This window comes from Aquimarina sp. BL5, from assembly GCF_003443675.1.
Classification (GTDB): domain Bacteria; phylum Bacteroidota; class Bacteroidia; order Flavobacteriales; family Flavobacteriaceae; genus Aquimarina.
Genome location: NZ_CP031963.1, coordinates 3,326,686 through 3,384,356, shown reverse-complemented (window position 1 = coordinate 3,384,356; position 57,671 = coordinate 3,326,686). Strand labels below are relative to the sequence as shown.

The following is a 57,671-nucleotide window of genomic DNA, read 5'->3' as shown; positions in this document are numbered from 1 at the left end:
GGTAGAAGAAGGTCATTATACTGCTATTTCAGTATATCCTGAATATAGCACTAACAAATCAGATAAAACAGCTTTTTTCTTTACAGGGGGAGGTGCACAATATCCGAAGATGGGAAAACATCTGTACGATAAAGAACCAGTGTTTAAAAATGCTATAGATCAATGTGCAGATATAGCAATGAATTATCTCGAATCAGATATTAGAAAAGTATTATTTTCAGGAAAAACCACAAAAGAAGGTAGGCTACTTAATAGGATAGATTATATGCAGATGACATTATTTGCGTATGAATATGCTATGTTTTCTTTATGGAGTTCAAGAGGAGTGAAACCTGATGTTGTAATAGGGCATAGTATCGGAGAGATAATTGCATCCTGTGTTGCAGGAATTTTTTCAATTGAGGATGCTATTAAATTAACCTGTCTTAGTGGCGAGTTAGTAGAAACCTACACAGAAAAAGGACAGATGGTGGTTGTACAAGCCAATGAATGTATCGTTAGCGATTTTGTGAAGGACTATAAAACTTCAATAGGAATTGCTGTGGTAAACAGTCCATTACAAACTGTTATTTCTGGTAACTCCAAAGATCTTAAGGAAGTATTATATGAGTTAGAGAGTAGAGGGTATGAAACTAAAACCTTAAAAATATCTCACGCGTTCCATTCACCACTAATGTTACCCGCCTTAAAAAAGTATAAAAAACTAATCAAATCACTTAAAATAAATTTACCTAAAATCAAAATGATAAGTTGTATTACGGGTAAAGAAGTGGATGAGAAAGTATTGACTTTGGATTATTGGACAGGGCATTTAATGGATTCTGTAAAGTTTTCCGAAGGAATTCAAAAACTTAGCAAATATGAAATCTCTAAATTCATTGAAGTAGGTCCTAACCCTGTTTTATTAGGAATCATAGAACAACACCCAGATATAGCAACTGCTAATATCTTACAATTATCGTCAGCAGATAATGATGAACCCCTGAAATTTTATGAGAGTATTCAAAAATGGATGGTCGAAGGAGGGCAGGTAAAGAGTAACTCATTTTATAATAAAGAAGATGTTTGTAGGGATAAGTTTGATGATCTTTTCAAAGATATTATACAAATTATGAATACTTCAGAAAATAAAAAAGAAGTTATTCTCGAAAACCAAACTACATTGAGTAGAATGGAAATTCAATTAGTATTAAAAGAAAAAATAGCAAAAATTCTTTTAATAAATGAAGTTAGTGATCTTTCACTAAATATTCCATTAAAAGAACTTGGATTAACTTCCATCAAAGCTTTGAAACTTGTTAAAGAGTTATCGAAATCATTAGAAAAAAAGATAACCGTATCACATCTTTTTGATTATCCAACTATAGAATTTTTAACTGATTTTTTAATTTCTAATACAGATTTGTCTATTACTCAAGAATTTTCGGAAAAAAGCGATAAAAAGGATGATGATATTGAGCAATATATTGTTAAAATTAATGATATGAGTTTAGATGAACTAGAGTTTGAACTACAAAAAGAACTGGATTTATTGAATACCTAATCTTAATCTAAGGTTTTGGTTTATGTTTTTTTTTGATAAAGACGCCTTTTGCAAAAAAGTACCTTATCCTTTTAATTGATGTTGATTTTTTGATAAAAAAGGCTTTATACCTGTAATAAAAGATTAAACGCATAACAAATGAGTACCAATAAAGAACAACTAAAGCAAGCTTTACTAGCAATAAAAAAATTAAAAAGTCAATTACATAACTCACAAGAAAATGAAGCTATCGCTATAATTGGTATAGGGTGTCGTTTTCCTGGGGGAGTTGTTGATTTAGAGAGTTATTGGAAACTTTTAAGCCAAGGAATTGATGCTATTACAGAAATACCGCAAGAACGATGGAAATCTTCTGAATGGTTTTCAGAGGAAATGGATGAACCAGGAAAAACGTACTCCAAATGGGGTGGATTTTTAAAAGATATTGAAAAGTTTGACGCTGATTTTTTTGGTATTTCACCAAGAGAGGCAAAATACATAGATCCGCAGCAAAGGTTATTTCTTGAGGTATGTTGGGAAGCTATTGAACTTGCAGGGTATACCAAGTCTGATTTATTCAATAGTAATACTGGGGTGTATGCAGGAGTATATGGTAACGATTATCAACACCAGGTAATGAACAGGGCAGACCATATTGACGCCTATTCCTTTATGGGTTCTTTGCATAGTACAATTACAGGAAGAATTGCTTATTGGTTAGGGTTAAAGGGGCCTAATATGGCTATAGATACTGCTTGCTCATCATCGTTAGTTGCAATCCATACCGCGGTTAAAGCTTTAAGAAATAAAGAATGCGATATGGCTATTGCCGGAGGGGTTAATATTATTCTTAAACCCGAGAATACTGTTGGCTTAAGTAAAATAAATGGATTATCTCCTACAGGAAAATGTCATACTTTTTCTGATGATGCTGATGGATTTGTAAGAAGTGAGGGAGCTGGAGTAATACTATTAAAAAAATTATCTCAAGCAGAACAGGATGGAGATACAATTTTAGGAGTAATAAAAGGAAGTGCAGTGAATCAAGATGGTCAAAGTCAAGGTTTTACGGCTCCTAGTGGAAACGCACAACAACAAGTCATTCAAAAAGCATTATTAGACGCAGGAATACTTCCTTCCGATATTGATTATATTGAGGCGCACGGTACAGGAACAACGCTGGGAGATACCATAGAAATTGATGCGCTACATCAGGTATTTCATAAGTTTAGAAACGGATCTGGACCATTACTTGTGGGATCGGTAAAAACTAACATAGGGCATACAGAGTCAGCAGCGGGAATTGCTGGATTAATTAAAGTAATTTTGGCTCTTCAAAAGAAACAATTACCCAAAACAGTTCATACAGAAAGTCTTAATCGAAATGTTGATTGGAGTCAAACAATAGTAAAAGTAGTAGATGACAATATTCCGTGGTCAAAGAACGAAGAAAGAATACGAAGAGCTGGAATAAGCTCTTTTGGAATTAGTGGAACGAACGCACATTTGATAGTTGAAGAACCTCCTATTGTGGAAGTTAAGAAGATTACAAAAAATATGGATTCTCAGAACCATATCCTTCCTATATCAGGAGAAACAAAAGAAGCACTTCAAATTAGACTAAGAGAATTAAAAAAGTATTTAAATAATAATACTGAAGAATTACTAGAAAGTATAGCATTTACTTTAGCAGTAAAAAGAGAACATTTTAGATATAAAACAGCTGTATATGGAAAAAATAAAGAAGAATTAATCGCTAATATAGATGATATTCTTAAAGAGCATGCTCAAATAGCTAAACAAGTAACTACAGGAAAAACAGCTTTTTTATTTACAGGCAGCGGTTCTCAGTATAGCACAATGGGAAAACTCCTGTACGCTACAGAAGAAGTGTTTAAAAAAGCAATTGAATATTGTACAAAACTAGCTTCAGCTTATTTAGAAACTGATCTTCTAGAAGTATTATATGGCTCAAATGAAAATTTGATAAATGATGCTGAATATATGCAACCGGCGCTTTTTGCTTATGAGTACGCAATGTACCAGCTGTTGAAATCAAAAGGGATAGAACCTCAGGTACTTATTGGGCATAGTCTAGGAGAGATTATAGCAGCTTGTATCGCAGGTGTTTTTAGCATTGAAGATGGCATTAAACTGGTATGTCAAAGAGGTAAATTAATACAGAGTCTCCCATCTGGTGGCAGTATGGTTTCTATCAGAGCCTCTGAAGATGAGGTGAATAAATTGATTAGAAATAAAAAATCTAAAGTTGCTATTGCTGCTGTTAATGGGGATCTTCAAACTGTAATTTCTGGAGATAAAGATGAAGTAGAAACTATTAGATTAATATTTAATAAAAAAGGAATAAAAACTAAGGCTTTAAAAACTCCTTACGCTTTCCATTCTCCATTAATGGATCCAATCTTAGATCGTTATGCAGATGAGGTGTCTTTAATTGAATTCTTTAAACCTCAAAAAACAATTATAAGTAATCTTACAGGTAAGATAGCGGGTGATATTATGTTAACTCCAGAGTATTGGATAGATCATTTAAGAAAAACTGTGCGTTTTTCTGATGGGTTAAATCAATTAAAGGACATAGGGGTTCAAACATTTATAGAAGTGGGACCATCTCCTATTTTGTTGGGAATAGCAGGAACTTGTCTCCCAGATTTAAAAGCAATTTGGTTACCGACTTCTAGAGAAAATAACGAGGCGATTATTTATGAAAGTTTCTGTAAATGGTATGCTTATGGAGGTAATGTGAATTGGAAATCAATGCATAAAAATGAGAAAATAATGGTTGCTCCACTTCCAACATATCCCTTTCAAAAAGAAAAACATTGGTTTAGTAAAACAGAAAGCACAAAAAATATAGGAAAGCCAACAGGACATAAACTGTTGGGTAATCGATTAGAAATAGCAAATCTCAATGTCTATGAAGCAAGAATATCTTTAGATATACAACAATACTTTAATGATCATAGGATTTTAAATCAACCTATAGCGCCAATATCTTATCTTATAGAAGTATTACAAGTCTATATCGATCAACAATTAGATAATTCTTATGGTATTAAAGAATTGTTTTTATTATCTCCATTGTCACTCACGAAGGAGACCGAAATTGTAAGTCAATTAATAGTACAAAAAACAGATAATCTATGTCAATTTAGCCATTATAGTAGAGAAAATGATCAAGATCAATGGAAGCTCCAGGCAAAAGGAAATCTTGAATCCTTACATAAAAAGGAGGATTCGAAATTTTCTACAATAAAGAAAAGATATACTCCTTTTATGTCCAATGATAATTTTTATATGAATTTATGGAAAAAAGGAATTCAATATGGAGATTCATATAGAGGAGTACAACAGGTTTACAAAAGCGATAATGGGGTTTTGGGAGAAATTTTTACTCCTGAAAGTTCAAAATATAAAACGGAGAGTTCTAAAATACATTCTATTCTGTTAGAGGCCGCATTTCAGCTAATTAACGTTGTTTCAGAAGTCGAAGACGATAGGGTTTATTTATTATATGAATTAGAAAACTTTAAGGTTCACAAACATTTTAGTTCATCATCAATATGGGCAGAAGTATTGCTTAAAGATAATGAATCAGAAGAAACCGGAGTAATAAATGCCCAAATAACAATATGGGATCATAATGAAACCCTTATTGCTAGTATAGAATCTATAAAAGCTAGAAAAGTATCAGTATCTCGACTTCTACCTGCTAGCCAAAATAGCAATTGGCAATATACATTAGACTGGAAAAAAATTAATAGTCTTGTCCAAGAAGTAGATCAAAAAGAAAATAATGACAAATGGGTGATTTTTGATCAAGACGATGAAGGTAGTTCATTGCAAAATGAATTACTTAAACAAGGTAAAACAGCTTTCCGTTTTTCAGAATGGAGTCAGGTTGTGACTTGGGTAAAAGATCAAAAAATTGATCATATTATTGTTCAATGGGGCAGTAAGTACCCAGAAAGAAATTATATAGAACAAACAGAAAAAGATACTATCCAGGGTTTACAAATATTACAGCAAATACAATCGTGGGTTAATGATAATGAGCTTCCTAAGCTCAAAAGTCTTTGCTGGATTACCAAAACTAGCTTGTCTAACCCATTTTGTACTTTTAATCACGCTACGCTATGGGGAATGGGTAAAGTGTTTACAAGTGAATTTCCTGAAGTTTCATTTAAGTTAATTAACGTAACAGAAAATTCGGGATACGAAGAATCTTTATTAAACCTTCTTTTAACTGATATAAAAGAAACTCAATTATGTATTTCTGGCAAAGATATCTTCGCTTTAAGATTGTTAATACCGTCTTTTGATTTTGATAAAGAAAATATCACGTTTAATCCCACTAAACAAAGTACTGTATTGATTACAGGAGGATTAAAAGGGCTTGGATATATTTCTGCAGAGCTATTAATAAAAGAATATGGGATCAAACACGCTATACTATTAGGTCGAAGTGAACCAACTGAAAAGGTGATGGCTAAAATAGAAGCTTTAAGAAACGAAGGAGTGGTTATCACTATTGCCAACGGAAATGTAACTGATAAAGGGTTCTTAAAAGGTGTTTTAGATGATGTTCCTAAAGAATTTCCACTAAAAGGAGTTATACATTCGGCAGGAGTGACTAATGCAATTACGATAGAAAGACAGGATTCTGAAGGGTTTTTGAGAGAAATGGCGCCTAAGGTAGAGGGAGCCTGGAATTTACATGAATTGACCCTTGATCTGGATTTGGACTTTTTTGTTTTATATTCATCCGCAGCATCCGTTTTGGATGTTTTGGCTTTGGGGCAAAGTAGCTATGTAGCCGGGAATACGTATTTAGATCAATTAGCTTTATACAGAAGGGAACTCAATTTACCTGCACATAGTATCAATTGGTCTCCATGGGAGTCAATAGGAATGGCTTCAGCTTTATCAGATAAAGAATTACGTAGACTATCAGGATTAGGTTTTGAATTTATTAGTAAAGAATTAGGGGTCGAAATATTACAGGAAATATTGCATCAACCATCAGGACAATACCCAGTTCTGAATCTTAATAGAAAAATATTCAACTCATATTTTTCACAAAACAATGTACCTCAGTTATATAGTGAGTCAATTACTGTCAGAAATACTGATAATGATGAGCAGAAAACTATAGGAATTGAAAAAAAACTGAGTGGGTTAACCAGAAACGACAAGCTCACTAAAATTAATGAACTTGTTGCAGGAGAAGTATCAAAAGTATTATCTCTTTCTTCTGGAAAATCTGTAGATATACAAAAGAACCTCTTTTCTCAAGGATTAGATTCCTTAATGGCTGTTGAGCTTAAAAACAGGTTGTCATCAAGATTAGCAAAGTCTATACCCGTTTCGTTAATTCTAAAAACACCCCAGGTTAATAAACTATCTGAAGAGTTGTTAAATAAGTATTTTGATGCTGAAGATCAAATTGTTAAAGCTATAAAGCTAAAGGGAAAAAACATAGTAGAGCTAAAAAGAAAATCACTTCCGTTTTCATCAATGCAGCAAAGACTCTGGTTTGTGTATAAGCTTACACAAAAGAATGAGCTTCATAATATTTTCTTTGAATTGACATATAATGGAGATTTAGATGAGAAAATTTTAGAAAGAACAATATCTTATTTAGCACAAAGACACGAATCATTGCGATCCAGAGTGGTAGAAGAAAAGAAAGGAAACGCTTATGTAGAAGTTCTGGAAGACTGGTGTCCAGAGATCATTAAAAAAGATTTTAGTCAAAAATCTAAATCCGAACAGGAATTAGCCGTGAAAGAACTTCGTAGAGACTTGATGAATTACCAGTTTGACTTTTCTTTTGCTCCAATTCATTTTGAAGTAGTAAAACTTCAAAACCTCAAATATCAACTTATGATCACACAACATCATTTATTTTCTGATGGATGGTCAATAATAGTATTGATGAAAGAGATTATTGCAGTTTACAATGCATTTGATTTAGGTAAAGAGCCAGAACTAGTTTCTATAACAAAAAATTATGAGCAGTTAGTAAAAATAGAAGATGAAAAACTAAAAGCATTTTATTTTGAAGAAAATATTTCTTATTGGAAAGAGCACCTATCAGATGTACCAACTCTAAAACTTCCATTAGATAAAGAATATCCGAATATAAAGGTATACAAAGGAGGAAATTTAAACTTTGAATTTACAGAACAAGAGACTAAGGCAATCGAAAAATGTATTGAACAAGAAGGAATTACTTTGAATACAATTCTTTTCGGTGCTTATACTTTGCTGATTTATTATTTCTCTAATCAGGAAGAGTTTGTTATTGGTAGCGGAATGGCAAATAGAAATGAGCCAGGATATGAGAATATGATAGGTTATTTTGCCAATACGATAGCACTTAGTTGTAAAGTTTCTGATCAGAAAACTTTTAGAACTTATTTGAAAGAGGTGAGTCAAACCATATATGATAGTATGCCACATCATACAGTGCCTTTTAACGAAGTGGTAAAAAGTGTATTAAAAAATAGATCGGGAACAAACCCAGTTGATAACCCATTATATAATGTGTCATTTGTGGTTAATAATTTTGACTTATCTGAATTGTTGGATACACAATCAGATTGGGTTTTTGACGGAGTAAATTTGGGAATAGACGGTATTGCTGTGGATGACTTAAATATGATCCTCATAAGACACCAACAAACGTTAAGAGGAGCAATTAATTATAATGCAGAAATATTTTTAAAAAACACCATGTTGGAGTTGGTAGAACTCTATAAATATGTTGTTAATGCAATCGTAAAAGATATAGATCAAAATATCGGTCAGGCTAAACTGCTTCCGCAAAAAGATTACCATAAAGTACTTGATTTTAATAGAGAGCTTAAGGAATACCCAAGAGAACATTCAGTGATAGCGCTTTTTGATCAGCAAGTTGAGAGAACCCCTAATGCTATAGCATTGAGTTTTGCGACCACAAAGATGAGCTATAGCGAACTGCAATATAAATCGATTCAACTGCAAGAGTATTTACGAGATAAACTAGACATTAAACCTTTAGATCGAGTAGGTATTATGATGGAGCGATCAGAAATAATGATAGTTGCTATTCTTGGAATATTGAGAACAGGTGGATGTTATGTGCCTATTGATAATTCTTATCCCGATATTAGGAAAGAATTTATGCTAAAAGATACAGATACAAAAGTGTTGATTACTAATAATTCTTTATCCCATAATTTAGGAACTTCCGATATTATTTATGTGTCCTTACAAAACAATTCGGATATCTTTGAATCTGAAATTAATAAAGATCAAAGTCCAATAAGGATTCCATCAAATTCACCGGCCTATATAATCTATACGTCAGGGTCTACAGGAAACCCAAAAGGGGTAGTGATACCTCATAGAGCAATTGTAAGTTTGATTTTTAACGAAAGCCTAGATTTCTTGGGTGTCAATACGGTGATGTACCAGTATGCGCCCTTTACTTTTGATGCTTCCACGTTTGAAATATGGGGAACCTTACTTAAAGGAGGTAAATTGGTGATAAGTTTACCAGGCTCCAAGTCTAGCGAAGTATTGTCTGATGAGATTGTTCAAAATGGAATTAATACTTTATGGCTAACAGCTTCTTTATTTCATCTAGCCGTAAAGTCGACTCCGGAACTATTTAAGAATTTAAGATACATTTTGGCGGGAGGAGAATCTATCAATGCCGATTCGGTAGGAAAAATTTTAGAAGAAAATAATCACCTTACTTTTATAAACGGATATGGCCCTACAGAATCTACTACTTTTGCAGTAATTAACAGAATAAATAATCCAACTGAAATTCACACCCAAAAAGATATTATAGGTAAACCTATTGATCATACCCAGTTATATATTGCAGGAATACAAAATGATGATATTAGCCTAAAACCTATTGGTGTTACCGGAGAATTGCTGATAAGTGGAGATGGACTCGCGATTAAATACCTGAATGATGTTGAAAAAACTAATGAAAAATTTATCCATAATATATTTTCTGACGACAAAGAATCCAAATTATATAGAACAGGTGATTTGGTAAGATGGTTACCAGATGGTACTATAGAATTTATTGGAAGAAAAGATAATCAGGTAAAAATTAGAGGGTATAGGATTGAAATTGGAGAAGTAGAAAGCCTCATAACAAAGTGTGAAGATGTAGAACACTGTATGGTTACTGTAGAAGATGATCCAAGCGGATCTGCAAGATTAGTTGCTCATGTGGTATGCAACAGTAAATTTAACTATCAAAAAATTAGAAATCAAATCGCAGGGATAGTACCTAATTATATGATACCATCAATCATAAGGAAATTAGATACGTTACCTCTAAATCATAACGGGAAAGCAGATAAAAATTCAGTACAATTAGAAACAGTTTTATCTGACAAAAAACAAATAGAGGTTAGAAATAATACTTCTTTTGACTTTGTAAATTGTAACCGTATTTCGAATATCTGGGGTAAAGCACTGGATTTGAGTGAAGTTGATTGGGATTCGGATTTTTTTGAGTTAGGTGGTCATTCATTATTAGCTAACCAGATCATTACTGATATTCAGACGTCTTACGGAGTTGAGGTTTCATTAAGCGATTTGTTCAGGGAAAACACCGTACGTAAGCTGACTGCTTATATACATTCATTAAGTTCAGAGGTTATTACTACAAATGGAGATTATGGTAAGGTTGCTGATATTTGGGGTAAAGCACTGGATTTGAGTGAAGTTGATTGGGATTCGGATTTTTTTGAGTTAGGTGGTCATTCATTATTAGCTAACCAGATCATTACTGATATTCAGACGTCTTACGGAGTTGAGGTTTCATTAAGTGATTTGTTCAGAGAAAACACCGTACGTAAGCTGACTGCTTATATACATTCGTTAAGTTCAGAGGTTTCAGAGGTTGTTACGACAAATGGAGATTATGGTAAGGTTGCTGATATTTGGGGCAAAGCACTGGATTTGAGTGAAGTTGATTGGGATTCGGATTTTTTTGAGTTAGGTGGTCATTCATTATTAGCTAACCAGATCATTACTGATATTCAAACGTCTTACGGAGTTGAGATTTCACTAAGTGATTTGTTCAGGGAAAATACAGTAAAAAAGCTAACTGAGTTCATAACTTCAAAAGAAAAAACAGCTGAAAAACAAGATGTTGTCCTTAACGTGTAAGTTGTATAAATAAACCTTCTATCTGTTTGTTTTTAAATAAGAAATTCTAAGAAAACTAATTTAGACGAAATGCATATTCCATTATCTTATTCACAAGAAAGCTTGTGGATTATTGACAAAGCTATGGGAAGTTTGAATTATCATATCCCTATGGTATACAAATTTACTAAGGCAATTGATACAAAAGCTCTAGAGTTTACTTTGAAAACTATTTTAAAGAGACATCAAACTCTTAGAACTGTTTTTAAACAAAATGAAGAAGGAGATGTTTTTCAGGAAACTTTGCCTATTGAAGAATGGAAAATTTTTGAAGGAACAGAAGGTTTAGCGCAGAATGATGATGAGATTAAAGGATATGTAAATAAGTTAACAGAAATGCCCTTTGATCTAGAGAAAGATTATATGCTAAGAGTTCACCTTTGTTGTAATGAGAATAATGAGAATTTTTTGATTTTGATTTTTCACCATATAGCGTTTGATGGATGGTCTTCACATCTTTTTTTAGAAGAATTACAAAAGATATATAATTTGAGGATAAAAGGTAATTTAACCAATTTACCAGAAGTAACTTATCAGTATTCAGATTATTCTATTCATCAAAGAAGTAAGGAAATTCAACTTGTTTTTGACAAAAAAATTCAATTTTGGGAGGATTTTTTAGAAGGACATACTACGTTAAATTTTCCAACAGATTTTAAAAGGCCACCTGTACAAAGTTATAAAGGAAAAAGCTATATATTTAATTTGCCTGTAGAATATCAAAAGGGGCTTAAAAACATAGGTAAGCAATACAAGGCAACACCTTTTATGGTACTTTTTGGTATATATAATATTTTATTACATAAATATACAGGTCTTAAAGATATTATTATAGGAATTCCTACCGCTAATAGGATGCACTCTCAGAGCCAAAGATTGATAGGGCATTTTGTCAATTCACTTCCATTTAGAACCATTTTTTCTGATTCAATAAAGTTTACTGAATTATTAAACCAAATCAAGGAGAACTTTATCAAGGTTTATGAAAAACAAGATGTTCCATTTGAAAAAATAGTACGTGCAATTGGTATAGAACAAGATAGAAGCAGATCTCCGTTATTTCAAGCAATGTTTATTATGCAAAGTAATAAAATAGTGAAATCAGTAAGTTTGGGAGATATACCTTTAACAGAAATTCCTGTTAGCACGAATACTTCAAAATACGATATCACATGCAGTATTACGGAGAGGGAAAAAGTATTAGAAGTATTGATCGAATATTGTGATGAACTATTTTCTTCAAATTCGATTAAAAGAATAGCTAAGCATTATGAAAACCTAATAGCACGAATTATTAATAATCCGGAAATTCGTGTGAACGAACTGGTAATCTTGTCTGATGAAGAACAGCACGAATTACTTAATGAATTTAATGATACAAATCAGGAGTACCCCAAAGAATGGTCTGTGCTTAATGAGTTCGAAAATAAGTGTAAAGAGCACCCAAATCAGGTGAGTTTAGTTTGTGAAGATAAAGAGATGACTTATCAGGAGTTAGATCATAAATCCAATCAAGTGGCTAACTTTTTGTTGGAACGGGGGGTTATATCTAACGACATTGTAGGTCTTTGTGTAAATCGTTCATTTGACATCATCGTTGGGATTTTTGGAATATGGAAAGCTGGAGCCTGCTATTTACCTTTAGATGCGTCTTATCCAGAAGAACGGATAAACTATATTTTGAAAGACTCAGATGCCAAAATTATAATTCACAGCGATACAATTACGTTACACACAGAACTAGATACGCACAAAACAATCCGTGTAGAGGATATTTTTAATGCTAATTCAGACACCAAGGCAATCAAAAATAGGATTTCTTCAGAGCAATTAGCTTATATTATTTATACCTCTGGTTCCACAGGAAAGCCTAAAGGTGTTATGATTTCTCATAACAATCTTAATAATTTTATGAATTGGTGTATCAAGGAGTTTGAAAAAGATTCTTTTGATATTGTTTATGCAGGTACTTCTATTTGTTTTGATCTTTCTATTTATGAGATGATTTATCCCATTTGTGCAGCTAAGAAAATCAGAATATTAAATGATGGATTAGATACTTCAAAATATATAGACAAAGACAAAAATATCTTGTTAAATACTGTACCTAGTGTTATAGCTAATCTTCAGGAAAATAAAATTGATTTTAGTAATGTAAATTCAATTAATATGGCAGGAGAGCCTATTCCTGAGAAGGTTTTGAACCAGATAGATTATGATACTATCATTGTGCGTAATTTATATGGACCTTCAGAAGATACAACATATAGTACTTTCTTTAGGATACATAAAGGATCAAAATCATTAATAGGAAAACCAATTGCTAATACAAAAGCCTATATACTGGATAATGATTTGAATTTAGTACCAAAAGGAATCGTTGGAGAACTTTGTCTTGGAGGAAAAGGAGTTACCGCAGGTTATTTAAAAAAAGCAGAATTAACAAAACAAAAATTTGTTCAAAATCCTTTCGAACAGAATTCACAAAGTAAATTATACCGTACAGGAGACCTTGCTAAATGGTTACCTTGTGGTAATTTGGAGTTTATAGGAAGAAAAGATTCTCAAGTTAAACTAAGAGGTTTTAGGATTGAATTGGGAGAAATAGAATCCACTTTGCTAGAACACGAATTTGTTAAACAATGTGCAGTAATAATGGCTACAAATGATCTCAATGATAAACAATTGGTGGCGTATATAGTTTCGGATTATAAAAATTGGATACAGGAAGTCGAAGATTATTTGTTATCCAAGCTTCCTAAATATATGACTCCTACTTTATGGATAGAACTCAGCGAAATCCCACTAAATACAAATGGTAAAATAGATAAAAAAGCACTCCCAAAACCAGATTATAAAGTCAGAAAAACTTCATATATAGTACCTACCAATGAAGTAGAAGAAAAGTTGGTAAGAATATGGGAAAAGGCTTTGAATATAAATGAAATAGGAACTCATGATACTCTAACTAATTTAGGAGGTCATTCTTTAATAGCAGCAAAATTGGCGGTTTTGATAAACAATTCATTTTCATCCAATATCACTATAAGTACTATATTAGAATTGCAAACTATTGTAATGATTAGTAAATACATCCAAAGCACCATAATTTTAGAGAACTACGAAGAAAACAAGCACGAAATACTTGATATCTAATTTTCAATAATAGTCAGTTTCTTATAACCAGATTTCACACAAAACATCATGAATGTACTCAATAGAATTTTAGATATTTTAGAAGTGGCCAAACATCACGGAGCAACTGTTTTCTTGCAGGATGGAATGCTAAAAGTCAAAAAAGAAAAAGATCGTAAAATTCCAGATAATATTCTTAAAGAAATTAGAGAAAACAAGGAAGAGATAATAAAATTTCTTCAGAATTCCAAGATATCTTCTGCGCAGAATACTGCAAAAGAAACTATTCAGAAACAAAAAACCGAAACCTCAACCACTAAACTATCCTTTAATCAAGAACAGTTATGGTTTATTGATCAACTTCAGGGGAGTACACATTATCATATACCAATTTTATTCAGAATCAATGGAGCAGTAGATAAGGAAAAACTGGAAACAGCAATTAAAAAAGTTCTTTTTAGACATCAAATTTTGAGAACGGTTATAAATGGAGACACTGATAAAACCACTCTAAGTATCTTGTCAATAGATAACTGGAGTCTAAAATATACAGAAATTAGAGATGAAGAAGATAAGACACATACAATTGCTAATAGTATAAATCAGACTATACAAACTCCATTTGACTTATCTGCTGATTATTTACTTAGAGCAAATATAATTAAAGAAGAAGATCATAAATATTCATTGGTTATTGTTGTACATCATATAGCAATCGATGGTCAATCTATAGAAATACTTTTTAATGAGATAGTTACATTTTATAACGATCATTCTGAAGGGAAAGAAATATTATTTCCGGAATTGGAGATACAGTATTCAGATTATGCAATTTGGGAGAAAGATTATTTTTCAGCACAACAAAATAAAGAAAGTTTATTAGAATACTGGAAAGATGAGCTAACAGGGTATAAAAACTTGCAACTTCCTCTGAATAAAAAAAGACCAATCATCCAAAGTTCAAAAGGAGCAATAGTAACGATTGATTTAGATGAAAATGTTTCAAAGAAAATATTTGAATTTGCTGAACAGGAAAGAGTAACCCCTTATGTGTTTTTATTAACAGCGTTTAAAATATTAATAGCAAAATATTCTAGCCAAAATGATATATGTGTAGGAAGTCCTTTTGTCAACAGAGGAAATGTAAAACTACAAGACCTTATAGGTTTTTTTACTAATACATTACCAATACGATCTATACAAAACCCTGAAACTTCATTTAATCAGTTTTTACAGGAAGTTAAATCCAAGGTTCTAAAAACGTATGATTATCAGAACACTCCTTTTTCTTTGATCGTAAAAGAGATGATAGAAGAAAGAGATGTTAGTAGAACACCAATATTTCAAGTTTTATTTTCTTATGAACAGCAAAAGGAAAATCCGAATTATAAATTTGGAGAAGCGGATATTTTTCTTGATAACGTATTACATGATGTTTCTAAGTATGATCTTGCCGCTAGGTTGGAGGAAAAAAATAATAAGTTGACCTTAAGCTTGGAGTATTGTTCTGATATATTCGAAGAGCCTTTTGTCACTTCTATGGCTGGTCATTATAAAAGATTAATAGAAACAGTTCTGGAAGATGGAGAAAAAACTATAAAGGAAATAGAACTTCCTAGTTCTAAAGAAAAGAAATATTTGCTGAATGAATTTTGTAACAATGACATAAAACACCAATTATCAGAAATAACTTTTTTTGACATATTAAAGGAGCAGTTAAAACTTGTTGGATCGAATACAGCATTGATTTTTGAGGGTAATGAGGTTACGTATGAGGAATTAGACTTGCGTTCTAATCAGTTTGCCAATCAATTGTTTTCATATGGTATAGGGAAAGGAAATAAAGTTCCAATATGCGCAGATCGTTCCATAGAGATGATTATTGCTATTTATGGAATTTTAAAATCTGGAGCAGCTTACGTTCCTGTCGATCCAGATATACCAAATGAGAGGTTAAATTTTATTCTTTCGGATGTTAACGCCTCTGTTTTTATAACACAAAAAGGTGAAGAAAACTCTTTTGAGATAGATAAGAATATTCAAAGGATTTTTGTCGAAGATTTTAGAAAAACTCTTAAAGATTATTCTAATGAGAGCATAAAAGAGTTTATAACTCCAGAACAAACAGCATATATTATATATACATCTGGAACCACTGGAAATCCTAAAGGAGTGGAAGTCACACATTCCTCACTATATACTTTGTTAAAAAGTATGTCTGAAGAATATTCATTGCTAGAAACGGATGCGTTACTGTTTAAAACCAGATATACTTTTGATGTTTCGATATACGAAATATTTGGTTGGGTATTTACTGGTTCAAGTTTGGTAATTTATCCTTCACATCTTGATAAAGAGGCAGAAAAGATGGTCGAATATATTGAAAACCATAAGATTGTTTTGATCCAAATGGTTCCATCTTTGTTTTCTGCATTTATTGATATTTTACAAAAAAAGAAAATAGCATTACCTCACTTAAAATATACTTTACTGGCTGGAGAAGCATTACCTCCTTCTTTGGTAGAAAAATATAAATACTTAGAAATAAATACTAAATTAATCAACATTTACGGCCCTACAGAAGCTACTGTTTATAGTACTCAATATGAAATTGACTTTAATGAATTGAGTACAAATCAGATTCCTATAGGTAAACCATTAAGCGACGTTTCTGTATATATTGTTGATGAAAATTTGTCTTTGCTACCAGCAGGAGTAATAGGAGAATTATGCCTTTCTGGACCTCAACTTGCTAAAGGATACTGGAATCGAAAAGAATTAACTGAAGAAAAGTTTGTACCTAATATATTTTCAAGCATACCCGGACAAAAAATGTTTAGAACAGGTGACTTGGCGAAATGGCTTCCAGATGGAAATATTGAATTTATAGGAAGAAAAGATTATCAGGTTAAAGTAAGAGGATATCGAATTGAACTAGGAGAAGTAGAAACCTATTTGGAAAAACTTTCTTGGATAAATAGAGCAGTTGTTATAGCAAAACCTATAGAAAATGGAAACAATCGATTATTGGCATATGTAACAAGTGATGTAGAAATTGACATAGATAGAACCTTGAATGCACTTTATGAGAAGCTACCGGATTATATGGTTCCTGCGTTCATCAAGAAAGTATTAGAGTATCCATTGTCTCAAGCTGGAAAAATAGATAGAAAGGCACTTGCTAGAATGGACAGTGTTTTCTCAACAAAAGAAGCTTATATAGCTCCGAGAAATAATAAAGAAAAACAATTACTTAAGATTTGGCAAAAAATCTTAAAAATAGAAACTCTAAGTGTTAGAGATAGCTTTTTTGGGTTAGGAGGAGACTCTATTATGGCGATTCAGATGGTGAGTCGAGCTAAAGAGCATGGAATCTTTTTTATGGTCAAGGATGTATTTGCCCACAGAACTATTGAAAGGATTGTATTAAACACAAAAGCAAAAAATAATATTCTGACAGAGTCTGGAAAAATTGATGGAGAATTTGCTTTAATGCCAATGCAATACCTCTTTTTTGATAAACAAAAAGCAAGCAATCACTATAACAAATCTATGTTGTTAGAAGTGAATAATAAAGTTTCTTATAGTACCATAAAGAAGGTTGTTGAATTACTTATTAATAAAAATGACTCCTTACGACTTTCATTTGTTCAGAATCAAGAGGGAGAATGGTCTCAAGAGTATGCAAAAGAAAAGAATTTGTCTCTTACTAAAGAAGAATGTGAGTCAGATATAATACTAAAAGAAATTTGTGAAAAATATCAACAAAGTCTGGATATAACAAGTGGAGATATTTCAAAATTTGTTTGGATTTCTACTCCATATTGCCCGAGCCATAATTATTTATTTATAACGATTCATCATCTTGGAATTGATAGTGCTTCCTGGAGGATATTATTGCAGGATATAATTAATTCAGTAACTGCATTTGAAGAAGGAAAAGAAAATATAACAATAGAAAAAAACACCTCATATCGGCAAGGGGTATTAAAATTAACTGAACTTTCAAATTCTTCTAAACAGGAAACAAAATACGAATATTGGACAAAAATTATGTCCGATATCCCAAAGATTCCAAAGGATTTTGTTGATACAGAGGTAGGGACATACAAGAAAAAAATAGATCATAAATTTAGTTTTGATAAAAAAGAAACTAAAGTTCTTTTAGAAGAGGCTAATCAGGCTTATGGGACGCAGATTACGGATATTCTTTTAAGTGCGTTAACACTAACCCTTACAGAATGGGCTGATACTTCACAAGTGTTAATTGGTAATAAGGGAGACTCTAGAGAAAGCTTTCATGAAGATGTCGATATTACAAAAACAACAGGGTTGTTTACTTCTTTGTACCCGATGTTATTATCAAGGCCAGAAAACCCAGATGATCTGGAATCATTGATAGCCAATACCAAAGATATGATTCGTAATAATTTATATCATGGAATAAGTTATGGAATGCTTCGATATTTATCTAATAATCATGAAATAAGGTCTAATTTAGATAAAGATTTTACGTCGATTATTTTTAATTATTTAGGAGATTTTGATACTATATTAAACGGTCAAAACCTGATCAAAATATCTAAAAAAGAGAAGGGAAATGATGTACATGAAAATTACCAAAATCCAAATAAACTAGCAATGACTGGTTTAATTCTAGATGAAAAATTAAGTCTTATTTGGAGTTTTGATAGTACTTCATTTAATGAAAAGACGAGAGATTTATTGATAGAAAATTTTGACATTAATCTTAAAAAAATAATTAAACACTGTATTAATCAAAAACCAACAAAAACACCTTCCGATTTTGTACTTCCATCATCTGTGTCTTTTAATGATCTACAAGAATTTATATATGCAGATTTTCATCAAGAAGAAGTGGAAAACTTGTATGAGTTAAGCTTCCTTCAAAAAGGAATGCTATTCCATAATTTGCTGGATAATACAATGGGAGATTATATTATTCAGGCAAAATTAGAGTTTGGTAGTGGTATAAAAATTAAGGAATTTAAGAAAAGCTGGAAAAAAATAATAGAGCAACATAGTGCGCTTAGAACTGCAATAGTTCCAGATTATTTTGATGTACCAGTTCAATGTGTGTATAAAGATGCCGAAATACCGTTGACAAAAATTAGTTATAGTGATTTACCTGGAGGAGATAATAGTATTGAAGAATTGATGCAGCAAGATAGATTGTTAGGATTTGATCTCAAAAAAGCGCCTTTGTATAGAATTTCATTTGTTAATCATGAATGCGGAAAAACAACATTATTAATTACATATCATCATATTATTCTTGATGGATGGTCTTTCTCTGTTTTATTAAACTCATTTATGGATCAATATATGAGCCTTAAAGAGAAAAAAACTCTTATTGAAAAAACTAAAGATGAATATGTAGATCTTATTAATCTGAATAAGAACAAAGATGTTAATGAATTAAAAGCGTATTGGAAAGAATACTTATCACCAATTTCATCTCCAAGTTATCTGCCATTTGTAAAAGACAGTAAAAAAAGAAATAGAGTATTCGGAAATAAAGTACATTATGTCACCTTTGATGAAGAGTTAACGATACGAATCAAAGATTTTGTACAAAATAATGCATTTACCATAAACACGCTATTACAAGGAGTTTGGTCATTTTTATTAAGTCAATATACCAATCAGGAGGCCATAGTTTTTGGGGCAACAGTTTCAGGAAGAAATACATTATTGGATAGGATAGAAGAACGTGTAGGACTGTATATTAATACAATTCCAGTAGTAACCAGGATAACTCCAGAAAGAGATATTATCGAATGGCTAGAGGAATTACAGATGCTGCATGCAAAAGGAAGAGAAGAATTTGGGTATATGTCCTTAAGTGATATACAATCTTGTTCGCCTATCTCTGGTGCTTTATTCGATAATATAATAGTATTTGAAAACTATCCATTAGACATTCTTGCTTCTGAAAAATTTAAAAAACTGGAAATTAATAATCTGGAGGGAAGAGGTTATGGTAATTTTGCACTTAGCCTGTCCGTATTAATTTTAGATAATTCATTTAAAATTGGATTCACATATAACGAAGAATTACTTGACCCTTCTATTATTCATAGAATAAGTGATCACTTAGTTCAGGTGTTTAATAATATTATATCTGGTAGCCATACTTTAGGAGAACTATCATACCTAGACGAAAAAGAATATAAACAACTTCATTCATTTAATTATACCTATAGCGATTATGATCGATATAGCGGTTTGATGGACAGTTTTTATAAGATGGTGGATACGTATTCTTCAAAAAAAGCTTTGGTGTTTGGAGAAGAATCAATGACATATCAAGAGTTGCACGAACGTTCCAATCAACTATCTCATTGCCTTAAAGCAAAGGGGATTACCAAGGGAAATAAGATAGCTTTATTGTCTTATCGGGGCTTAGATATGATTGTAAGTCTTTTCGGAATTTTAAAGAGCGGAGGTGTTTATGTTCCTTTACATGTTGAATATCCACCACAACGATTATCATATATTTTAGAGGATTCCGAAATAAAGCAATTGATTTGTAATGATATCGGTTTATTGCAAGAAAAAGAACTCTCCACAGGATATGATATCATTACTTTTTCAGAGTTATCTGATTATCCTGTTGCTGATTTGAATATTCAGTGCGATCAGGATTCTTTAGCATATATAATGTACACTTCTGGTAGCACAGGTGCTCCTAAAGGAGTAAAAGTAACTCAAGGTAATATCCAAAAGCTTGTAAATGATGAAGGAGCTATAAAAGTAAAAGCAAAAGATATAGTATTACAATGGTCAAATTATGCTTTTGATGGTTCCACCTATGAGATTTTTAGTTGTTTATTGAAAGGAGGTACGCTCCACTTGATAAAAGAAGAAGAAGCTTCAAGTGCAATTCGGGTATCTGAGATTTTGACCGAGCGATCCATTAGTGTTTGTTTTTTGACAACAGCTTTGTTCAATGCTTTGGTAGATTATAATGTTTCCAGTTTGTCGAGAGTTCGTAGATTATTATTTGGAGGAGAATTGGTGTCACCTGGTCATGTGCATAAAGCTATTGAAGTTATGGATACTGGTAATTTGGTTCATGTATATGGTCCTACGGAGACAGTAGTATATGCTACGAGTCATCAGATTCATAAAATCACCAATGATTGCGTTCCTATCGGCTCTCCGTTAGATAACACTCAGGTTTATATAGTTAACGATAGTTTTAAATTATGTGGTCTGGGAGTAACAGGAGAAGTTTGTATTGGAGGAGATGGAGTATCAGATGGTTATTTGAATAAAGATGAATTAACACAAGAGCGTTTTGTACAGAACCCTTTTGGTTCAGGTTTATTATATCGTACAGGAGATTTTGGACGATGGTTAGAAGATGGAAGTATTGATTTTATAGGACGTATTGATAATCAAGTAAAAATCCGTGGCTATAGAATAGAATTGGGAGAAGTAGAAAGTGCATTACAAATATTGCCAATGGTTAATAGGGCTATGGTATTAGCGGATTTAGATCCTGGAGGAGGAAAACGTTTAGTGGGTTATGTAGTTTGTAGATCTGATTATGATTATGATAAAAATGAGATTCATAATGCCTTAGAAAAGAGTTTACCAGAGTATATGATTCCTTCCTTTATTATACCATTAGAATCCTTTACATTAACTCCAAACGGCAAAATAGATCATAAAGCTTTACCAAAACCAGGAAATCAGAAGAACTCACTAGAATTGACAAAAGTAGATTATACTGCTATCGAAAAGATGTTAATTCCGATTTGGAAAGAAGTATTAAAAATTAATAATATTGATATTAATGAAGAATTTTTTGATTTAGGAGGACATTCAATTCTTGCAACGCAGTTAGTTAATAAAATAAGAACCACTTTCAGTATAGAAATAGAAATCAAAGATGTATTTATTAATGATACAATAGCAAAACTAGCTAATTTTATTTCTACGAAATCTAATAAAACTATTCATACACTTACTGAAATTTGGAAGGATATTTTAAAATTAGAAAATATTGGAATCAATGAAGAATTTTTTGATTTAGGAGGACATTCTATTCTAGCTACGCAGATGGTGAATGCAATCAGGAATAGTTTTAATACTAAAATAGAGATAAAAGATATATTTATTCACGATACTATTACTAAGCTTGCCACATTTATAGACAAACCTCAGAATGATATTCAGGAGAAGGTTACTAAGATCTGGGAGGAAGTTTTAAATATTAAAAATATCAATATTGATCACGAGTTTTTTGATCTCGGAGGACACTCTATTTTGGCAACCCAAGTTGCAAATAAAATAAGAAGTTCTTTTCATATCAAATTAGAAATTAAAGATATTTTTATTCACGATACCATTGCGAAACTGTCAGAATTTATTGATAAATCGCAAAATGATATTCAATATCGAGTAATAAAGATATGGCAAGAAGTATTAAAGATTGATAAAATACAAGCTCATGAAGAGTTTTTTGATTTAGGAGGGCACTCTATTTTAGCAACTCAGGTAGTTACAAAAACCAGGAAAGAATTTGAAATTGATATAGAACTAAAAGATGTATTTATATATGATACTGTAGCAAAGTTCTCAGAGTTTATTGAAAACCAGAGATCTTATAGTATAACTTCTGATATTACCATTCAAAATCGACCAGATCATATTCCCCTTTCTTATGCACAAGAAAGACTTTGGTTTATAGATAAAATGAGTGGTAGTACACATTACCATATTCCGGCAGTATTAAAACTTGAGGGGCAATTAAAAACAGATATTTTAGAAGAATCTGTAAATATAATTATTAATCGTCATGAACCTCTTAGGACAGTTTTTTATGAACACGAAAAACATAGCTATCAAAAAGTACTTCCAGAAAATAAATGGAAACTCCAGGTAATCAAGCGTGTAAAAAATGAGGAAATTACTCAATACATAGATGAAAAATTAAATCAGCCTTTTGATTTGACTCAAGACCATTTGCTCAGAGGAGTTGTAATGGAGAAAGTAAACGGAGATTATGTTTTAATGTTTGTATTTCATCATATCGCTGGAGATGGAAAACTACCTATTTTCTTTGAAGAGCTTAGTAGAATATATAATGCAAAAATTAAAGGAAAATCTTCTTATCATCTTAAAGAATTACCTATTCAATACATAGATTATGCTATCTGGCAGAAGGATCATCTTCAGAGAGAAATTATGGATGAAAAATTATTGTATTGGAAGGATAAACTGAAGAATATTTCACCTTTGGAATTACCAACAGATTTTTCAAGACCGGCAAATCAAAGCAACCAAGGAGAAACAAAACAAATTACAATTGATAAAAGTATACAACAGGGTTTAACAGCAATGGCCAAAGAAGAAGAAGTTACACTGTTTACCTTAATGCTAACAGCTTTTAAAGTATTATTACACAAGTATAGTGGTCAAACCGATATATGTGTAGGAACCCCAGTAGCGAATAGGACGGTAGCAGAAGTAGAAGAGCTAATAGGCTTTTTTGTGAATGCATTGATTTTGAGAAGTAATGTAGAAGAGAATAACTTATTCGTTGATTTCTTAGGAAAAGTAAAAGAAACTACACTTGACGCATATAAATATCAGGATGTTCCTTTTGAAAAAGTAGTAGATAATGTTAATCTTGAAAGAGATAAAAGTAGAACTCCTGTTTTTCAGGTAATGTTTACCCTTCAAAACAATAAAACAAGAGAAGAATTTATTCTTGACAATACTACAATTCAACCACAGCAATATGATTATAAGATTTCCAAATATGACCTTACGTTTACAATTATAGAAAATATTGATAATCTTAAATTAAATATAGAATATTGTTCTGATCTGTTTCTTGAAGAGACAATAGAATATATGGGAGGACATTATGTAGAGCTTTTAAAATCTATTATTTCGGATAGGAATACTAGAATTAATGAATTGAACATAATAGGGAATATAGAAAGAAAAGACTTATTGTTAGCCTCCGCTTCCCCAAGAATAGAACTTCCTAAAGAAACATCTATTTCATACTTGTTTAGAAATACGATAAAGGAGTATCCAAATAAAAAAGCATTGACTTTTAAGGACGATTCAATTACCTATCGAGAGTTATTTGAACGATCAAATAAATTAGCTAATTATTTAATTAGCAAAGGAGTATGCCCTTCTGAACATATAGCAATATTGACCAAAAGAGGAATTGATATGATCGTTTCAATTTTTGGAGTATTACAATGTGGAGCTGTATATGTACCGTTACATACGGATTATCCAAAAGAAAGGATAAAGTACATACTAGATGATGCTAAAATTTCTAAAGTTATTACAAATGATAGGCAACTTGTAGATCAAAAAGGATTATCAAATAAGGAATGTCTTATACTTTCAGAAAGTAATGAGTTTATAGCGGAACCATTAGAAGTTGATGTTAAAGAAGATCAATTGGCATATATTATGTACACTTCTGGAACAACCGGAAATCCGAAAGGGGTTTGTGTAACACATAAGAATGTAATAAAACTAGTTGAGGATCAAGGTGAGATAGCTGTATTTCCGAGCGATGAGGTATTGCAATGGTCTAATTTTGCTTTTGATGGATCGGTATATGAAATATTTAGTTCACTAATAAAAGGAGCAACGTTACATTTGATAGAGGAAGATCAAGCATCTGATGCAGCACAGTTATCAAAGGTTATTTATAATAAAAAAATCACAATAGGATTTATAACTACTGCATTATTTAATGCTTTAGTTGATTATGATGTAACTACATTAAAAAACTTGAGAAAACTTTTGTTTGGAGGGGAGTTGGTTTCCGTACCTCATGTAAGCAAAGCTTTAGATAATTTAGGTGTAGGCATTTTAACTCACGTTTATGGGCCTACAGAAACTGTGGTCTATGCGACAAGTTATCCTATAAATGAGATTAAAAATGGTAAAGTGCCAATAGGAAAAGCACTAACAAATACAGCTACATATATCGTAGATGAGCAAGGGAAATTGTGTCCTTCTGGAGTAGTTGGAGAATTGTGGATCGGAGGAGATGGTGTTTCCAATGGGTATTTAGGTAAACCCAAATTAACCAAAGAAAATTTTGTAAATAACCAAATACAATTAAATCACTCAGGAAAATTATACAAGACAGGTGATCTAGTAAGAAGATTACACAGTGGAGACATCGATTTTATCGGCCGTATAGATACGCAGGTTAAAATACGTGGATATAGGATTGAATTAGGAGAAATTGAGGCAAGATTAGAAGAAATATCGGAAATTGAGAAAGCGGCAGTTTTGGTAAATCAAAAGGATCCACTTAATAAAAAACTAATTGCATATATAATTCCAAATGAAAATTTTGATAAAAAAGAAACGGTTCATAAATTAAGAGAAGTACTACCAGATTATATGATTCCAAAATCATATATGATGATGGACGTTTTCCCTCTTAATAATAATGGAAAACTGGATAAGCCAAATTTTCCTGAGCCAAAAGCGGATACATTTATTACTCAGGAATATGTGGCTCCAAAGAATGATATGGAGCAAAGCTTGTATAATATTTGGAGTGAAATGTTAGGCATCAAAAAAATAGGAATACATGATAATTTCTTTGAATTAGGAGGTAATTCTATTGTTGCAATAAGATTAATTGCAGGGATAAGAGATGAATTTAATATAGATGTTACCATAAATAATATCTTCATTCATTGTACTATCGAAGAACTTGCAAAACATATAGCGTCTCTAAATTCACAATCGATATATAAAGTTGAGAAAAAAGATAAAACAGAAAAAGTACCACTGTCTTTTTCTCAGGAAAGATTATGGTTTATTGATCAATTAGAAGGAAGTGTACAGTATCATATGCCTTTTGTTTTTGATATAGATCAAAACGTAGAGCTAGACATTCTAGAAGACTCTTTTAAACAATTAATAGAAAGACACGAAATACTTCGAACTGTACTAAAAGAAAAAGAAGGTATTCGCTGGCAAGAATCCCAAAATACAGATAAGTTTAAGTTAGAACAAATTTCTTTAAAAACAACCAGTGGTAATTTAAGCTCTTATTTACAAAAATATATAACTCAACCTTTTGATTTAAGTGAGGATTATATGATTAGAGTAAAGGCTATAAGTACTTTAGATGCAAGACGTAAACTGTTAGTTATGTTGCATCATATAGTATCCGATGGTTGGTCAATGCCTATACTTTTCGAAGAATTGAATGAGTTTTACACTGCAATAAAAGAAAAGAGAAAATCTGATTTACAACCTCTAGATATCCAATATTCGGATTATAGTATATGGCAACAGGAAAATCTCAGTGGTAAAAACCTAAACAAGAAATTAGATTTTTGGGCTCAAAAACTTACAGGAGTAGTACCCTTGGAAATGCCAACAGACTATACAAGACCTTCGGTTCAGAGTATAAAAGGAGCTCAATTCACTTTTTCTATTAATAAGGAAACAACAAAAAAGCTTAATCAGATTTCTAAATCCGCAAATGCGAGTCTTTTTATGACCCTATTGGCATCATACAAGGTATTTTTGTATCGATATACAGGTCAAGAGGATTTATGTGTTGGTACTCCAGTAGCTAATAGAGGTCAAAAAGAAATAGAACCTTTGATAGGATTCTTCGTAAATACTCTTCCACTTCGCTCCCAAATTGATAAACAATCAACTTTTGTGTTATTTCTAGAAACAATTAAAAACAGCACTTTAGCATATTTTGAGCATCAGGATGTACCTTTTGAAAAAATAGTGGAAAAAATAGTAAGTGAAAGAGATCTAGATCGTTCCCCTTTGTTTCAGACAATGTTCAGTCTTCAAAATACAAAAGAAATCTCTAGTACACTTTATTTAGGAGATGAAAGGTTAGAACTTGAACCATATCATTTTGAAATTGCAAAATATGATTTATCATTTACTGCGGTAGAATCCAATCATCAATTAGAAATCGCAATTGAATATTCTACAGATCTGTATAAATCATCTACTATCAAAAGAATGGCAGAACATTATACAAATCTTTTGATTTCAATAGCTAATAATCCTGAACAAAACTTAAATACCTACGAGTTATTATCTCCAAAAGAAAAAGAAAAAATTGTAAGCGATTTTAATCAGACAATTCAGGAATTTCCAAAAGATGAGACTATTATTAGCCTGTTTCGTAAACAAGTGAAGCAATATCCAAATAAGGATGCTATAATTTTTAAGGATATAAGAATTACTTTTTCAGAACTTAATGATCAAGTGAATCATTACGCAGCATACCTTAATCAGAAAGAAAAAATAAATGCTAATGACAAAATTTTGGTTTCGATCGCACATAACCAAGACCTTTTGCCTGTTTTATTGGCAATTAAGCAAATAGGAGCAGTATATGTGCCTCTTGATCCTAGTTCTCCTGAACAGATGATATCTTATGTAAAGGAGGATAGCCAATGTAGTTTGGTAATTCAGCAAGAATATGTTGAAAAGATGAAAAAAGAGATAAAAGAAAACGATTTTATCTGGGAAGAAAAGCAAACTAAGGATAGTGATTTCATTATATATACTTCTGGATCTACTGGCAAGCCTAAAGGAGTATTGATTAAAGCATCAAACGTTTGGAACCGGATAAACTGGATGTTGAATAACTATAGTTTTAAATCTCAAGAAATATGTTGCGCCAAAACATCAATAAGTTTTGTAGATCATATCTGGGAGTTATTTGGACCAATTGTTAATGGTGTTCCTCTAGTATTTTATAATAAGGAACAGGTATTAGATATCCCAAAATTTATTGAAAGCCTTAACAAAGAAAAAGTTTCGCGAATAGTATTGGTTCCTTCATTATTGAAAGCCTTGTTAGAATTCCCAGAACTTTGTAAGGAAAAATTGAAAACCTTGTGTTTTTGGATTTGTAGTGGAGAAACATTAAAAAAGAGTCTTGTAGAACAATTTTATGCAACTGTACAAAATAAAGAAGCGCACTTACTTAATATATATGGATCTTCGGAAGTAACAGCAGACGCTACCTATTTTGATACATATGATAGATTTAATACACATAAAGAAATTAGATTTAGCTTATTTGAAGATTCAGTCGAAGGAAAAATAGAGGAATTGATTAAACAATATGGTAATGAACAGAAAATTACATCAGGATCTTTTTCTGAAATCATCAAAAAAAGTACATTCTTAGATGTTTCTTTAAAACCAAAATTATCCTTACCTAGATATACAGAATTTATTGAAGCCATGATGTCAGGACAGCTACCTAATCTTTCCAGCCCAGCTTATATTGGACACATGACAGGGCCTATTCCTAAATTGTTTAGAGAACTTGGAACGTTATTGACAGTACTTAATCAAAATCTAGTAAAAATTGAAACGTCAATGGTAGCTTCTTTAATAGAAAGACAAGTTATTGGTAAGTTTCATAATCTTGTTTATAAAAGAGATACTAATTTTTATGAAACTTATGTTCAGGATCCTGATAACAGTTTAGGAATCTGTAGTAATGGAGGAACGATCTCTAATATTACTGCCTTGAGTTATGCTTTGAATTATGCCTTTAGACCTAAGAATGATTTTAAAGGAATTATAGAAGAAGGGTTGGTCAAAGCTTTAGATTATTATGAATATAATCGTGTGGTTATTTTGGGATCATCTTGGTGTCATTATTCTATACACAAATCATTAAAACTTTTAGGATTAGGAAAAGAATCTTTTATTGAATTTGATTATTCAAATAAATCAGCATTTGAGCTAAGAGAAATGTTGAATACAGAGATAGAAAACCTACAAAATCAGGGAGCATATATTTTGTCAATTATTGGCGTAGCAGGAACCACAGAGGCTGGCACAATAGAACCACTAGAAACATTAGGAGACGTTGCTTTAAAACACAATATTCATTTTCATGTAGATGCCGCATTTGGTGGTCCAGCATTAATGGATGATCAATTGAGTATAAAACTCAACGGAATACAGTTAGCCGATACAGTTACCATTTGCGCGCATAAACAATTATATCTTCCGATTGGAGCGAGTCTGGTGTTGTTTAAAGACCCTAAGTTTGCAACTTTTTCAGAAAACAATACACAGTATCAGGCTAGAAAAGGAAGTTATGATTTAGGAAAGTTTACCATAGAAGGATCCCGTGGATTTATGAGTTTTATACTTCACGCCGCACTAAACATTTATGGAAAAGATGGTTTTGCAGAAGTAATACGACGCAATTACGATAATGCTCAAAGGTTTGCAAAATTAATAAATGAAGACCCATCTTTTGAGTTATGGACAGTGCCGGATCTTAATATTGTGTTGTATCGATATATTCCTAAGCCATTAAGAGGGAAGTCTATAGTGACTTCTGATGAACTGATAATGGTAAATGAAATAAATCAAAACATTCAAAAGGAACAGTTTGCTCAGGGAAGTTCGTTTGTTTCATATACAAATCTAAAAACGACCCCTACTGGGGATTGGGTTACTGTTTTTAGAACTGTATTTATGAATCCTTATACGACAGAAAGAGAACTATTATTAACATTAGAAGATCAAAAGAAGATAGCATCTCAGTTACTTCAAGTAGATACAGATGAAGTTCTTTATGATGATGTAGTAACAAGAAAAGAGGAACAAAATACAATACCAATAGGAAAACCAATCAGTAATGTTAAGATTTATATTTTAGATAGAAATCTACATATTACACCAATTGGCGTGACTGGCGAAATTTATGTTTCTGGAGAAGGAGTGGCTTCTGAGTATATTAACCTTCCAACCCAAACTAATGAACGTTTTATTGAAAACCCATTTGCTAAAGGTCATAAACTTTTCAGAACAGGTGATTTGGCAAAATGGCTTGAAGATGGAAATATAGAATTTATAGGGCGAGCAGATCATCAGGTAAAAATAAGAGGATATAGAATAGAACTTCAAGAAATTGAAAATCAACTAGAACAACTACCTCAGGTAATCAAAGCAGTAGTTGAGGTGAAAGAAGAGCTGGAAAACAACAAAAAACTGATTGCTTATGTAACCTTAGAAGAACCTACAGAAAGAACACAATTGAAGGCATCCTTGAAAGAAACATTACCAGGGTATATGATACCTGCTGCTTTTGTAATTCTAGATAAATTCCCATTAACCTCAAATGGGAAAATTAATAGGTTAGGACTTCCAGAACCAAGAGAAATGGACTTTATACAAGAAGAATATGTTGCTCCATCTACTGAAAATGAGATTGCTTTAGAAAGTATTTGGAAAACACTATTAGGACGGGATAGTATAGGGATTCATGATAATTTCTTTGGTATAGGAGGACATTCTTTACTAGCCACAAGGTTGATTTCAAGTCTTAAAAATGAATATGGTATAGAAATCCCAATTAAAACTATTTTCAATTATCCAACGATACAGGAATTGGCCAAATTTCTGGATATTCTTGAATACAAAGAGGATAAAAAAGAAAATGAAGAACTAGAAACTACTTTTTTCTAAAAGTAATTATTGCGATAAAACGATATTAGAGATCCTATAAATCAAATGAATCAACTTTTAATTTCGTAAAAGCATAAGATTCAAAGACTACACAAAGCAATATATATAGTATGACAGGTACAAACAATGTTCTTGACATTATTCGATCGTCAAAAAAAGAAGGTATTCAATTATTTGTTGAAGATGGACGATTAGGAATGAAGAAAAATAAAGGTGTTAAATTATCAGATCACCTTTCGGAGATTATAAGAGAAAATAAAGAAGCAATTATTCACTTTTTTGAGAATGATTTTAAGGGAGTCAGGTCTGCACAAACCATTTCTGTTTATACTGGAGATGATTTATGTGGTATTCCTTTATCTTATGCTCAGGAGCGATTATGGTTTATAGACGAGTTATCAGGTAGTTTACACTATCACATACCTATTATTTTTCGTATTTCAGGTTCTTTAGACATTGATATTTTAGAGAAGTCTTTTCAGTCTTTGATTGATCGTCATCAGGCACTTCGTACTGTTATTAGTGAAGAAGATGGAGTTGCATATCAGGAGTTAAAACCTTCATCAGATTTTAGATGTATGGATTTAGGAAAGATCGATGAGAGTTTGCTTACTAATAATACTAGTTCATTTATAGCAAGACCGTTTGATTTGAGTGGAGATTATATGCTTCGTGTCGGTGTTTATGATTTAGGTTTGGATCAATATGCTCTTGTATTAGTATTACATCATATTGCTTCAGACGGTTGGTCGATTCCTATTTTGTTTAATGAGCTTCAGTATTTTTATAATAATTTATTAGCAGGAGCATCCTTTGATTTACCAGATTTACCGATTCAGTATTCGGATTATAGTATTTGGCAACGTTCAGATTCTCAGGTTGATTTGTTATCTTCTCAATTGTCTTTTTGGAAAGATCGTTTGTCAGGTGTTCCAGTATTAGAGCTTCCCACAGATTATGTTCGTCCTTCAATTCAGAGTACTCGTGGTTCGAGTTATTCTTTTAGTATAGATAGTAACTTAAGTAGATGTATTCGGGATCTGGTTCAATCAGAGGATTGTAGTTTATTTATGTTTTTACTGTCGAGTTATACGATACTATTGCATCGTTATACGGGTCAGGAAGATATTTGTGTAGGTACGCCTGTTGCGAATAGGGGTTATCAAGAGATAGAGGGTTTGATAGGTTTTTTTGTAAACACATTGGCTCTTCGTACCCAGTTGGATTGTGATCAGGATTTCACTTCGTTTTTACAGGCTGTAAAACTAGATACACTATTGGCTTATGATCATCAGGAGGTTCCTTTTGAGAAAATAGTAAGTGAAATAGGATTGGAGCGTGATCAGAGCAGGTCAGCTTTATTTCAGACCATGCTAGTGTTACAGAATAATGATCGTATATCGGATATTCGTTTTGGTTCATCTCAGGTTGATATTGAGGCTTATGATTATGCTGTGGCAAAGGAGGACTTGACATTGTATGCTGCTGATTCTGGAGATGAGCTTGGTTTTTCGTTTGAGTATTGTACTGATTTATTCGATGAGTCTACGATCATACGTATGGCGGCACATTTTCAGAACTTGTTAGAAGCAATAGTATCAGCTCCTAAGGATAAGATCAGTAGTTATGAGATTCTTTCTGATAAAGAAAAAAACCAAATCCTTAAAGAGTTTAACACAACCCGATTTCCATTTCTAAAAAATAGTACGGTATTAGATTTTTTTATAAACCAGGCAAATATCAATCCCCAAGGGATAGCTATTCAAGAGGGAAATATTAAAATGACATATCAAGAGTTAGATGAAAAATCAACCCGGATCGCAAAGTATTTAATTGGAACCGGAATCACAAAAGAAGAACTTATTCCAATTTGTATAAATCGTTCTTGGCAACTTGTAACAGGTATTTTAGGAATTTTAAAATCTGGAGGAGCTTATGTGCCGATAGATCCAGCTTATCCTAAGGATCGAATTAAATTTATAATTCAAAACACAAAAGCAAAATATATTCTTTCTAATCATGATTTAGTAAAAGAATCAGAGATATCGATTATTAGCTTAGAAAATATCCTTAGAAAATCAAATTCTTTTGATCAGCTAACGCTTCCGATTATAAAAAAAGACCAGTTAGCTTATGTGATCTATACATCAGGAACAACCGGTGAACCTAAAGGAGTAATGATCGAACATAGATCATTGATGAATTTATGTCAATGGCATATTAAAGAATATGAAGTAGATGAGTACAGTCATGCAACATTATTTTCGGGAGTTGGTTTTGATGCTTCTGTTTGGGAACTTTTCCCATACTTAGCTTCCGGAAGTTGTGTTTTTCCAATACCAGAACTTGTTCGCTTAAATATTAGAGATTTAGCGGATTTTATACAAACCCATAAAATTACACACACCTATTTACCCACCTCATTATATACAGATTTTGCTTCTGAGTATAAAACAGACCATATGTTAAAAGTATTGGTTGGTGGTGAGGCACTTACCAAAATTGTAGATAATGAAAGTATCGAATTATACAATAATTATGGACCAACAGAGAATACCGTAGTTGCCACTTTTTATCCAGTTAAAAATGGAAGCACAGATAGTATATCTATAGGAAAGCCTATATCTAATACGACTTTGTACATTATGGATGATCTAATGAGAATATGTCCTTTAAAAGCAATTGGTGAATTATACATAGGAGGAGATAGCCTAGCTCGTGGCTATTTTAATGATGAAAAATTGACCTCAGAGAAATTTATCATTAACCCTTTTAGTAAGGATCAAAAACTATATCGAACAGGAGATATGGTTAGATGGCTTGAAGATGGGAATATTGAATTTATAGGACGAGCAGATGATCAAATAAAAATAAGAGGCTACAGAATAGAACTTGGTGAAATAGAAAGTCACTTAAGTCGTATAAAAGGGGTTTCAGATACCAGTGTTGTAACTCAAAAAAACAATAACAACCCATATCTAGTAGGATATTATACAGGTAAAAAGTTTGATGATCATACAATAAAAACTCAATTGAAATCCTTGTTGCCTGAATACATGATCCCTTTAAGTTTTATTTATCTGGAAGAGTTTCCGATTACTCCTAATGGTAAAATTGATAAGAATAGGTTACCCAAACCGGATATAAAACTTTTGAAAGGGCAATCTTATGTTGCTCCAGCTACTCCAATTGAAATAGAATTAGTAAGTGTTCTTGAAAAACTGTTAGACAGAAAGAAAATAGGAATCGAAGATAATTTCTTTGAGCTGGGAGGGCACTCATTAATGGCTGTTAGACTAGCCTCTCAATTATCATCCTTGTATGATTTGGACATTAAAGTGCAGGCAATATTTGAATATAGCACTATAGGAAATCTTTCTAAATATATAGAATTACTGTTGCCGCAGGAAGAAAAAGAAACGATTACAAAAACATTTGAGGTTTTTAGCCTTTAAGTAAAACTATTGAAGAAAGGTATATAACAATAAGGTATGATTAACGAAACTAAACTAGATATATTGAATTTAATCCATCAGGCAAAAAAAGATGGAGTATTTGTTTTTCTAAAGGGAGAAGAGTTAAATATTAAAGTAGAAGAAGGAAAAGTTATCGACAAGGACTTGTTAAGAGAACTAAAGGAGAATAAATCCGGGATTATTTCTTTTCTTAAGAAAAACTCACAAAATAATAGAAAAACCATTTCTGTTTATACTGGAGATGATTTATGTGGTATTCCTTTATCTTATGCTCAGGAGCGATTATGGTTTATAGACGAGTTATCAGGTAGTTTACACTATCACATACCTATTATTTTTCGTATTTCAGGTTCTTTAGACATTGATATTTTAGAGAAGTCTTTTCAGTCTTTGATTGATCGTCATCAGGCACTTCGTACTGTTATTAGTGAAGAAGATGGAGTTGCATATCAGGAGTTAAAACCTTCATCAGATTTTAGATGTATGGATTTAGGAAAGATCGATGAGAGTTTGCTTACTAATAATACTAGTTCATTTATAGCAAGACCGTTTGATTTGAGTGGAGATTATATGCTTCGTGTCGGTGTTTATGATTTAGGTTTGGATCAATATGCTCTTGTATTAGTATTACATCATATTGCTTCAGACGGTTGGTCGATTCCTATTTTGTTTAATGAGCTTCAGTATTTTTATAATAATTTATTAGCAGGAGCATCCTTTGATTTACCAGATTTACCGATTCAGTATTCGGATTATAGTATTTGGCAACGTTCAGATTCTCAGGTTGATTTGTTATCTTCTCAATTGTCTTTTTGGAAAGATCGTTTGTCAGGTGTTCCAGTATTAGAGCTTCCCACAGATTATGTTCGTCCTTCAATTCAGAGTACTCGTGGTTCGAGTTATTCTTTTAGTATAGATAGTAACTTAAGTAGATGTATTCGGGATCTGGTTCAATCAGAGGATTGTAGTTTATTTATGTTTTTACTGTCGAGTTATACGATACTATTGCATCGTTATACGGGTCAGGAAGATATTTGTGTAGGTACGCCTGTTGCGAATAGGGGTTATCAAGAGATAGAGGGTTTGATAGGTTTTTTTGTAAACACATTGGCTCTTCGTACCCAGTTGGATTGTGATCAGGATTTCACTTCGTTTTTACAGGCTGTAAAACTAGATACACTATTGGCTTATGATCATCAGGAGGTTCCTTTTGAGAAAATAGTAAGTGAAATAGGATTGGAGCGTGATCAGAGCAGGTCAGCTTTATTTCAGACCATGCTAGTGTTACAGAATAATGATCGTATATCGGATATTCGTTTTGGTTCATCTCAGGTTGATATTGAGGCTTATGATTATGCTGTGGCAAAGGAGGACTTGACATTGTATGCTGCTGATTCTGGAGATGAGCTTGGTTTTTCGTTTGAGTATTGTACTGATTTATTCGATGAGTCTACGATCATACGTATGGCGGCACATTTTCAGAACTTGTTAGAAGCAATAGTATCAGCTCCTAAGGATAAGATCAGTAGTTATGAGATTCTTTCTGATAAAGAAAAAAACCAAATCCTTAAAGAATTTAATCAATATGAAGCTATATATCCTGATCAAACTATTTTGGATGTTTTTGAAAGACAGTTACGGTATTATGGAGAAAAAGAAGCTATAATTAATGAGTCTAAATCAACTTCTTATAGCGAAGTTGATCTTAAGTCTAATCAATTTGCAAAGATTTTAATCGGTAAAGGTGTAGAAAAAGGAGACATGATTCCAGTATGTATGGATAGATCTTCTGATTTGATTATTAGTATACTGGCAATTCTAAAAGTAGGAGCAGTTTATGTACCTGTAGACCCTAAAAACCCTCTGGATAGAGTGAAGTTTATTTTACAGGACATAGACGCGGCTATTATTATAAGTACTACTAAGTGGAAGGATTTATGTCAAAATCTTGATAATATCAATACGCTATATTTTGATGAATTACACGATAGCGTAAATAAACATATCAATTTCTCCAAACAAGAGATAATACCTGATCAGGTTGCTTATGTAATTTATACTTCTGGAACTACTGGAAACCCAAAAGGAGTGCAGATAACCCATAGATCACTACATACATTATTAAATACCATGTCGGTAAATTATCCATTGGATAATAATGATCGTCTACTTTTTAAAACTGTAATTTCTTTTGATGTTTCAATATATGAAATATTCGGATGGATATTAAGAGGAGCTACTTTGGTAATGTATCCAACAAAGTATGATAAGGATGTCCAGAAATTGATTGATTATACTAAAAATTATAATATCAGACAATTACAGATGGTGCCATCATTGTTTTCAGCATTTTTGGATACATTATCTAGCATAGATGATCCAGTAGAGTTTCCAAGTTTAAAATATATTTTTTTGGCTGGAGAAGCTTTACCTCCATTATTGATAGAAAAATATAAGAGTTTAGGTTTGTCAACTCAATTGGTAAATATATACGGACCTACAGAAAATACCGTATACACTAGTCATTATACGATAGATAATTCGAAAAATTATCTAACTAATAGCATTCCTATAGGTAAACCGTTGCATAATGTAAAATTATACATAGTTGATTCTTCTATAGTTCCTGTACCAATTGGTGTACAAGGAGAATTATGTATTGGAGGGAGCCAACTAGCAGAAGGGTATCATAATAGAAAAGAACTTTCAGAAGAGAAATTTGTTAAAAACCCTTTTGAAGAAAGGATAGACAGTCTTTTATATCGAACAGGAGATACTGTAAAATGGTTGCCTGATGGTAATATTGAATTTGTTGGAAGAAAAGATGCGCAGGTAAAAATCAGAGGATATCGAATAGAATTGGGAGAAATAGAAGTACAACTCGAACGATTACCCAAAGTAAAACAAGCCATTGTATCGGTAAAAGAAGATTCTTTAAATACTAAGAGGCTTATAGGATATATTAAATCAGATGAAGTTCTTGATACATCTTTATTAATAAATGAACTTAAAGAATATCTACCTGAGTATATGATTCCTCGTCTATATATTCAGATAGAAGAATTTCCTTTAACTTCTAGCGGTAAGGTTGATAGAAAACAACTTCCCGACCTTAACTTTGATTCGTTAGCAAGAGAAAAATATATAGCACCTCAATCTAATGAAGAAAAGGATTTTGCAGAGATATGGCAAAACCTATTAAATATTGATCAGGTAGGTGTCAATGATAATTTTTTTACTCTTGGAGGAGATTCCATTATCGCTATTCAATTCATAAATAGAGCAAGAAAAAAAGGGTACTCTCTAAAAGTAAGAGATGTATTTGCATACCAGGTTATACGTGATCTGGCAATTTGTGTGAAAAACAATAGTACGACTCAGAAAAATCAGGAACCACTTCAAGGAAACATTGACCTATTACCGATTCAATCCTCATTTTTTGAAAAAGATCTAAATAATAAAAATCACTATAACCAATCGGTATTAGTTACAGTTCCTAAGAAGTATACCGGTGCTCTTATAGAAAAAGCAATACAAATACTATTCAAACAACATGATTGCTTAAGGTTACAATATAAAAAACAAGAAGGAAAATATATAGGAACCTTTACAGAAACTATCCCTGTTTTATATACAGAATATGTAGATGTAAAACAAAATCAGCAAGAGCACATTCAAGTGATCTGCACTTCTTATCAATCATCATTATCTCTAGTTCAGGATTTAGCAAAGTTTGTTTGGATTCAAACTCCAGAAAATCAAGAGGGTAATAGGCTTTTTATTACTATTCATCATATGGTTGTTGATGGTGTTTCCTGGAGGTTGATCCTGGAAGATTTATCAAACTACATACTGGATTTGTATAATGATCAATCCGAACTAAACTATTTTAAAACTACTTCCTACAGAGATTGGCAAAAACAACTATCGGAGTATGCGCAAAGTAATTTTATACAATCAGAAAGACCTTTTTGGAAATCTGTTTTAACTCATAAAAACACACTTCCCGTTGACAAAGATTATAAAGGTATTACTACTTTTTCCGAAACCAAAACCTATGCCATTAAGTTAGATAAAAACCGTACTAGTACCCTATTAAAAGAATGTCATCAGGCAATAGGAACAGAAATAAATGACTTGCTGTTATCTGCCCTTATCATTTCTTTATGTGACTGGACAGAAAGATCCCATATAAGAATTGGATTAGAAGGACACGGAAGAGAAGAATTGTTTGATAATATGGATACAAGTCATACTGTAGGCTGGTTTACAACATTATTTCCGGTTTCGCTTGCTAAAAACCCAAAAGGGATCTTGGAAACCATTATAGATGTAAAAGAAACATTACGTTCGATCCCCAATAAAGGAATAGGATATGGAGTACTAAGATACCTTCATCAAGATAAGGAGATTAGAGATGAGTTGTCAGAAAATATAGAAGAAATAATATTTAATTATTTAGGGCAATTTCAGACAAATGTAGATAATGATATTTTCTCATTTGCCAAAGAATCCAAAGGAGAAGATATTAGTTTAGAAAATAAAAACTCTACTAAACTAGGTATTAATGGTAGTGTTATAAATGAAACCTTACAACTTGTCTGGAGTTATGATGCCAATCGATTTGAAGACAATACTATTATTAAATTGGCAGAAACCTTTAAACAAAACTTATGTGAGATAATTGAGTTGTGTTCAAGGATTGAGGCACCAATTAAAACACCACATGATTATGGTCTTAGTGGTAAGATAGATATGATAGGGCTTAATGATTTTATTCAAAATCAAGAAAGTAACTTATCTATTGAAGATATTTATGAGCTAAGTCCACTACAGGAAGGAATGCTGTTTCATAGTTTATATAAGGCTAATGCCAACGCTTATGTAGTGCAAATGAGTTTGGATTTGATAGGTTCATTAGATCTGAAGCGTTTTGAAGAATCCTGGAGGATACTAAGTGATAAACATAGTGCATTAAGAACAGCATTTTTCCATAATGTTTTTGAAGTACCGGTACAATGTGTATATGAGCAGGTAAAAGTTCCTGTTACGATATTGGATTATACGCATTTGGAAAAACCAGAACAGGAAAAAGCAGTTGTAAGCTTTATAGAAGAAGATGCAAAAAAACCGTTTGACCTGCAAAATCCTCCTTTAATACGACTCACGCTTGTGCATTTAGAAGATCAGAGAACCAAAATGATTTTTACCAATCATCATATATTATTAGATGGATGGTCATTGCCTGTAATTCTGGGCGAAATGCTATCTATTTACACAGGATTAAATAAAGGTGATATAAAAAACAGGAATTATAAAGATGGTTATAAAGACTATATTAAATATCTGAATAACAAGTCTAAGTATGATCTTGTCCATTATTGGAAAGAGTATCTAAAAGAAGTAGAAGCCCCTTCATTATTACCATTTGTAGATACCAGTATCACCAATAAAATATTCGGTAATACAACAGTTACTCTAGCTAAAGATTCAGTGTTTGTGGATAGTTTAGAATCTTTTGCCAAATCAAATCGTATAACCGTTAATACTATTTTGCAAGGAGTTTGGGCATATTTATTATCCCGATATACCGATAATAATATGGTGGTCTTTGGTACAGTAATTTCCGGAAGACCTTCATCAATAGAAAATATTGAATCTAGAGTAGGATTATACATTAATACGATCCCTTTATGTACCAGAATTGAAAATGATCAAAGTTGTATTGATTGGCTACAGTCGATTCAACAAACCTATGCTGTTTCAAGAGAAGAATATGGATATCATTCTCTTGCTGATATTCAAAGCGAAAAAGGGTTTACTGGAAGTTTATTTGATAGTATTTTAGTTTTTGAGAATTACCCAATAGATAATGTAACTTCGATTCAGTCAGATCTGGTCATAGAAAATATTCTGGCTGATGAACAGACAAACTACGCATTATCGATATCTTCTCATTTGTCACCAAATAACTTGGAGGTGGGATTTAAGTATAACTCAAAAATCTTGTCGGATGCTACAGTTTCACAAATAAAATCTCACTTTGATCAGGTCTTACAACAAATTCTGGAAGTCCAAACACTTCAGGATGTTAATTATCTATCAAACTCAGAGGCTAAATTGTTAAGTTCTTTTAATCAAACGAGAACTACTTATCCATCCACAAGAACAGTAATTGATATTTTGAATGAGCAAGTACATCAAAATCCAGATGGGATAGCATTAACGCATAACGAAGAGCAAATAAGTTATAAAGATTTATGGATTCGTTCAGGAGCATTAGCTAGTCGTTTACAATCTGATAATGATGTTATAGGAAACAATGTGGGGATTTTAGCTAAAAGGGGAATAGATATGATTGTGGGTATTTTAGGAGTATTAAGAAGTGGAGGAGTCTATGTTCCTTTACATAATGCTTACCCTACACAACGTCTAAATTATATTTTAGAAGACGCGGGTATAGAAAAGATATTGTACACAGATATTTCGTTGATTATAGAAAAGGATCTTAAAGACTTTGATTTTATACCAATTGATGAAATTAAGATAGATGAATTTGAATTATTCAATGTAAATCTTGTACAAGATTCTTTGGCGTATATTATGTATACTTCCGGAAGTACGGGAGTTCCCAAAGGGGTTAAGGTAACTCACAAAAACATCATGAAATTAGTGTATGATGGAGGCTGTATAAGCATAGAATCTGGAGACCGAGTTTTACAATGGTCTAATTTTGCTTTTGATGGATCTATTTATGAGATCTTTAGTTGTTTATTGCGGGGAGGAACATTGCACTTAATAGAGGATAAGGATGCTTCTAGCGCCATTAGAATATCTGAGGTTTTGGTAACACAAAATATAGATGTATGTTTTTTAACAACAGCTTTATTCAATGCTTTGGTAGATTATAATGTAAGCAGCTTGTCGGGAGTTCGTAGGCTATTATTTGGAGGAGAGTTAGTATCTGTAGATCATGTAAATAGAGCGTTAGATGTGATGGGGCCTAACAGATTAGTACATGTATATGGTCCAACAGAGACCGTTGTATACGCCACTAGTCAATTGATTGATTCATTGTCTGAGAATTGTGTTCCAATAGGTTCTCCTCTCAGCAACACTCAGATATATATAGTCAATAATAGTTTTCAATTATGTGGGATAGGAGTAACAGGAGAGATATGTATAGGAGGAGATGGTGTTTCTGCGGGATATTTGAATAAAGAAAAATTAGCTAAAGAACGTTTTATTGATAATCCTTTTGGCGAAGGTGTTTTGTATTGTACAGGAGATTTGGGAAGATGGTTAAGAGATGGTAGCATTGATTTTATTGGCCGTAAGGATAACCAGGTAAAAATCCGAGGTTATCGCATAGAGTTAGGCGATGTAGAATCTGGGTTGCAATCTTTAGAAATGGTGGATCAGTCATTGGTATTAGCAGATTCAGATCCTAGTGGAGGTAAACGTTTGATAAGCTATGTAGTTTGTTCCGACAAGTTTGACAAGCTATTACTAGAATCAGAATTGGAGGGTTTGTTACCTAAGTATATGATTCCATCGTTTATTATTCAGTTAGAGTCATTTCCGCTAACTCCTAATGGTAAGATAGACCGTAAAGCACTGCCAAAACCAGGCAATCAAGAAATTGAATCAGTACTATCTATTGAGTATACTGCCGCAGAGAGTCAACTTATAGTTATATGGGAAGATGTATTAAAAATAGATTCAATTGGGATAGAAGATAATTTCTTCGAACAAGGAGGACATTCAATACTTGCGATTAGACTTATAAGTCAGTTACGGGAAACATTGAAAATAGATTTAGGAGTAGAAACTGTATTTCAATACCCTGTATTAAAAGAAATGGCCAAGTACATCGAAAACAAACAAGCCATACAATTACCAAAAATTCACAAACAAGATAGAAAAGAGAATATTCCTCTCTCCTTTTCACAAGAAAGACTATGGTTTATAGATCAATTAGCAGGTACTGTAGCTTATCACAGTCCTATTGTTTTAAAAGTAGAAGGTATACTGGATGACGAAGTGTTGTTAACATCTATTAAAAAAGTTCTTAATCGCCACGAAGCCTTACGAACCATATTTGTCGAAAAAGAAGGAGTGGCCTATCAAGAACTTTTAGATGAGAACTACTATAATATTACTATTCATCATAAGATAGAGGATAATACTGAATTCTTAAATGATAAAATTAAAACAATAATCACTAAGCCTTTTGATTTAGCAGTAGATTTCAAATTAAGAACAGATATTATACCTGTAGAAAATAATGTTTTTATTTTGACCTTTGTATTTCATCACATTTCATCTGATGGATGGTCTGTACCAATTTTTATAAAAGAATTAGAGTATTATTATCAGGAAGGAATCGAAAATGAGAATAACAATTTGTCTAAACTTCCAATTCAATATTTGGATTACAGTATTTGGCAACGACAACACTTATCAGGATCTACATTAAATAATAAATTGCATTATTGGATAGAACAATTAAATGGAGCCACTCCATATATCTTGTCGACAGATTATCTTAGACCACCAATACAACAAACAGAAGGTGCATCATATCATTTTGAAATTCCTTTAGATATAACAATATCTTTAAAACAATATTTTACCAAGAACAATGCTACCCTGTTTATGGGGTTATTGGGAGTTTTCAAAGTATTACTATATCGTTATTCTGGTCAACAGGATATTAGTATAGGAACTCCGGTTGCAAATCGCTCACAGAGAGAAATAGCCAATTTAATAGGATATTTTGCAAATACTGTAGTGATAAGAAGTATCCTAGATGGTAAAATGAGTTTTTCAGAATATTTAGAAATTGTTAAAAAAACAACTACAGAGGCTTTAGAATATCAGGATGTCCCTTTCGAGAAAATAGTAAGCGAATTAGTAGTAGAAAGAGATAGAAGTAGAAACCCATTATTTCAGATAATGTTCATTATGCAAAACAATGAGCAAATAGAAGAAATTAATCTTGGGTCATCAAAAATCTCTCCCTTACCTATAGAAAACACTAATTCTACCTTTGACCTTACTTGTAGTATAACAGAAAATCAAGGGGGTTTATTTGTAATGTTCGAGTATTGTACAGCACTTTTTGCTCAAGAAACAATACATAAGATTGCGGAACATTATAAAATTTTGATTGATGAAATACTTACTAATCCTGATGAAAGTTTGGACAAATTTCAGATGGTAACTCCTTCAGAAAAACATAAAATACTACATGAATTTAATAATAGAAAGAAGGAATATCCAAAAGAAACTGTAATAGATTTATTTAAAAAACAAACTCTATACACACCTAATCTTGTTGCATTATATTTTGGCAATAAAGAGCTTACTTATAAAGAGTTAGATACGAGATCGGATCAGTTTGCAAACATGTTATGGGAATCTGGAGCTATAGAAAACGAATTGATACCTATTTGTACAGAACGATCATTGGATATGATAACTGCTATTTTGGGAATTCTTAAAATAGGCGCTGCGTATGTACCCATTGACCCTCAATATCCGATAGAAAGAATCCATTATATCTTAGAAGATATACAAGCGAAAAGAATTATAACGCATTCTGAATTAGCAGATACATTTACAAAATTACCGCTTTCTTATTATCATTATATAGATACAGATGATGTAGAAGAAAAGTTAACATATACAAACCCTATCTCAAAAGAGGTAAATATAACTAGTGACCAATTAGCTTACATTATTTATACTTCAGGTACAACGGGTAAACCTAAAGGAGTGATGATTGAGCACTTTGGAGTAACTAATTTGGTTTGTAATCAGATAGAATTAATGTCAATTACGAAAGAAGATACGATATTACAATTCGCATCTTTTGCATTTGATGCATTTGTGTCAGAACTCTTTACAGCTATAAACACAGGTGCCTCTCTAGTTATGGTTAGTAAAGAAGATATTTATTCTAAAACCAAATTAATCAATATTTTATTAGAAAAAAAGATAACTATAGCAACACTTCCTCCTAGTTATCAGACAGAGTTATCAGATGATTTAGGTAGTTTAAAAATTATTCTATCAGCAGGAGAAGCACTCAATAAAGAAGTTGCTAAAAAATTAAACAAAAAAGGAGTACAAGTAGTTAATGGCTATGGACCTACAGAAAATACCATAGGTATTGCTATGTCTACTAATCCAATCACATTAGAAGATAAGATAACCATTGGTAAACCTCTTTATAATGTAGAAGTTTATATACTGAATGAGTCTGATCAGTTATGCGCTATTGGAGTTTTAGGAGAATTATGTGTTTCAGGAACACAAGTGGCAAGAGGTTATCTAAATCAGGATAAATTAACAGAGGAAAAATTTATTACGAATCCTTTTGACCCTGATAATAAATCAAAATTATATAGAACAGGAGATTTAGCACGATGGATGCCAGATGGAAGAATAGAGTTTATAGGAAGAAAAGATACACAAGTAAAAATAAGAGGATATCGGGTAGAATTAAGTGAGATTGAATTAGAATTAGAAGAGCTTGATTTAATAAAACAAGCAGTAGTATTAATAAAAGAAAAAGGAAACATCAAAACACTTGTTGCCTACATCTCTATAAGCAATGATATTGAACTAAGTATAATTAAAAACTCATTAAAGAAAAAACTCCCTGATTATATGATACCTCAATTATTTGTAGAAATGGAATCTTTTCCACTAACAATTAATGGGAAAATAAATAGGAAAGCACTACCAGAGCCAAATATCGCAACTTTTAACACGAATAATTTTATCGCACCAAGAAACAATATAGAACAACAAGTAGCATCCATCTGGGCTGAAGTTTTACAGACAGAAAAAATTGGTATTCGTGACAATTTCTTCGAAAGAGGTGGAAACTCTATACTCGCAATAAAATTGGTTGCTAAACTTCAAGAATACTTTGAGGTAGATATCAATGATATATTCCAATATCAGACAATTCAGGAGCTGGTAGAAAATATAAGTTATGAAAAGAACTATTTAAAGAATAAACTGGAGTCATATATAACCAAATTAAAAGTTCAGGAATTAGCAGAACAGGTAGCTTCTAAGGAAATCAAAAAACAAAAGAAAGAAAATGAAACCAAAATTAAAAAACAAAAGAAAGCGTATTTGAGTCAAATTAAAGGTCTCAGAAAAATTAATTATAAAGAACGATTGGATTATGAGAATGTACTTTTGTTTGGAGCAACTGGGTATTTAGGTATTCATGTGTTGTATGAACTTTTATATACACGAAAAGAAATAGTAACAGTAATTGTTAGGGCAGAAAATCAGCAAAAAGCGTTTGAAAAACTCCATACCAAATTTCAATTTTATTTTGAAGAAGATATAACTAGTTTTAAAAATAGGATACAAGTGTATAAAGGGGATATCAGCCAGGATATGTTTGGATTAGATGAATCTACATATCAAGATTTGGCAGAAGTTTCGGACACAATAATCAATTGTGCAGCAAATGTAAAGCACTATGGAGAGCTGGAGGAATTCATGAATGTGAATACACATCCTATCAATAGAATTATTGATTTTTCAACTTTCAAAAAACAAAAAACAATTCATCATGTTTCAACATTGAGTATAGCAGGATATGTAGATGGAGATATTGAGGATGAGGGGCTTAATGTCATATTTACAGAACGGGAAACGGATACAAACCAACATCATCTTAATAATTATACAAAAAGTAAATTCGAAGCAGATAGGATATTTGACGTCGCAAGAAAAGATGGCATACAGGTAAATATTTATAGAGTAGGAAATTTGAGTTACCATAGTAAGACAGGTAAATTTCAGGAGAACATCGAAAACAATGCATTTTATAATCAAATAAGAGCAAATTTATTTCTTGAAGCTGTAATTGATAGTGACATCAATTTTGAAATCTCGTGCATAGACAAAGTCGCTGAAGGAATTATAAAATTGTTTGATAAAAAAGCACTTCAGAATAGAAATTTCCACTTAAAAAATGAATACCTATTACCCAATAAAAATTTTGTAAAAGCATTAAACAGAAACAATTTTAAGGTTGAGGCTTTAGATGCCAGAGAATTTTTAGAAAATGTATTCATAAAATATGACCAGTATACTGAACTCATCAATCGATTTCTACTTCATTTAAACATTTTTGATGCCGAACAAGAACAAAGAGCACTGCATGTGGTTTGTAGTGAGGAAACTGAATATATTTTAAATAAAGTCGGATTCAAGTGGAATCAGGTAAAAGACAAAGAAATAAAACTAATGTTAGATTATGGAAGATCAGTTAATTTTTGGGTATCCCAAGATTAAGACGACGGCACCTATCTTAAGACAAGCTTCTGAAGAGCAGTTAGATCATATTAAGAATCGAATCAGTCGCAAGGCACCAACCTTTTTATCATCTATTAACCCAGTGTTTGAAGAAACGGTTCAAGTTGCCTTTATGCTCTGCGAGATTATTAATAATTATCAAAAACGGGAAAAATATAAAACCTTTTTTGCTAATTCTTATCTCGAAGCCATTCATGGAGCCATAAAAATAGCTCGTACTGCCTCAAAGGAAATTTATAAAAAAGAAGAAGGGGAAGTAGTTTTTTACGATGCTGGACAACGTTATCAGTTTTTGTTTGATCCACTACAGGAAGGTTGTGAAAAAGCATTAATTCCTGGAATTACTTTTTATACAAGACTAAAAATGATTCAGGAATCGATTGAAAAAAATAATCCTGGAATAGTTCTAATCTCCATTTATCAAGAAAACGATGAAAAAGAAGTTTTTGAAATAATTAGACAAATAAAAAGGAAGGAAATAGTTACAGTATTAGATCTTAGTGGGGTTGATATTAATAAAATACACAGTTTTGGAGATAATTTCCTTCAACAATTTGATTGTGTAGTATGGGGAGAAGCATTGAGTGATAACCAGTTTCCTTTCGGAGCTTTCTCAACCAGAGATACTATATATAAACCCTGGAACTCTTTGGATACCTGTTTAACTCATTCCTCTACATATGGAGGTAATGGAATGGTTTTGAGCTATGTTAGAAAAGTAATTCGGAAGGAATTTATGGAGTTCCATAAAAAAAAGTATCTCAAAAAATTTAAGAAGGTGGAAACATCTTCTGGAGCTAAGTATAAAATGGCAGCATCTTATATCAATAGATATACTAATGTGTTATTTAGGACAACTACACCAATGAATTTTAAAAAGGTTTCGGGATCACAATTTTATACTAATAAAGAAAAGAAACCAAGTCAAAAACAATATTTAGATTGTGTAGGAGGCTCTGGATGTAATCTGATAGGACATAATAGGGATGAAATAATTACTGAGGTTATTGACAAACATAATGTTAATGTGGACTATTTTGCTTCTCTTGAGGCATCTATGGCACAACAGACAGGGTTAGATGTTGGTTTTATGGGGAATAGTGGAGCCAGTGCTGTAGAAACTGCCATTATCATGGCATTGTTAGCTAACAAAGGAAAAAAGAAAATAGTTGTATTTAGCGGAAACTATGCAGGTAAAACATTGGTAGCTATTAATGGTACTTCTGATGATCATAGTAATTTTGAACCTTTATATGCAGAAGTAGAGATGATCAACCCTTTTGCGGGTTCTGCTAGGTATGATTTAGAAAAAGTATTAAAAACAAATGAAGTAGCTCTGGTATGGTTCGAGTACATCCAGGGTGGTGTTTTATTAAAACTACCACCAGATTTAATATCCCTACTTAATAAATATAAAGAAACTTTCAACTATTTGATAGGTGTAGATGAAATTCTTCATGGCGTATATAGAACAGGGAATTTTTTGAGTATTCATCAAACTAAAATAAAACCGGATATTATAACTTTTTCAAAAGCATTAAGTAATATGACTCTCCCAGTATCTTTAACAATGATGTCCGAGGGTGTCTACAAAAGAGCTGTTAATACTAATAATAAAGTTGTTTGTTTTTATGAAGAAATATTTAAAAATCAGCTTGCAGCTCATCTAGCAGGGAATGTACTAAATACTCTAGAAGAAAATAATATCTCAGAAAATGTGAAAAAGCAATCTTTATATCTTAAGACAAGTATAGAAAAGATTTTTGCGAATTCGCCATACTATCGAAATGTAGAAATGTCAGGATTACACATCAGGTTTAATCTTAATATGAAAAAATATCCTTTTAAATTCTTTTCTTTTTCCAGAATTAGCAACATAATTACGCATATTTTTTATAAAAAAGGTAAGATAATAACATATTACGGAAGAATGTTACCTCCTTTAAATATGTCTGACAAGGAAGCAAAACAGCTGATTGAAGGACTCGATAAAGTGGTCAATGTACCAAAATGGTATTATATCTGGGTAGGAATAAAACAATATATGTTAACAAGATTTCATACTAAGTTTTAATCATGAGCAAGTTATAAATAGACAAAAAATATCTAATCTTAACAAATAACACAATGAAAACAAGCAAATCCAATGACTTTTATGATACACTAAAAGCAGGGATATTTAAAATAATAGGAAAGAATGTAATCTCTAAAATGTTAACTTTTGAGATAGCAAATCTGGCTTATACCTTTTTCTTATGGAAAAAAAAGGATAGTGATATCAAACAATTTTCATATTACAAAAGTAATGGAATAAGGATATTACTATTAGTAGCAGTTTTTATGATTCTTATGGAAACTGCAATTGTACATTTACTGCTTGCAAGAAAAGGATATGATATGATAGCTTGGATACTCAGTATAATAAGTTTGTATTCAGCAATACAAATTTACAGCCATATAAAGGCAATGAAACTAAGACCTTTTGCACTACATAATAATAAACTTTTTATAAGGTATGGACTTTTTGGAGATGTTATAGTAAACACGGATGAGTTGGATCAAGTAGAGTTAACTAAAAAAGACCCTGTAGATACTAATGATAAAAGAACAGAAAGTCTTGCAATGGTTAAAGATATAGAAGGGCACAATATAGCATTGCATTTTACGAAAAAGCAACGAATTGAAAAACCCTTTGGGTTATCTAAAGATTGTGATATTCTTTTAATCAATCTAGATAATAGTGAAGAATTTGTAGAGACTTTAAATCAAATTAAATAAAGTTATACCATAAAAATAGTATTTAAAGAAGCTTATTAGAATATATAAATAAGCGCTATAAAAAATAAAAAATGAAAGAAAGAATCATTACAATAATAGTGTGTTTAGTTTTTTTAGCAAAGGGTTTTTCTCAAATGCCGTCACCTAAAGAAATTATACAAAAAGCAAACGATAAGGTTTTAGGCAAATACAGTCAAGCAGAGATTAAAATGACGATAATACGTCCTGATTGGAAAAGAGAAATGATAATGAAAAGTTGGTCAAGCGGACAAAAATATTCCCTTATACTAATAACATCCCCTGCCAGAGATAAGGGAACTTCATTTCTTAAAATTGATAAAGAAATGTGGGATTGGAGACCAAGTATAGAGCGAGTTATTAAAATGCCGCCATCAATGATGTCTCAAAGTTGGATGGGTTCGGATTTTACTAATGATGACCTTGCTAATACTTCTTCCAAAATTGATGATTATACTCATGAAATTTTAGGTGAGGAAATTATCGAAGGTAGAAAAACTTGGATTTTAGAATTAACTCCTAAAGAAGGAACAGCTATTGTTTGGGGGAAAATAAAGATATGGATTGATAAAGAAGAATATATACAGATGAAAACAGAGTTTTATGATGAAGATGAATACTTGATACAAATTAATACCGCAAAAAAAATAAAAAAAATAGGTGATAAAATGCTACCTTCAGTTATAGAGGTAATTCCAGCTGAAGAAAAAGGACATAAAACGAAAATAGAGTATGTGTCATTATCATTTGATGAACCAATATCTGATACGTTTTTTTCAATCCGAAATATGAAAAGACTTAGATAATCATATCATTTAAGATACTGTACATAAGTATTTCTAAAATATCTGATTACAAATTCTACTACTTACCGCTTGAAATAAGGATTATAACTTTTAATCCGGATAGGTAACTTTCTAAGGTTATTAATAAAAAGATACACAAATTAGCGATTTTAAGGATCAACCGATAATATTTTGGTAGATAATGAATTGCCAAAAATTAATAAATGAGAAAAAAAGTTTGCGTTGTAGGGGCGGGACCTTCAGGCCTAGTCACCATAAAAGAATTAGTTGAAAATAATATCGATGTAACCTGTTTTGAAGCTCAAGATACAATAGGAGGAGCATTCAGATCTGTTCAGAAAGGAGGAAGGTCCTATGATTCACTGGAATTAACAGTGTCAAATTATTTTATGGCATATTCAGATTTCATGCCTAATACTCATGAAAGTCGAAAGTATTGGAAAGTAAATGAATATAGAGCGTATCTGGATTCTTATGTTGAAAAACATGAATTGGATCAACATATATTGTTTTCGCACGAAATTACTTCAGCTAGTATGAGAGAATCGAAAGTCGAGGTTAAAGTGACTCACGCACAAAAAGAGTTTACGGAAATATTTGATTATATGATCATTTGTACAGGGAGTAATTTTACACCGAAATTTCCTGATTTTGAAGGAAAAGAGCGTTTTGAAGGTAAAATTATTCATTCTAGTGCCTATAAGAAAAGTGATGAATTTAAAGGAAAAAAAGTAGTGTGTGTGGGTTTAGGAGAATCCGGTGCAGATGTGGTACACGAAATTGGTCAGGTGACCTCATGTAAAGTCCTAGTTCCAGATTATCCTAATATTATAGCCAGATGGATAAGTGGACATACAAATGATGCTTATACCTCCTATTGTTTTTATGCAATGAAAAGAAAAGGTATAGATGCTTACATGAAGTTAAAAGCAAAATTTTACTTGAAATATGGAAGAAATGTGAAGGATTCTGATCGATTAATACAAGAATGGACATTAGGAAGAGAAAGCTTTATGGGTAAGTTTTTTACTAAAAATGACATCTTTGTTCAGGACGTAGTTAATGGAAAAGTTGAAATGATTAAAGATACAATAAAACTACTCACCAAAAATGAAGTCATAACGAAATCAGGTAAAAAAATAGAGGCAGATGTAATTTTATGTAACACTGGATATCAAACTTGTTTAAAAAAATACACGTTTGGAGAGTGTTTTATGGATCCAAGATCTCTGTTTAAGCAAATGATTCATCCAGAATTTGGTTCAAAATTGAGTATAATAGGGTGGGCAAGACCATCACAAGGAGGACTACCAGCTTGTTCCGAAATGCAGGCAAGGTATATGGCATTATTAATTTCCGGAAAAAAGGAGTTACCATCCAATAAACAGCTTAAAGAAGAAATCAAGCAAGATAAAGCCTATTATGATGGAATGTTTTATCATAGTAAAAGGTTAAGATCTCTTGTCAGCTACCATGATTTTATGATTACTATGGCAGAGCTTATAGGGTGTAAGCCTAAAATTTGGAATTGGAATGATTTAAAACTTACTCTTAAAATGTTTTTTGGATCTCACCTTCCTTATTTTTATAGAATTACAGATGTATACCATAAAGAGAATAGCATTAATCTAATAAAATCTTTGCCTATTGCCTATTCATTTAGAAGGTCCTTGGTAGTACTTCTATTCATATGTTTATACAATCCTCTTTTTTGGTTAATAGGATATAAACTACCCTCTTCAAAATTTTATAAGAACAATATAACTAAGAGTAAACCTTGGAAATTGGCAAGGCCATAAACTCTTTTCAAAATTATTATAACGGTATGCAATTTATATTAGCTCTACGCAATATTTGGAGAAACAAAAAACGTACTTTTCTTACTGTAGGTGCCATCGCTTTTGCTGTATTCCTATCTTCAATAATGAGCGCTTTTCAAAAAGGTGCTTGGGATAATATTATTGATAGTTCTGTGAGCCTTTTTGTAGGCTATGCGCAAATTCATAAAAAAGGATATTGGAAAGATAAAATTCTGAATAATGCTTTTGAGTATAACGGAAACATAAAAAAACTTGAAAAGAATATTACTAATTTAGATGAAGTTGTACCAAGAATTGAATCTTTTGCGCTGGCATCAGCTGGTGATATTACTCACGGAGTAAAGGTAATTGGAGTTGACCTTGAAAAGGAAAATAAGTTAACAGGAGTCAAAAATAAAATTATAACGGGAAATTATCTTTCTGATAAAGATGAGGTTATTATTGGTGAAGGAATATCAAAAAAGTTAAATCTAACAGTTGGTGACACTATTGTTCTTGTTTCTCAGGGATATCGAGGAGTAAGTGCAGCGGCAAAGTACCCTATATCAGGAATATTTAGGTACGCTATTCCTGAATTTAATAAGAGTTTGATCTTTTTTCCGATTCATACAGCTCAGGATTTTTTTGCGGCTCCCAACTTGGTCACTACGGTTGTGCTTAATCTGAAGGCAGAAAGTTTACCAGAAATTAAAGAAGAACTCCAAGCATCTATAAATTCCGAAGTATATGAAATTATGGATTACAAAGAGTTATTGCCAGAAATCATTCAGGCTAGAGCATTAGATGAAGCCAGTGGTTCCATTGTCCTTATTATACTTTATGGATTGATTGCTTTTACAATCTTTGGAACTATTTTGATGATTACCAAAGAGCGTAATTACGAATATGGAATATTAATTGCTGTAGGTATGAGAAGATGGAAACTTTTCTTGGTAACATTTTTGGAAACCATAATTCTAGGACTTCTTGGGGTATTGGTCGGCGTATTAATCGCTTTTCTGGTTGTCTATTATTTCTATTACAATCCTATTGATTTATCTATTTTAGAAAACGATGCAATGGTGGTTTATGAAAAATTCGCTATGAAGCCAGTGATACCGGTGGCTTTTGATCTAGATATATTTATAAACCAAGCATTAATGATTTTCACCATCACTTTAATATTAGGGATATATCCTCTTATTAAAATTTCCAAGATTGATCCATTACAAGCCATTCGTGCCTCATAGTAAACATCATTAAACTCTTTGTAGTATTTTATAATATTAGATTGCCTAAAACAACAAGAAATTTTCACAAAACAAAATCATCATTATGGTATCAAAAATAGCTTGGAAGAATATCTGGCGCTCACCATTGAGATCATGCGTTGTTATTATTGCCGTATTCTTTGGGGTATGGGCATTTATATTTTCTACTTCCTTTATCCTTGCAATTATAAAAGGTTATGTCGATAGCGCTGTGCGGTTTCAGACCTCACATTTTCAAATTCATCAGGAAAAATTCATTGAAGATGGAGAAGAAGAATATATGCTGTACCCAAACATAGAAAAAGATATAAAAAATATAACTGGTATAAAAGCTTTTGCAGGAAGGACAGTCATAAAAGGGATGATTCAGTCCAGTAGAGCAGTTAGCGGTATCGTAATTTGTGGGGTAAACCCAGAAAAAGAACAAAAACTTAATGCTTTTGAAGAATCAATTATCGATGGAAACTATTTTCAGAACGGTAAAAAAAATCAGATTTTGATTAGCCATAAAATGGCAGAAAAACTGAAAATTAAAGTGAGAAAAAAAATCGTATTGCAATTTAGAGATGTACACGATGAACTGATAGCTGGATCTTTTAGGGTAGCGGGAATCTTTAGAACAGAAAACGCAGTCACAGATGCGACAAAAGTATTTGTAAATCAAAAAGATATAAATAAATTATATGGAAAGGAAAATGTGATTCATGAGGTTGCTATTAAGCTTGATAATATTCAAGAAATTGAAGGTTTACAAAAAGAGATTCAAAACAATATTAAACAAAAAGGAGCAATTGTCAGAAACTATAAACAAATTGCTCCGGACATTGAATTGTACGAATCTCAGATTTACGTGAGTCTTGGTATCTTACTCGTTATTTTTATGCTTGCACTTGTTTTCGGAATTCTAAATACAATGATGATGGCAGTACTTGAGAGAACAAGAGAATTAGGTATTCTTATGGCAATTGGAATGAACAGAAATAAGATATTTAAGATGATTACATTAGAAACCATCTTATTGGGTCTTATAGGAGCTCCGCTAGGGTTATTTTTTGGCTGGCAGACTATTAATTACTATCACAAAAAAGGAATTGATCTTAGCGAATTCGGGAAAGGTGCAGAATGGTTCGGAGTAAAATCGATCATATACCCTGATCTTGAGTTAAAAGTATGTATTTTAATAATGATAGGAATATTTATTACAACTGTATTAGCGGCAATTTACCCTTCTTCAAAAGCTTCAAAGCTAAGACCAGTAGTTGCAATAAGAAAAATCTAAATATTAAAAATAGAAACACCAAAAAAATGAAAAATGTTCTGGAAGCAGTAAAATCTAATAAATCGACAGAAAAGAAAGAGCAAACGATTTCAATTATTAAAGCTCATAAAATCCACAAAATATATAATCCTAAAAAAATAGCAGTACATGCCTTGCAAGGTGTAGATCTAGAAATTAAAAAAGGTGAGTTTACAGCAATTGTAGGGCCTTCTGGTTCGGGAAAAACTACATTATTGAATATTATAGGAGGATTAGACAAACCTTCAAAAGGAGAGATTACCATAGCAGGAATCAATACTTTGAAATTATCAGAAAATCAAATGATCGATTTTAGAAAGAATCATATAGGTTTTGTATTTCAGGCGTATAACTTAATTCCAGTATTATCTGCATCAGAGAATATAGAATTTGTAATGATGCTTAAAAAGCAATCTAAAGTTCAACGTAATAATAGAGTTCAGGAATTATTAAAGGCGGTAGGATTAATTGACAAAAAAAATAAAAGACCTGGGGAATTATCAGGAGGACAGCAGCAACGTGTTGCAGTAGCAAGAGCATTGGCCTCTAAACCTGATTTTATTCTTGCCGATGAACCTACAGCAAATTTAGATTCAGTAGCTACAGCGGATTTATTAGATATGATGAAATTGCTTAATGAAGAAGGAATGACTTTTATATTCTCCACCCACGATCAAAGAGTAATTGATAGGGCTAATAGAGTAATAACTTTGGTGGATGGAAAGATCGTAAGTGATGAATGTAAATAAGTTAATTCTTTTAATAATATATATAATTGGAATTCAAGAAGTAACATCGCAAAACCTACAAACAAAACCTACAAATTGGAACTTATCTGGTTATACCAGATCTTTACAAGGACTCTATGGTATCGATTCTCCATCACTAGATAATAAACTTGTCCTGAATGACGCTTTCATACATTCTAGATTAAATTTTAAATATTATTTTACGGATAAAATAACTTTTAAAGCAGATTTACGCACTCGATTCTTTTTTGGTGAACTCTCCAAAAGTGATTTATTTCCAGAATTTAAAGCTAATTTAAGCGAATCAAGTAATGATATCTTAGATCTAGAACTAATTAATACTGGTGAAAACGCTGTATTGCATAGTGTTTTTGATCGATTGTACGGCGAGTATGTCCATAATGATCTTGAGATAAGAGCGGGGCGACAGCGTATTAACTGGGGAGTACATCCTATTTGGAATCCCAACGATATTTTTAATGCGTTTTCTGTAACTGATTTTGATTATTCAGAAAGACCTGGATCTGATGCAGTTAGGGTTGTGTATTATACAGGAGCTTCTAGTAGTTTAGAAATCGCGGTAAAAGCCTTTGACGATAGTGACAATATCGTAGCAGGATTTCTCTGGAAAACTAATAAATGGAATTATGACTTTCAATTTTTGGGAGGATGGGTAAATAATGATATAACCATAGGTGTTGGGTGGTCTGGTGCCATAAAAAAGATTGGTTTTAATGGAGAAGGAAGTTTTTTTAAAGCTACAGATGATAATAACAATAATAAAGATGTTCTTACAGGAACTTTGGGGTTTGATTATACTTTTAAAAATGGCTTTGCATTAGGTATTGGAGGTTTGTATAATGGTAATGAAACTGAAGGAGATAATTTGTTTGCTTTCGAACTAAGTGCTAAAAATCTATATCCTTATAAATGGACAACATACACTACTATTTCATATGCGTTTACTCCTATTTTAGCTGCAAATCTAACCACTTTATACTCTCCAGTAGAAAGTAATCCTCTTTTTATAAATCCTACTATAACCTATTCTTTGGCCCAAAATATAGATTTGGATTTAATAGGCCAGTTTGTATTTCAAAATTCAGAAGACTTAGGGTACTTTAGTCCGACACAGATAGGGTACTTGAGAATTACTTGGAACTTTTAGTTTTAAACCTATAACTGTGGAAAGTCTTTTCGGACAATAATCATCTTTTCCTTTGATATTTTTTTGTTTAATGCTAGATGACACCTATAAGTTTTATCAATTTTTAACGGTGTTAAAAACCAAAAATCCTGCTCCATAGAAGTTTCGTTGTTATTGATAATAAATGATTTAAGAGGAATACTTAACCCTTTGCCAATAGCTTTGATAACCGCTTCTTTGCTGGTCCAATATTTATAGAACTCATCCATTTTATTATTAGAAAGTAATAATCTGTTCCATTCTTCATCACACATCTGAGACTTAAAATCTAAATAATCTATTGGCTTCATTTCTTCAATGTCAATACCTACCTTGTGCATATCACTAAATACGCAGATGACATATTTCCCTGAATGCGAAATATTAAAATCCAATTCTCCTTTCACAAAAGGTCTTCCATAAGAATTCTGTTCAATGTGCATTAGGGGATCTTTGATTGAATTAAATATTTCAAAACCATTTTTTACTAATAATTTTCCTAGGATGGAAGCCTGCTGATCCTGCCATCTAATATATGCTTTAGCTTTTTGTTGCATTTCTAAAGGAAGTGATTGCAAGTAAGTGTCAAGTATTGAGTTATGAGAAGATTTGTATATTTCGGTATATAAAATCAAAATCATGTGATGGATAGTTTGAAAGCATAAAAAATATCGATTTTTAAATATAGAAAAACATTAGTATTTAAATAAATGTCAAAAACTATTTTTAAATTATCAAAATTTTTGATAATTAGTGATAAGGAAACTGTACTTTTTAATAAATGAAAGACGAAAAGAATCAAAAAAACAAAGACAATCGCCTCAGTAGTTTTGCACGGTTTACAGGTATGGCTTTTCAAATGGCTGCGGTTATTGGTATAGGTGTCTTTATTGGATTGTCGTTAGATAGTCAATATCCAAACAAATATAGAGCTTATACAATTGTTTTTTCACTTTTATTTGTATGTTTATCTATGTATCAGGCAATAAGACAACTAAATAAAAATAACAATAAAGAATAAGGATTAGATTATAAAAATACACGTAATTTGTGGTCAGAATGTCAAAAATAAACTATAGTGAAATCATTTTTTAGTAGCTTTTTAAAGTCATTGTTGGCTTTTTCTATTTTACTTTTTTCTATCCATAAACTTTTAGATTTATTTTTAATACAATCTATCGAATTCTATTATCCCACTTGGAGTGTACACTTATTTTTCTTCATAACTACATTATTAATCGTTTTGTTGGTCGTTTATGTAAAACAGGACTTTCCTGATAAGGCAGGGCTTGTTTTTTTAGGAGGTAGCTTTATGAAGATGATGTTATCTTTGTTTTTTTTAATCCCATTGATTAGAAATAAAGAGATGTTTAATCTAGTAAACATATTAGTTTTTTTTATACCCTATTTTATGTATTTGGCATTTGAGACTTTTATCGTTCTTAAGGTGATTAATAAAAAGGGGCTTTAAAAAATTGGTAAAAACAATAATAAAAAGTTGTTTTTACTTCAAAAA

The 57,671-nt window shown here is 31.8% G+C and carries 16 protein-coding genes (1 of these 16 running past the window's edge); 15 read left to right on the top strand and 1 reads right to left on the bottom strand.

Annotated elements, in window-relative coordinates:
* The 14 genes from D1818_RS14195 to D1818_RS14130 form a co-directional block, all read left to right on the top strand.
* A protein-coding gene (locus D1818_RS14195; RefSeq protein ID WP_118459665.1) for an acyltransferase domain-containing protein crosses the window boundary here: on the top strand, positions 1 to 1,543 show its 3' portion. Its footprint begins 206 nt before the window's first position; only the last 1,543 of its 1,749 coding nucleotides appear in the window; its start codon lies beyond the left edge, outside the window; its stop codon occupies positions 1,541 to 1,543.
* Positions 1,544 to 1,681: 138 nt separating this feature from the next.
* The gene (locus D1818_RS14190) at positions 1,682 to 10,729 is read left to right on the top strand and encodes a non-ribosomal peptide synthetase/type I polyketide synthase (protein ID WP_118459664.1); all 9,048 of its coding nucleotides are present in this window, start codon (positions 1,682 to 1,684) and stop codon (positions 10,727 to 10,729) included.
* Positions 10,730 to 10,798: 69 nt separating this feature from the next.
* The gene (locus tag D1818_RS14185) at positions 10,799 to 13,924 is read left to right on the top strand and encodes a non-ribosomal peptide synthetase (RefSeq protein ID WP_118459663.1); all 3,126 of its coding nucleotides are present in this window, start codon (positions 10,799 to 10,801) and stop codon (positions 13,922 to 13,924) included.
* Between the two features lie 48 nt (positions 13,925 to 13,972).
* On the top strand, positions 13,973 to 30,421 hold the full coding sequence (locus D1818_RS14180; protein ID WP_118459662.1) for a non-ribosomal peptide synthetase: 16,449 nt from the start codon (positions 13,973 to 13,975) through the stop codon (positions 30,419 to 30,421).
* A 110-nt stretch (positions 30,422 to 30,531) separates the two neighbouring features.
* Positions 30,532 to 33,876, top strand: a complete 3,345-nt coding sequence (locus D1818_RS14175; RefSeq protein ID WP_118459661.1) for a non-ribosomal peptide synthetase — start codon at positions 30,532 to 30,534, stop codon at positions 33,874 to 33,876.
* Between the two features lie 36 nt (positions 33,877 to 33,912).
* Positions 33,913 to 46,230 carry a non-ribosomal peptide synthetase gene (locus D1818_RS14170; RefSeq protein ID WP_118459660.1) on the top strand — a complete coding sequence of 4,106 codons (12,318 nt, stop codon included), beginning with the start codon at positions 33,913 to 33,915 and terminating at the stop codon, positions 46,228 to 46,230.
* Complete coding sequence (locus tag D1818_RS14165; protein WP_118459659.1) at positions 46,193 to 48,325, top strand: aminotransferase class III-fold pyridoxal phosphate-dependent enzyme; 2,133 nt, start codon at positions 46,193 to 46,195, stop codon at positions 48,323 to 48,325. The genes D1818_RS14170 and D1818_RS14165 overlap by 38 nt, the downstream gene beginning before the upstream one ends.
* A 53-nt stretch (positions 48,326 to 48,378) precedes the next feature.
* The gene (locus D1818_RS14160) at positions 48,379 to 49,029 is read left to right on the top strand and encodes a hypothetical protein (protein WP_118459658.1); all 651 of its coding nucleotides are present in this window, start codon (positions 48,379 to 48,381) and stop codon (positions 49,027 to 49,029) included.
* A 71-nt stretch (positions 49,030 to 49,100) separates the two neighbouring features.
* Positions 49,101 to 49,853: an outer membrane lipoprotein-sorting protein gene (locus D1818_RS14155; protein WP_118459657.1), complete on the top strand. Its 753-nt coding sequence runs from the start codon at positions 49,101 to 49,103 to the stop codon at positions 49,851 to 49,853.
* Positions 49,854 to 50,056: 203 nt separating this feature from the next.
* Entirely contained in the window at positions 50,057 to 51,652 is a 1,596-nt protein-coding gene (locus D1818_RS14150) for an NAD(P)/FAD-dependent oxidoreductase (protein WP_118459656.1), read from the top strand.
* Positions 51,653 to 51,678: 26 nt separating this feature from the next.
* Complete coding sequence (locus tag D1818_RS14145; RefSeq protein WP_118459655.1) at positions 51,679 to 52,902, top strand: FtsX-like permease family protein; 1,224 nt, start codon at positions 51,679 to 51,681, stop codon at positions 52,900 to 52,902.
* 85 nt (positions 52,903 to 52,987) lie between these two features.
* Complete coding sequence (locus D1818_RS14140; RefSeq protein WP_118459654.1) at positions 52,988 to 54,202, top strand: ABC transporter permease; 1,215 nt, start codon at positions 52,988 to 52,990, stop codon at positions 54,200 to 54,202.
* 26 nt (positions 54,203 to 54,228) lie between these two features.
* On the top strand, positions 54,229 to 54,969 hold the full coding sequence (locus D1818_RS14135; protein ID WP_199726310.1) for an ABC transporter ATP-binding protein: 741 nt from the start codon (positions 54,229 to 54,231) through the stop codon (positions 54,967 to 54,969).
* Positions 54,956 to 56,137 carry a hypothetical protein gene (locus D1818_RS14130; protein WP_118459653.1) on the top strand — a complete coding sequence of 394 codons (1,182 nt, stop codon included), beginning with the start codon at positions 54,956 to 54,958 and terminating at the stop codon, positions 56,135 to 56,137. Before D1818_RS14135 ends, D1818_RS14130 begins: the two co-directional genes overlap by 14 nt.
* Positions 56,138 to 56,145: 8 nt before the next feature.
* On the opposite strand, the gene D1818_RS14125 is transcribed toward D1818_RS14130, so the two are convergent.
* Entirely contained in the window at positions 56,146 to 56,796 is a 651-nt protein-coding gene (locus D1818_RS14125) for a 4'-phosphopantetheinyl transferase superfamily protein (protein WP_118459652.1), read from the bottom strand.
* Between the two features lie 140 nt (positions 56,797 to 56,936).
* On the opposite strand from D1818_RS14125, the gene D1818_RS14120 reads away from it, so the two are divergent.
* Complete coding sequence (locus D1818_RS14120; protein ID WP_118459651.1) at positions 56,937 to 57,176, top strand: AtpZ/AtpI family protein; 240 nt, start codon at positions 56,937 to 56,939, stop codon at positions 57,174 to 57,176.
* Positions 57,177 to 57,671: the final 495 nt, after the last annotated feature.

Coding starts and splice junctions, on each gene's coding strand:
- D1818_RS14155 (WP_118459657.1), top strand. CDS start 49,101: ATGAAAGAAAGAATCATTACAATAATAGTGTGTTTAGTTTTTTTAGCA.
- D1818_RS14135 (WP_199726310.1), top strand. CDS start 54,229: ATGAAAAATGTTCTGGAAGCAGTAAAATCTAATAAATCGACAGAAAAG.
- D1818_RS14170 (WP_118459660.1), top strand. CDS start 33,913: ATGATTAACGAAACTAAACTAGATATATTGAATTTAATCCATCAGGCA.
- D1818_RS14180 (WP_118459662.1), top strand. CDS start 13,973: ATGAATGTACTCAATAGAATTTTAGATATTTTAGAAGTGGCCAAACAT.
- D1818_RS14145 (WP_118459655.1), top strand. CDS start 51,679: ATGCAATTTATATTAGCTCTACGCAATATTTGGAGAAACAAAAAACGT.
- D1818_RS14160 (WP_118459658.1), top strand. CDS start 48,379: ATGAAAACAAGCAAATCCAATGACTTTTATGATACACTAAAAGCAGGG.
- D1818_RS14120 (WP_118459651.1), top strand. CDS start 56,937: ATGAAAGACGAAAAGAATCAAAAAAACAAAGACAATCGCCTCAGTAGT.
- D1818_RS14165 (WP_118459659.1), top strand. CDS start 46,193: ATGGAAGATCAGTTAATTTTTGGGTATCCCAAGATTAAGACGACGGCA.
- D1818_RS14150 (WP_118459656.1), top strand. CDS start 50,057: ATGAGAAAAAAAGTTTGCGTTGTAGGGGCGGGACCTTCAGGCCTAGTC.
- D1818_RS14130 (WP_118459653.1), top strand. CDS start 54,956: ATGAATGTAAATAAGTTAATTCTTTTAATAATATATATAATTGGAATT.
- D1818_RS14185 (WP_118459663.1), top strand. CDS start 10,799: ATGCATATTCCATTATCTTATTCACAAGAAAGCTTGTGGATTATTGAC.
- D1818_RS14190 (WP_118459664.1), top strand. CDS start 1,682: ATGAGTACCAATAAAGAACAACTAAAGCAAGCTTTACTAGCAATAAAA.
- D1818_RS14175 (WP_118459661.1), top strand. CDS start 30,532: ATGACAGGTACAAACAATGTTCTTGACATTATTCGATCGTCAAAAAAA.
- D1818_RS14125 (WP_118459652.1), bottom strand. CDS start 56,796: ATGATTTTGATTTTATATACCGAAATATACAAATCTTCTCATAACTCA.
- D1818_RS14140 (WP_118459654.1), top strand. CDS start 52,988: ATGGTATCAAAAATAGCTTGGAAGAATATCTGGCGCTCACCATTGAGA.